This window comes from Rhizobium sp. KDH_Rht_773_N (assembly GCF_052946295.1).
On sequence record NZ_CM129525.1, the window covers coordinates 1,276,914 to 1,332,091 of the forward strand.

The 55,178-nt window shown below is 63.5% G+C and carries 56 protein-coding genes, 2 tRNA genes and 1 riboswitch (2 of these 59 cut by a window edge); of the genes, 30 read left to right on the top strand and 28 right to left on the bottom strand.

Annotated features, from left to right (window positions below):
• Positions 1–1,461, bottom strand: partial view of a ligase-associated DNA damage response DEXH box helicase gene (locus ACU8HS_RS06520; protein ID WP_113413052.1) — the 5' portion only. It extends 1,050 nt beyond the left edge of the window; only the first 1,461 of its 2,511 coding nucleotides appear in the window; its start codon is at positions 1,459–1,461; its stop codon lies beyond the left edge, outside the window.
• 96 nt (positions 1,462–1,557) lie between these two features.
• Here ACU8HS_RS06520 and ACU8HS_RS06525 point away from each other — a divergent pair, with 96 nt between their 5' ends.
• Together ACU8HS_RS06525 and ACU8HS_RS06530 are read left to right on the top strand one after the other, a co-directional pair.
• A complete protein-coding gene (locus ACU8HS_RS06525; RefSeq protein WP_112753820.1) occupies positions 1,558–2,058 on the top strand; it encodes an RrF2 family transcriptional regulator in 501 nt (166 codons plus the stop codon).
• Between the two features lie 42 nt (positions 2,059–2,100).
• The gene (locus ACU8HS_RS06530) at positions 2,101–2,562 is read left to right on the top strand and encodes a carboxymuconolactone decarboxylase family protein (RefSeq protein ID WP_112704536.1); all 462 of its coding nucleotides are present in this window, start codon (positions 2,101–2,103) and stop codon (positions 2,560–2,562) included.
• A gap of 72 nt (positions 2,563–2,634) precedes the next feature.
• Here the strand turns inward: ACU8HS_RS06530 and ACU8HS_RS06535 are convergent, their stop codons facing one another.
• The 3 genes from ACU8HS_RS06535 to ACU8HS_RS06545 all read right to left on the bottom strand — a co-directional run bounded on the left by ACU8HS_RS06535 (position 2,635) and on the right by ACU8HS_RS06545 (position 4,664).
• Positions 2,635–2,802 (bottom strand): hypothetical protein, encoded by a 168-nt coding sequence (locus tag ACU8HS_RS06535; protein WP_162702871.1) that lies wholly within the window; start codon positions 2,800–2,802, stop codon positions 2,635–2,637.
• Positions 2,803–2,900: 98 nt separating this feature from the next.
• Positions 2,901–3,536 (bottom strand): YitT family protein, encoded by a 636-nt coding sequence (locus tag ACU8HS_RS06540; protein WP_113499277.1) that lies wholly within the window; start codon positions 3,534–3,536, stop codon positions 2,901–2,903.
• A 195-nt stretch (positions 3,537–3,731) separates the two neighbouring features.
• Positions 3,732–4,664: a methyltransferase gene (locus ACU8HS_RS06545; protein WP_447015632.1), complete on the bottom strand. Its 933-nt coding sequence runs from the start codon at positions 4,662–4,664 to the stop codon at positions 3,732–3,734.
• 141 nt (positions 4,665–4,805) lie between these two features.
• Here ACU8HS_RS06545 and ACU8HS_RS06550 point away from each other — a divergent pair, with 141 nt between their 5' ends.
• Genes ACU8HS_RS06550 through ACU8HS_RS06560 form a run of 3 tightly spaced genes read left to right on the top strand, consistent with a single transcriptional unit; the run spans position 4,806 to position 6,950 of the window.
• The gene (locus tag ACU8HS_RS06550; RefSeq protein WP_112567073.1) at positions 4,806–5,072 is read left to right on the top strand and encodes a DUF6460 domain-containing protein; all 267 of its coding nucleotides are present in this window, start codon (positions 4,806–4,808) and stop codon (positions 5,070–5,072) included.
• Position 5,073: 1 nt separating this feature from the next.
• A complete protein-coding gene (locus tag ACU8HS_RS06555; protein ID WP_113413049.1) occupies positions 5,074–5,571 on the top strand; it encodes a CAP domain-containing protein in 498 nt (165 codons plus the stop codon).
• A 32-nt stretch (positions 5,572–5,603) separates the two neighbouring features.
• Positions 5,604–6,950: an MATE family efflux transporter gene (locus ACU8HS_RS06560; protein ID WP_447015633.1), complete on the top strand. Its 1,347-nt coding sequence runs from the start codon at positions 5,604–5,606 to the stop codon at positions 6,948–6,950.
• On the opposite strand, the gene ACU8HS_RS06565 is transcribed toward ACU8HS_RS06560, so the two are convergent.
• Positions 6,926–8,014: a quinone-dependent dihydroorotate dehydrogenase gene (locus ACU8HS_RS06565; protein ID WP_112753830.1), complete on the bottom strand. Its 1,089-nt coding sequence runs from the start codon at positions 8,012–8,014 to the stop codon at positions 6,926–6,928. The genes ACU8HS_RS06560 and ACU8HS_RS06565 overlap by 25 nt on opposite strands.
• Positions 8,011–8,364, bottom strand: coding sequence for a DUF952 domain-containing protein (locus ACU8HS_RS06570; protein ID WP_447015634.1), 354 nt, complete (start codon positions 8,362–8,364; stop codon positions 8,011–8,013). Before ACU8HS_RS06570 ends, ACU8HS_RS06565 begins: the two co-directional genes overlap by 4 nt.
• A 113-nt stretch (positions 8,365–8,477) precedes the next feature.
• On the opposite strand from ACU8HS_RS06570, the gene ACU8HS_RS06575 reads away from it, so the two are divergent.
• The 5 genes from ACU8HS_RS06575 to ACU8HS_RS06595 all read left to right on the top strand — a co-directional run bounded on the left by ACU8HS_RS06575 (position 8,478) and on the right by ACU8HS_RS06595 (position 11,749).
• Positions 8,478–8,876, top strand: coding sequence for a hypothetical protein (locus ACU8HS_RS06575; RefSeq protein ID WP_447015635.1), 399 nt, complete (start codon positions 8,478–8,480; stop codon positions 8,874–8,876).
• Between the two features lie 90 nt (positions 8,877–8,966).
• The gene (locus ACU8HS_RS06580) at positions 8,967–9,611 is read left to right on the top strand and encodes a response regulator (protein WP_112567091.1); all 645 of its coding nucleotides are present in this window, start codon (positions 8,967–8,969) and stop codon (positions 9,609–9,611) included.
• A 113-nt stretch (positions 9,612–9,724) separates the two neighbouring features.
• Positions 9,725–10,381 (top strand): S24 family peptidase, encoded by a 657-nt coding sequence (locus tag ACU8HS_RS06585; RefSeq protein ID WP_112704527.1) that lies wholly within the window; start codon positions 9,725–9,727, stop codon positions 10,379–10,381.
• A 10-nt stretch (positions 10,382–10,391) separates the two neighbouring features.
• On the top strand, positions 10,392–11,183 hold the full coding sequence (locus ACU8HS_RS06590; protein WP_113413045.1) for a thermonuclease family protein: 792 nt from the start codon (positions 10,392–10,394) through the stop codon (positions 11,181–11,183).
• 152 nt (positions 11,184–11,335) lie between these two features.
• On the top strand, positions 11,336–11,749 hold the full coding sequence (locus ACU8HS_RS06595) for a tellurite resistance TerB family protein (protein WP_112567100.1): 414 nt from the start codon (positions 11,336–11,338) through the stop codon (positions 11,747–11,749).
• Positions 11,750–11,762: 13 nt separating this feature from the next.
• Here ACU8HS_RS06595 and ACU8HS_RS06600 read toward each other — a convergent pair whose 3' ends face one another.
• Positions 11,763–12,575 (bottom strand): transporter substrate-binding domain-containing protein, encoded by an 813-nt coding sequence (locus ACU8HS_RS06600; RefSeq protein WP_447015886.1) that lies wholly within the window; start codon positions 12,573–12,575, stop codon positions 11,763–11,765.
• A gap of 442 nt (positions 12,576–13,017) precedes the next feature.
• On the opposite strand from ACU8HS_RS06600, the gene ACU8HS_RS06605 reads away from it, so the two are divergent.
• Positions 13,018–15,024 carry a methyl-accepting chemotaxis protein gene (locus ACU8HS_RS06605; RefSeq protein WP_447015636.1) on the top strand — a complete coding sequence of 669 codons (2,007 nt, stop codon included), beginning with the start codon at positions 13,018–13,020 and terminating at the stop codon, positions 15,022–15,024.
• A 60-nt stretch (positions 15,025–15,084) separates the two neighbouring features.
• On the opposite strand, the gene ACU8HS_RS06610 is transcribed toward ACU8HS_RS06605, so the two are convergent.
• Positions 15,085–15,468 carry a VOC family protein gene (locus ACU8HS_RS06610; RefSeq protein WP_112704523.1) on the bottom strand — a complete coding sequence of 128 codons (384 nt, stop codon included), beginning with the start codon at positions 15,466–15,468 and terminating at the stop codon, positions 15,085–15,087.
• Positions 15,469–15,683: 215 nt separating this feature from the next.
• Positions 15,684–16,928 carry an MFS transporter gene (locus ACU8HS_RS06615; RefSeq protein WP_447015637.1) on the bottom strand — a complete coding sequence of 415 codons (1,245 nt, stop codon included), beginning with the start codon at positions 16,926–16,928 and terminating at the stop codon, positions 15,684–15,686.
• A 100-nt stretch (positions 16,929–17,028) separates the two neighbouring features.
• Here ACU8HS_RS06615 and ACU8HS_RS06620 point away from each other — a divergent pair, with 100 nt between their 5' ends.
• Positions 17,029–17,937, top strand: a complete 909-nt coding sequence (locus tag ACU8HS_RS06620) for a LysR family transcriptional regulator (RefSeq protein WP_112754667.1) — start codon at positions 17,029–17,031, stop codon at positions 17,935–17,937.
• Between the two features lie 56 nt (positions 17,938–17,993).
• The gene (locus ACU8HS_RS06625) at positions 17,994–18,275 is read left to right on the top strand and encodes a hypothetical protein (protein ID WP_112567118.1); all 282 of its coding nucleotides are present in this window, start codon (positions 17,994–17,996) and stop codon (positions 18,273–18,275) included.
• A 393-nt stretch (positions 18,276–18,668) separates the two neighbouring features.
• Here ACU8HS_RS06625 and ACU8HS_RS06630 read toward each other — a convergent pair whose 3' ends face one another.
• The 3 genes from ACU8HS_RS06630 to ACU8HS_RS06640 all read right to left on the bottom strand — a co-directional run bounded on the left by ACU8HS_RS06630 (position 18,669) and on the right by ACU8HS_RS06640 (position 20,643).
• Entirely contained in the window at positions 18,669–18,917 is a 249-nt protein-coding gene (locus tag ACU8HS_RS06630) for a hypothetical protein (protein ID WP_377313487.1), read from the bottom strand.
• A gap of 498 nt (positions 18,918–19,415) precedes the next feature.
• Positions 19,416–19,489: transfer RNA gene (locus ACU8HS_RS06635), tRNA-Gly, on the bottom strand.
• A 59-nt stretch (positions 19,490–19,548) separates the two neighbouring features.
• Positions 19,549–20,643, bottom strand: coding sequence for a 2'-deoxycytidine 5'-triphosphate deaminase (locus ACU8HS_RS06640; protein WP_162702873.1), 1,095 nt, complete (start codon positions 20,641–20,643; stop codon positions 19,549–19,551).
• A 73-nt stretch (positions 20,644–20,716) separates the two neighbouring features.
• A riboswitch (SAM riboswitch) is annotated at positions 20,717–20,795 on the top strand.
• Positions 20,796–20,841: 46 nt separating this feature from the next.
• On the opposite strand from ACU8HS_RS06640, the gene ACU8HS_RS06645 reads away from it, so the two are divergent.
• Together ACU8HS_RS06645 and apaG are read left to right on the top strand one after the other, a co-directional pair.
• Entirely contained in the window at positions 20,842–22,026 is a 1,185-nt protein-coding gene (locus ACU8HS_RS06645) for an O-succinylhomoserine sulfhydrylase (RefSeq protein WP_447015638.1), read from the top strand.
• 188 nt (positions 22,027–22,214) lie between these two features.
• On the top strand, positions 22,215–22,607 hold the full coding sequence (gene apaG, locus ACU8HS_RS06650; RefSeq protein ID WP_112705890.1) for a Co2+/Mg2+ efflux protein ApaG: 393 nt from the start codon (positions 22,215–22,217) through the stop codon (positions 22,605–22,607).
• Between the two features lie 111 nt (positions 22,608–22,718).
• On the opposite strand, the gene ACU8HS_RS06655 is transcribed toward apaG, so the two are convergent.
• From ACU8HS_RS06655 to ACU8HS_RS06670, 4 genes are all read right to left on the bottom strand, one after another.
• Positions 22,719–23,309 carry a hypothetical protein gene (locus tag ACU8HS_RS06655; protein ID WP_112573657.1) on the bottom strand — a complete coding sequence of 197 codons (591 nt, stop codon included), beginning with the start codon at positions 23,307–23,309 and terminating at the stop codon, positions 22,719–22,721.
• 226 nt (positions 23,310–23,535) lie between these two features.
• Positions 23,536–24,531, bottom strand: a complete 996-nt coding sequence (locus tag ACU8HS_RS06660) for an Hsp33 family molecular chaperone (RefSeq protein ID WP_112705888.1) — start codon at positions 24,529–24,531, stop codon at positions 23,536–23,538.
• A gap of 91 nt (positions 24,532–24,622) precedes the next feature.
• On the bottom strand, positions 24,623–25,540 hold the full coding sequence (argF, locus tag ACU8HS_RS06665; protein ID WP_112753845.1) for an ornithine carbamoyltransferase: 918 nt from the start codon (positions 25,538–25,540) through the stop codon (positions 24,623–24,625).
• 45 nt (positions 25,541–25,585) lie between these two features.
• Complete coding sequence (locus ACU8HS_RS06670) at positions 25,586–26,785, bottom strand: acetylornithine transaminase (RefSeq protein ID WP_447015639.1); 1,200 nt, start codon at positions 26,783–26,785, stop codon at positions 25,586–25,588.
• A gap of 424 nt (positions 26,786–27,209) precedes the next feature.
• Between ACU8HS_RS06670 and ACU8HS_RS06675 the strand changes: the two genes are divergently transcribed.
• From ACU8HS_RS06675 to ACU8HS_RS06690, 4 genes are all read left to right on the top strand, one after another.
• Positions 27,210–27,740 (top strand): GcrA family cell cycle regulator, encoded by a 531-nt coding sequence (locus ACU8HS_RS06675; protein ID WP_112573313.1) that lies wholly within the window; start codon positions 27,210–27,212, stop codon positions 27,738–27,740.
• A 195-nt stretch (positions 27,741–27,935) separates the two neighbouring features.
• Complete coding sequence (gene vapB / locus ACU8HS_RS06680) at positions 27,936–28,166, top strand: antitoxin (RefSeq protein ID WP_112705885.1); 231 nt, start codon at positions 27,936–27,938, stop codon at positions 28,164–28,166.
• Complete coding sequence (gene vapC, locus ACU8HS_RS06685; RefSeq protein ID WP_112705884.1) at positions 28,166–28,567, top strand: type II toxin-antitoxin system tRNA(fMet)-specific endonuclease VapC; 402 nt, start codon at positions 28,166–28,168, stop codon at positions 28,565–28,567. The genes vapB and vapC overlap by 1 nt, the downstream gene beginning before the upstream one ends.
• 248 nt (positions 28,568–28,815) lie before the next feature.
• Positions 28,816–29,604, top strand: a complete 789-nt coding sequence (locus ACU8HS_RS06690; RefSeq protein WP_113413016.1) for a pyrroline-5-carboxylate reductase — start codon at positions 28,816–28,818, stop codon at positions 29,602–29,604.
• 129 nt (positions 29,605–29,733) lie between these two features.
• Here the strand turns inward: ACU8HS_RS06690 and phoB are convergent, their stop codons facing one another.
• The 7 genes from phoB to phoR all read right to left on the bottom strand — a co-directional run bounded on the left by phoB (position 29,734) and on the right by phoR (position 37,557).
• Entirely contained in the window at positions 29,734–30,417 is a 684-nt protein-coding gene (gene phoB / locus ACU8HS_RS06695) for a phosphate regulon transcriptional regulator PhoB (protein WP_003570612.1), read from the bottom strand.
• Between the two features lie 129 nt (positions 30,418–30,546).
• Positions 30,547–31,260, bottom strand: a complete 714-nt coding sequence (phoU, locus tag ACU8HS_RS06700) for a phosphate signaling complex protein PhoU (RefSeq protein ID WP_112705882.1) — start codon at positions 31,258–31,260, stop codon at positions 30,547–30,549.
• 44 nt (positions 31,261–31,304) lie between these two features.
• Positions 31,305–32,120 (bottom strand): phosphate ABC transporter ATP-binding protein PstB, encoded by an 816-nt coding sequence (gene pstB, locus ACU8HS_RS06705; protein WP_447015640.1) that lies wholly within the window; start codon positions 32,118–32,120, stop codon positions 31,305–31,307.
• A 14-nt stretch (positions 32,121–32,134) separates the two neighbouring features.
• A complete protein-coding gene (pstA, locus tag ACU8HS_RS06710; RefSeq protein WP_112573665.1) occupies positions 32,135–33,457 on the bottom strand; it encodes a phosphate ABC transporter permease PstA in 1,323 nt (440 codons plus the stop codon).
• A complete protein-coding gene (gene pstC, locus ACU8HS_RS06715) occupies positions 33,454–34,935 on the bottom strand; it encodes a phosphate ABC transporter permease subunit PstC (protein WP_112705880.1) in 1,482 nt (493 codons plus the stop codon). The genes pstA and pstC overlap by 4 nt, the downstream gene beginning before the upstream one ends.
• Positions 34,936–35,100: 165 nt before the next feature.
• Positions 35,101–36,135, bottom strand: a complete 1,035-nt coding sequence (locus ACU8HS_RS06720; protein ID WP_112705879.1) for a substrate-binding domain-containing protein — start codon at positions 36,133–36,135, stop codon at positions 35,101–35,103.
• A 198-nt stretch (positions 36,136–36,333) separates the two neighbouring features.
• A complete protein-coding gene (gene phoR, locus ACU8HS_RS06725; protein WP_112754898.1) occupies positions 36,334–37,557 on the bottom strand; it encodes a phosphate regulon sensor histidine kinase PhoR in 1,224 nt (407 codons plus the stop codon).
• A gap of 244 nt (positions 37,558–37,801) precedes the next feature.
• Between phoR and ppk2 the strand changes: the two genes are divergently transcribed.
• Complete coding sequence (gene ppk2 / locus ACU8HS_RS06730) at positions 37,802–38,683, top strand: polyphosphate kinase 2 (protein ID WP_112705878.1); 882 nt, start codon at positions 37,802–37,804, stop codon at positions 38,681–38,683.
• Positions 38,684–38,707: 24 nt separating this feature from the next.
• On the opposite strand, the gene ACU8HS_RS06735 is transcribed toward ppk2, so the two are convergent.
• A complete protein-coding gene (locus tag ACU8HS_RS06735) occupies positions 38,708–39,961 on the bottom strand; it encodes a regulator (RefSeq protein WP_447015641.1) in 1,254 nt (417 codons plus the stop codon).
• A gap of 381 nt (positions 39,962–40,342) precedes the next feature.
• Here ACU8HS_RS06735 and ACU8HS_RS06740 point away from each other — a divergent pair, with 381 nt between their 5' ends.
• Positions 40,343–41,302 (top strand): NAD(P)H-dependent flavin oxidoreductase, encoded by a 960-nt coding sequence (locus tag ACU8HS_RS06740; protein WP_113413013.1) that lies wholly within the window; start codon positions 40,343–40,345, stop codon positions 41,300–41,302.
• Positions 41,303–41,493: 191 nt separating this feature from the next.
• A tRNA-Thr gene (locus tag ACU8HS_RS06745) sits at positions 41,494–41,569 on the top strand.
• Positions 41,570–41,976: 407 nt separating this feature from the next.
• Here the strand turns inward: ACU8HS_RS06745 and ACU8HS_RS06750 are convergent.
• Positions 41,977–42,480, bottom strand: coding sequence for a hypothetical protein (locus ACU8HS_RS06750; RefSeq protein ID WP_447015642.1), 504 nt, complete (start codon positions 42,478–42,480; stop codon positions 41,977–41,979).
• A 74-nt stretch (positions 42,481–42,554) separates the two neighbouring features.
• A complete protein-coding gene (locus ACU8HS_RS06755) occupies positions 42,555–43,397 on the bottom strand; it encodes a glycosyl transferase (protein ID WP_112705875.1) in 843 nt (280 codons plus the stop codon).
• A 340-nt stretch (positions 43,398–43,737) separates the two neighbouring features.
• On the opposite strand from ACU8HS_RS06755, the gene ACU8HS_RS06760 reads away from it, so the two are divergent.
• Positions 43,738–45,231 carry an MDR family MFS transporter gene (locus tag ACU8HS_RS06760; RefSeq protein ID WP_112565568.1) on the top strand — a complete coding sequence of 498 codons (1,494 nt, stop codon included), beginning with the start codon at positions 43,738–43,740 and terminating at the stop codon, positions 45,229–45,231.
• A 182-nt stretch (positions 45,232–45,413) separates the two neighbouring features.
• Here ACU8HS_RS06760 and ACU8HS_RS06765 read toward each other — a convergent pair whose 3' ends face one another.
• Positions 45,414–46,313, bottom strand: coding sequence for a GntR family transcriptional regulator (locus ACU8HS_RS06765; protein ID WP_112565565.1), 900 nt, complete (start codon positions 46,311–46,313; stop codon positions 45,414–45,416).
• 250 nt (positions 46,314–46,563) lie between these two features.
• On the opposite strand from ACU8HS_RS06765, the gene ACU8HS_RS06770 reads away from it, so the two are divergent.
• The 7 genes from ACU8HS_RS06770 (at position 46,564) to ACU8HS_RS06800 (ending at position 54,530) form a co-directional block, all read left to right on the top strand.
• Positions 46,564–48,066 (top strand): UxaA family hydrolase, encoded by a 1,503-nt coding sequence (locus ACU8HS_RS06770; RefSeq protein ID WP_112565562.1) that lies wholly within the window; start codon positions 46,564–46,566, stop codon positions 48,064–48,066.
• Positions 48,067–48,106: 40 nt separating this feature from the next.
• Positions 48,107–49,126, top strand: a complete 1,020-nt coding sequence (locus tag ACU8HS_RS06775) for an aldo/keto reductase (protein ID WP_112565559.1) — start codon at positions 48,107–48,109, stop codon at positions 49,124–49,126.
• A gap of 9 nt (positions 49,127–49,135) precedes the next feature.
• Positions 49,136–49,582, top strand: a complete 447-nt coding sequence (locus ACU8HS_RS06780) for an RbsD/FucU family protein (protein ID WP_447015643.1) — start codon at positions 49,136–49,138, stop codon at positions 49,580–49,582.
• A gap of 212 nt (positions 49,583–49,794) precedes the next feature.
• Complete coding sequence (locus ACU8HS_RS06785) at positions 49,795–50,784, top strand: ABC transporter substrate-binding protein (protein ID WP_112565554.1); 990 nt, start codon at positions 49,795–49,797, stop codon at positions 50,782–50,784.
• A 105-nt stretch (positions 50,785–50,889) separates the two neighbouring features.
• Positions 50,890–52,443: a sugar ABC transporter ATP-binding protein gene (locus tag ACU8HS_RS06790; RefSeq protein ID WP_447015644.1), complete on the top strand. Its 1,554-nt coding sequence runs from the start codon at positions 50,890–50,892 to the stop codon at positions 52,441–52,443.
• A gap of 27 nt (positions 52,444–52,470) precedes the next feature.
• Positions 52,471–53,445: an ABC transporter permease gene (locus ACU8HS_RS06795; protein ID WP_112565549.1), complete on the top strand. Its 975-nt coding sequence runs from the start codon at positions 52,471–52,473 to the stop codon at positions 53,443–53,445.
• A 65-nt stretch (positions 53,446–53,510) separates the two neighbouring features.
• Positions 53,511–54,530 (top strand): zinc-binding alcohol dehydrogenase family protein, encoded by a 1,020-nt coding sequence (locus tag ACU8HS_RS06800; RefSeq protein WP_447015645.1) that lies wholly within the window; start codon positions 53,511–53,513, stop codon positions 54,528–54,530.
• Here ACU8HS_RS06800 and ACU8HS_RS06805 read toward each other — a convergent pair.
• Positions 54,527–55,178 carry the 3' portion of a copper homeostasis protein CutC gene (locus tag ACU8HS_RS06805; protein WP_447015646.1) on the bottom strand. 71 nt of this gene lie beyond the right edge of the window, so 652 of the gene's 723 nt are visible here — the last part of the coding sequence; its start codon lies off the right edge, out of view; the stop codon is at positions 54,527–54,529. The two genes, ACU8HS_RS06800 and ACU8HS_RS06805, sit on opposite strands and share 4 nt — an antisense overlap.

The following is a 55,178-nucleotide window of genomic DNA, read 5'->3' on the forward strand; positions in this document are numbered from 1 at the left end:
GCGATATTGCTGGGCGACCTGCGGATTGGAGACGCGCCAGCGACCCTCCCTGGTCTTGCGGATGCGGGCGTAGCGTTCGTAGGTGCGCAGCGCATAACCGCCGGTCGCGACGAAATCGACGACGCGCTCGAAGGTCTCCCAGGAAAGATCGGCATAGGGCAAGGCGCTGGTGATCTCGTCATGCAGCTCCAGCATGTCGAAAGGTTCGGCGCAGGCCATGCCGAGAATGTGCTGGGCGAGAACATCGAGCCCGCCGCGCCCGACGGGCGGCGTGTCCTGCGCGCCGATATAATTCGCGTCGAGCGCTGCCTGGCACTCCATGACCTCGAAACGGTTGGCGGGAACGAGGATCGCCTTCGAGGGCTCGTCCATGCGGTGGTTGGCGCGGCCGATGCGCTGGGCCAGACGCGAGGCGCCCTTGGGTGCGCCGACATGGATGACGAGATCGACGTCGCCCCAGTCGATGCCGAGATCGAGGGTGGAGGTGGCGACGACGGCGCGCAGACGGTTCGCGGCCATGGCGGCTTCCACCTTGCGGCGCTGGGCGACATCGAGGGAGCCGTGATGGAGTGCGATCGGCAGGTTCTCCTCGTTGACCGTCCACAGTTCCTGAAACAGCATCTCGGCCTGCGAGCGGGTGTTGACGAAGAGCAGCGTCGTCTTGTGGTCGATGAGCTTTCGGTAGACGTCCGGGATCGCATATCTGGCGGCATGGCCGGACCAGGGGATGCGTTCTTCCGTATCGAGAATGGAAATATCGGGCTTGGCGCCGCCTTCGACGAGCACGAGGCCGGCATGGTTGTCCCTGCCCTCCTGCTGCGCCACCAGCCATTTCTGCAGGTCCATCGGCTCGGCAACGGTGGCTGAGAGGCCGATGGTCTTGAGATCGGGCGCCAGACGGCGCAGCCGGGCAAGGCCGAGCGAGAGCATATGGCCGCGCTTGGAGGTGACGAGCGAATGCAGCTCGTCGAAGATGACGTATTTCAGATCCTTGAAGAAGCGCTCGGCTTCCCGGTTTGCCAGCAGAAGGGCGACCTGTTCGGGCGTCGTCAGCAAAATATCCGGCGGGTTCAGCTTCTGGCGCTGGCGCTTGGCGTTCGGCGTGTCGCCGGTGCGGTTTTCGATCGAGATCGGCAGGCCCATTTCGGCGACGGGTTTCGTCAGGTTGCGCTCGATATCGACGGCCAGCGCCTTCAGCGGCGAGATGTAGAGCGTATGGATGCCGGTGAAGGCCGAACCCGGCGGGATCTTGCCGCGGCGGGTGAGGTCGGTCAGCGAGGGCAGGAAACCGGCAAGCGTCTTGCCCGCACCCGTCGGCGCGATCAGCAGCGTGCTCTCGCCGGCCTCGGCGCGGGCCAGCAGTTCGAGCTGATGGGCGCGCGGGCGCCAGCCCTTTTCCGCAAACCAGCGGAGGAAGGGGGCGGGCAAGGCAAGGCTGAGGTCGGCTTCGATCTGATCCACGCGGCAAATGTAGTTCAAACGACGACGAAGAGAAGCGCTATTGACTCGCGGCAATAATCGTGGATAAATAATATCCATGATTAGAGGAGGCGAGATGTGAAGCTTGGTGACGGTGTCGAACAGGGCATTCATTGCGTGGCGGTCCTCTCGGGCCTTTCCGAGGGCGGCGTGCTCTCGGCGGCAGCGCTTGCCGAGTTCCACGGCGTGTCGACGAGCTACCTGCTGAAACACCTTCAGGCGCTCTCCGGCGCCGGGATTCTGGAGACGGTGCCGGGGCCGAGGGGCGGCTACCGGCTGGCGAAGAAGCCGGAGGATATCTCGCTGCTCGATATCGTGCTGGCTATCGAGGGACCGGCGCCAGCGTTCCGCTGTTCGGAGATCCGCCAGCGCGGGCCGAACCCGCTGCCGCAGCGCTACTTCACCAAACCATGCCAGGTCAGTGCCGCGATGATGCGGGCCGAGCGCGCCTACCGTGCCGAACTCGCCGCTACCAGCATCGCCGATATCCTGGCCGAACTTTCCGCGGATGACGACGGCGGCATCGCCGCCAGAGGCTGCGCTTTCATGGACATGCACGAGAGAAGGGCGGCTCGCTGAGCCGCGCCACAACCCAACCCAACCCAACCCAAGGAGACTACGATGCAAGCACGTTTCAACTTCGGCAAAGCCGCCCCGGATGCCTACAAGGCCGTCGCCGCACTGGAGCAATATGTCCAGGAAAGCGGACTGGACAAGCGCTTCATTCACCTGATCAAGCTTCGCGCCTCGCAGATCAACGGCTGCGCCTATTGCGTCGACATGCACTCGAAGGAAGCCCGCCATCACGGACTTTCCGAACAGTGGATCAACCTGATGTGCGTATGGCGGGAATCGCCCGTTTACGACGCCCGCGAACGTGCCCTGCTCGGCTGGGTCGATGCGGTGACGAAGATCGCCGAAACCGGTGCGCCGGATGCCGATTACGAAGCGCTCAAGGCGCATTTTTCCGAAGAGGAAATGACCAAGATCACCGTTGCGATCGGCACGATCAATATCTGGAACCGGCTGGCCGTCGGCTTCCGCAGCCAGCATCCGGTCGATGCGCCGCAGAAGGCGGCCTGACGGCGACCTGCTGACGGAGGGATCTGATCCCGGCGACCGACCCGAAACCGATCGGGTCGGTTGAATATATGGTCACTCGCGCTCTGCGGTGGCCCTGACGGCAGCGGCTTCAGGCCATTTGCCCGAGAGGTCGATGCTGTTGAATATGCCGCGCACGACTTTGGCGATTTCCTCTGCGGAAGCGCCTCTGGCGTATTCTTCCTGCATGCGGCGTCTGACAAGCTTTTCCAAATCCGACATAGCTTACCTCATCATATCCGGCGCGGGAAAAAGTCTCGCGCCAGGACCGATCACAGGCAAGTTACGTTTTGTTCAGAAGGGCTTACGGTTTTGTAAGGTTAGAGGGCGATGTAACGATCGGCACGGTGGTTGATCGCCACGAACAGGTTGAGGACGACCGCGCCGAGCACCGAATAGAAGACGACCGGCGGCGTGGTGACGAAGAAGGCGGCGGCCAGCACGCACATGTCGATGGCAAGCTGCACGAGGCCGGCGCGGATGCCGAAACGCTGCTGCATGTAGATGCCGAGAATGCCGACGCCGCCGAGGCTGGCGCGGTGGCGATAAAGCGCCAGAAGGCCGAAGCCGAGCAGCAGACCGCCGAGAAGGGCCGCCCAGGCCGGATGGATCGCGGCAATCTCCATGACCTTCGGCTGCAGGCTGGTCAGCGCCGAGGTCAGGCCGATGGCGACGAAGGTCTTGGTCGTGAAGGCCAGGCCGAGCCGCTTCCACGAAAGATAGAAGAAGGGCAGGTTGAGCAGGAAGAAGCCAAGGCCGAAATTCACGCCGAAGGCGTAATGCAGCAGGAAGGCGATACCGGCGGTGCTGCCTGTCAGAAGGCCGGCGCTGGCAAGGACGTAAAGGCCGAGCGCGGAAACGAGGCTGCCGGAGAATATGCCCTGCACATCCTCGACCGGCGTGTGGCGCGTGGCGGTGGTGTTCCAGAAACCGAGGGCACTGATGAGCTGGCTCATGTCGCGATCTCCGATAGCGGCTGTTCCGGGCAGGCCGGAGGGAGAGGAAATAGACGGGTGGATGCGGCGCGTACGGCACCTGGAAGGTGCGTCGCCTGCTCGCGGAATGGCCGGATTATCAGGGCTTTTCCGGTTACGCGCAAGCGAAATACGTAAGCAATGCTGACCTATTTCAAAATCGCAAGAAACATGCGCTCAGAGGGTTTTGCGCGTAAGGAACAGAATGCCGGAAACCGGTTTGCCGCCATCTTTGCGAATGGTGGTTTTGACGAGATCGAGGATTTCGAGCCCGTGGGCCGCCGCCAGCCCTTCGACATAGGTCTGCGTGTGGGCATAGCGCAGCGACGGCGCCAGGAAGAAGCCGTTTCCTTCGCCGCCATCCTCGACCGAAAAGGCGAAATCGGCGCCCGGCGCGGCGAGGTCATCGACGATCGCAAGGACGCTTTCGAGATTGCCGAGATACATCAGCACGTCGGCGGCGGTCACGAGATCGGCGCGCTGCCGGCCGCCGCCGGAAAAGATGCCGGAGGCCTGCGATGCCAGCGACAGGTCCGCCTGGGCGAGATGGTCGTAGACATGCTTTTCGGCCGCCTTTGCCAGCATGTTCTGCGACAGGTCGAAACCTTCGAGCTGTGCGACCCGGGAGCGGATTTCCGGGCCGAGCAGGCCGGTGCCGCAGCCGAGATCGACGGCGCGCCGGTAGTGCCGGCCGGTGGAGGCGACAAGGGCGGCAAGCTTCTCGGGGACGGAATAGTCGAGCTTTTCCACCAGCGAGGTCTCGAAGCGATCGGCATAATCGTCGAACAGGCGCTCGACATAGCGGCTCGACGGCCGGGCCGGCGTTTGCGCATCGCCGAGCAGGGCAAGTTTGAGGCCGGCGCCGAATATATCCTCGGGGTCGAGGTCCAGCGTGCGGCGATAGGCCTGGACGGCGGCATCCGCCTTGCCGGCCTTTTCCCGATAGGTGGCGAGCCGATACCAGCCAGCCGCCCAGCCGGGCGCGAGATCCAGCGCCTGCTCCATCAGCTCGGCCGCCGCTTCAGCATCGCCACCCTCGGCAAGCATCCTGGCGTAATCGGCGCGGCGGTCGGCGATGACGTCGCCGGAGGAAAGCTGGCTTGGCTGCATGATCTGACCCTGTGATCTCTCGGCATTTGGCGGCGGCCACAAAAAAACTCAAGTCCTATTTGAGAGGCGGTGCTGTCCTGCCGGAAAAGGCTTGCGGGCGAATCGCCGCGACCGTATCTCAAGGCAAACAGGAGATGGCGCATGTCCGATCAGGTGAACAGGTTCCTCGGCGATTCAATCGGCCGCACGATCATCAAGCTCTTGGTGGTGTCGCTGATCGTCGGTTTCGTCATGGCCATTTTCGGGCTCACCCCCTGGGAGCTTATCTACAATTTCCGGGATTTCGTGCTGCACCTGTGGCGGCAGGGCTTTGCGGCGCTCGGGCGCGTCGGCGACTACCTGCTTCTCGGCGCCACCATCGTCGTCCCGATCTTCATCATCATCCGTCTCTTCAGCTATCGAAAATAACATGAGCTCGATCATCCTTTCGCGCCGCGGCTTGCTGCAGCTTTCCGGCCTTGCCGTCGTGGCCGGCATTGCCGGCTGCACGACGACCCCGAAACTTGCCGGCACGCCCTCCAACGCCACGGACGAGACCGCTTCGGCGCTGCCGCTCGTCAACCAGCTTCGCGCCAAGAACGGCCTGCCGCCGCTCAGCATCGATCCGCATGCCAGCGCGGCGGCCATCTTCCAGGCCAAGCGCATGGCAAGTGCCGGCAAGATGGCGCATCTGATGGGCATGACCGACAGTTTCGGCGCGCGCGTGAAGGCGAGCGGCGTGGCCCTGCCGGCGGCCGAAAACATCGCGTCGGGCCAGCAAAGCGTCGATGCGGCCGTCACCGCCTGGATCAATTCCCCCCACCATCTGGAAAATATGCTCGGACGCTATAGCGGTCTCGGCGTTGCCGTTGCACATAATACGTCTTCGAAGAATCTGCCCTATTGGGCAATGGTGCTTTCCAACTGAGGCGGTCCCGCCTCGATCCTCACGAGGCGGATATGGATACCGGCGGCAGCAGAAACACATTGGCCTTCGACGTGACGCACCGGCTGGTGCTGTCGATCGCCATTCCGATGACGCTCGGCTTCATGACGACGCCGCTGCTCGGCATCACCAATACGGCCGTCGTCGGCCATATGGGCGATCCGGAAGCGCTGGCGGGGCTTGCGATCGGCGCCATGCTGTTCGACCTCATCATGGGCAGTTTCAACTTCCTGCGGGCGTCCACGACCGGATTGACGGCACAGGCGCTCGGGCGGCACGACCAGCATGAGCAGCAGGCGGTGTTCTGGCGGGCGATCGTCTCGGCGCTCGGCTCCGGTCTGGCGCTGCTCATCCTCTCGCCGCTGCTGATCCTCGTCGGGCTGAAACTGATGGGGGCGGAGGGGCGGATTGCCGAGGCGACCGGCACCTATTTCTCGATCCGCATTCTTGCCGCACCGGCAGCGCTCGCCAATTACGCGCTGCTCGGCTTCGTGCTCGGCCGCGGCCAGGGCCGCACGGGGCTCATGCTGCAGGCGCTGATCAACGGCATCAACATCCTGCTCTCCATCTATCTCGGCCTGCGGCTCGACTGGGGTGTGTCGGGTGTCGCCTGGGGCACGATGGCGGGCGAGACGGCCGGTGCGCTTGCCGGTCTCTTCGTCGTGCTGCGCAGCTTCGATGCGGCACACCGGCCAAGCCGGACCGAAATCTTCTCGCGCGCGAAACTCGCCGAACTCTTCGCGCTCAACCGCGACATCCTGATCCGCACCTTCGTGCTGATCGGCTCGTTTGCGATCATGACCCGCATCGGCACCAGCTTCGGCGCCATCACGCTTGCGGCCAACGCGGTGCTGATGAACTTCTTCCTGCTGTCGGGCTATTATCTCGACGGGCTTGCCAATGCCGCCGAGCAGATCACCGGCCGGGCGATCGGCGCGCAATACCGGCCGGCCTTCGACCGTGGGCTGAAGCTCACGACGCTGTGGTCCTTCGGGCTGGCGGCGATCATCTCCGCCTTCTTCTATTTCGCCGGCCCAGCCCTCATTGCCGGACTGACCAGCTCTCCGGAGGTGCAGGCGGCGGCCGAGACCTATCTGCCCTGGGCGGCGGTGACGGGGCTGACCGGCGCGCTCGCCTTCCTGATGGACGGCGTCTTCATCGGCGCGACATGGTCGGCCGACATGCGCAACCGCATGCTGATGTCCTTTGCCGGCTATCTGGCGATGCTCGCCGTCTTCGTGCCGCTCTTCGGCAATCACGGCCTGTGGCTGGCGATGAACGCCTTCCTCCTGTTTCGCGGCTTCTTCCTGGCGGTACTCATCAGGCCGCGGGCGGCTCAGACCTTCCGCGCCGCCCAGTAATCGACCCTGCTATCCCTGAGATCGCGGATCGAGGCGGCCTTCTCGCGGTCGAGCAGTTTCGACAGGCCACGCACGATCGCGCCGGGCAGGCCCGGGCCTTCATAGATCATGCAGGAATAGAGCTGCACGAGATCGGCCCCTGCCCTCACCTTTTCCAGCGCCGTTTCGGCCGAGGAAACGCCGCCGACGCCGATGATCGGCAGGCTCGGGCCGACGCGCTTGCGCATCTTGGCAAGCACGACCGTCGATTTCTCGAAGAGCGGCGCGCCGGAAAGGCCGCCGGCCTCCTTCGCCTGGACCTGATCCTTGAGGCCGTCGCGCGACAGCGTGGTGTTGGAGACGATCAGGCCGTCCAGCGCATGGGAGAGCGCCTCGGCGGCAATATCGTCCATGCCCTCTTCGGTAAGGTCGGGGGCGATCTTCAGGAAGACCGGGATCTTTCTGCCGGCCCTTTCCGCTTCCTCGTCGCGCGCCGTCAATACGGCCGACAGAAGGGCGGCGAGGCTTTCGCGCGCCTGCAGGTCGCGCAGGCCGGGCGTGTTGGGCGAGGAAATATTGGCGGTGAAGTAACGGGCGACGGAATAGAAGCGGCGGATGCCGGTAACGTAATCGGCGATCCGGTCCTCGCTGTCCTTGTTGGCGCCGATATTGACGCCGACGATGCCGGCGCGGCCGATCCGCGAGAGGCGGCGGAAGGCCGCTTCATGGCCCTCGTTGTTGAAACCGAGCCGGTTGATGACCGCATCATCCTCCACGAGGCGGAAGATGCGCGGGCGCGGATTGCCGGGCTGCGGCTTCGGCGTGACGGTGCCGATCTCGGTGAAGCCGAAACCGAGCTTCAACAGCGCTTCCGGCACCTCGGCATTCTTGTCGTAACCGGCCGCCATGCCGAGCGGATTGGCAAAATCGAGGCCGGCAACGGTCTGGCGCAGGCGCGGGTCCGGCGCAATGCGGCAGGCGGGCACGACGCCCGATTTCAGCGCGGCGATCGACATGCCGTGCGCGGTTTCGGGATCGAAGAGAAAGAGGCCGCGGCGGGCGATGCGCTTGAAAGGGTCGATCACGGGGCAAGCTCCGGGAAGATGTGATGGCCGGCTTCGTCGAGCGGCAGGGCCGCCTCCCAGAGCACGGCCGAAAGCGGCAGGTCGGCATAAAGATGCGGGAAGAGCGCGCCGCCGCGCGAGGGTTCGAAGAGCAGCCTGTCGCCGAAACTCCTGCCGTCCACGGCGACGAGGATAAGGCCCGTCTGGCCGGCGAAATGCAGGGCTGCGGTCTGTTTCACCTGATCGGCCGTCGAGAAATGGATGAAGCCGTCCTTGATATCGATGCCGGCGCCATGAAAAACGCCGGTTTGTCTGGCTTGCTGCCAGAGCGCCTCCGGCACGATCTTGTAAAGGGTCGGTGTCGCGGTCATGATGATCCCGTTTGCTGGCCTTGCTTGAGGAGGGCTTTGCCCCAAAGAGACGGCGATGTCCACGCCCGAGGGCGCAAAAACGGACAGGCCAGCGCTTTGCGGAGGATGAGACGATGAAGGCATTTGCAATCCTGCTTGCCGCCGGCCTTCTGCCGCTTGCGGCATTGGCGGCGGAGCCCGACGCGGCGCGCTTCCAGATCGAACGCAGCGGCGACCATTTCGTGCGCCTCGACCGGCAGACCGGCGCCATGTCGCTCTGCTCCGAAAAGGACGGCGCCCTGGTCTGCCGCATGGGCGCCGACGAACGCGCCGCTTACGAGGACGAACTCGACCGGCTGGCCGACCGGGTCAGCGCGCTGGAGAAGAGCATGGCGGCCCGCCCCGCCTTGCCGACGGAGGCGGAAGTCGACCGCTCGATCGGCATCATGGAGCGGATGATGCGCAGTTTCATGGGTATAGTGCGGGAATTCCGGGCAGAGGACGAGGCCAATCCTCTTCCGCAGCGCAGTTGATCTGGTTATATTCATATAAGGGGAGGGTCATGTTCGTGCGGGGGAGCCGGACAGGGCCGATCGGGTCGAGCTCTTGGGAGGGAGTTTTCGATGCAACAAACCATTATCATTGCTGACGACCACCCGCTTTTCCGCGACGCGCTGCGGCAGGCGGTGCTTGGCATGGAAGGCCGGCAGGCCATCGTCGAGGCGGGGGATTTTGCCGCGGCACGGACGGCGGCATCGCAACATCCGGACGCGGACCTGATGCTGCTCGACCTCGCCATGCCGGGCGTCAGCGGCTTTTCCGGCCTGATGGCGTTGCGCTCGGAATTCGCCAGCCTGCCGATCGTCATCATCTCGGCGAGCGACGACGCGGCAACGATCCGCCGGGCGCTGGAACTCGGCGCCTCGGGCTTCATCTCGAAATCGTCCGATATCGACGATATTCGCCGCGGCATCCAGACGGTGCTGGCAGGCGACATCGCCACGCCGGAGAGCTATCGCCACGGGCAGGAACAGGATCCCGACGTCGCCGACCTCATCCACCGGCTGCACACGCTGACGCCGCAGCAGAGCCGGGTGCTGACCATGCTTGGCGAAGGGCTGCTCAACAAGCAGATCGCCTACGAACTCGGCGTTTCCGAAGCGACGATCAAGGCGCATGTCTCGGCGATCCTCCTCAAGCTCAATGTCGACAGCCGCACGCAGGCGGTGATCCAGCTCGGCAAGATCAATATGGCGATGGTCGCCTGAACCCGCGCGGCGAGACAGGATTTTATTCCTCATTGCCGCTTTACTCGGGCACGGGCCTCGGTTAATCTGCCGGCGATAAAAAGCGGCCGGATGGACCGCGGGACCGGACGCATATGCTGTCACACGACCAGATCTGGGGAGCGATCGACAGGCTTGCCGAGCGGCATGACCTGACGCCGTCGGGTCTTGCGCGGCGGGCCGGGCTCGATCCGACCTCCTTCAACAAATCCAAGCGGCTCTCGGCGGACGGGCGCCTGCGCTGGCCCTCGACGGAATCCATCGCCAAGGTGCTGGAGGCAACGGGGGCGAGCATGGAGCAGTTCCTCGGCTTCATGCGGCCGGCGACCAGCCTGCCGGACAGTTTTTTTTCCGCGCCGGGCAGTTCCATCCCGCTTCTCGGCTTCGCACAGGCAGGTGCCGGCGGCTTTTTCGACGACGGCGGTTTTCCGGCCGGCCAGGGCTGGGACGTGGTGGAATTTCCGGCCGCCCCCTCGCGCAAGGCCGGCGTCTACGCGCTCGAGGTACAGGGCGAGAGCATGATGCCGCTCTATCGCGACGGCGACGTGCTGATCGTCGAGCCCGGCGCACAGGTGCGCCGCAACGACCGCGTCGTCGTCAAGACGCGCGAGGGCGAAGTCATGGCCAAGGTGCTCTTGCGCCAGAGCCCGCGTTCCATCGAACTGTTGTCGCTCAATCCCGAACATCCCAACCGCACGATCGAGCTTTCCGACGTCGAATGGATAGCCCGCATCATCTGGGCCAGCCAATAGGAAAATAATCATGCGCCCTGCAGCCTTGATCACAGGTATCGCGGGGATGGCGGTGGTGGTCGGCCTGCTTCTGGCGGGACGGGCGCAGCTCGAAGGCGGCGAAGGCCCGCCATCCGGCGCCGATACCGGCGGCATGACCGCAACACGGCCCGATACGGATGCCGATACGGCCAAACCGCCGGTATCGCTGACGGACGAGGAGGCGGCGCTGATTGCCCGGGCAACGGAAGCGGCGCCGGCCGAGCCGGCCGCAGCCCAGGCCGGAGACGGCGCGACGCCTGCCGGCGGCAATGCGCCGGCGGAGGAGACGGCGCAAGATGCTGCCGCGCCGGGCGGGACGCCGCCTGCCGCATCCGAGGGAAAGGACAGCGTGGAACTCTTGCGGCCGACGGTGGAAAGCGCCGGCATTCTCTCCTTCGGCAAAAGACGGCTGCAGATTGCCGATGTCGTCGAGACGCCGGTGGACAGGAGCTGCGGCTCCGAAGGCCGGCGATGGCCCTGCGGCATGATGGCGAAGACGGCGCTGCGGCTCTACCTGCGCAACCGCACGATCGATTGCGACCTGCCTTCCGACGCATGGGAGGATATGGCGGTAGCCGCCTGCCGGCTGGGGCAGCAGGATATCGGCGCCTGGCTGGTGGAGAACGGCTGGGCGGAGGCGCAGCCGGGTTCGCCGCTTGCTGGCGCCGGCGAGAAGGCAAGAGAGGCGAAAGCGGGCATTCACGGCGAGGACCCGCGCCGCAGGCCGGCGGCAGCGCCCCGGCCGCAGCCGGACGATCCCCCTCAGGACGGTCCCTTGTAATGAACCTCGCCAGTTCCCCAAGCGTGCCGCGATCTCTGAGATTCGCTCGTCCACGCTTCAGGATTTTGTCCGACGCATGTCGTTATCGCAAAACCGCTGCACACTTTTGCGCGACATGCTTTAATCTCCGCCCATCGAAGAAGGAATCAAACATGAACAAGCCGCTTTCTGCCCATGACGCGCTGATCTATGTGATGGTGATGGCTTCCGCCGTCGACAGCACCATGAACGATCGGGAGATGGAAAGGATGGGCCAGTTGATCGGCTTCCTGCCGGTGTTCCGCGATTTCGACGACGACAACCTGATTTCCATCGCCCGTGACTGCGCCTCGCTGCTGGCCGGCCCGGAAGGGCTGGATGTGGTGCTGGAAACCGTTCGCGACACGCTGCCTGCCCGTCTCTACGACACGGCCTATGCGCTGGCGGTCGAAGTCGCCTCGGCCGACCTTTCCGTCAAGGCCGAAGAACTGCGGCTGCTCAGCCTGCTGCGCGACCGTCTCGGCCTCGACAAGCTGACCTGCGCCGCCATCGAGCGCAGCGCGATCGCCCGCTTCCGCAAGGGCTGAGATCCAATCGGGTTCAATAAAGCCCGTACGGGAAATAACGCAGGTAGATTTCCTGCAGGCGGCCGTTGCGCGAGAGCGTTGCGAGCGCATGGTCGATGGCGGCCGTCAGCACGCTGTCGTTCTGGCGCAGCATGATCGTCATGCCCTCGCCCAAAAAATGCTCGGACATATAGGGACCGTCGAACAGGGCACAGCATTTGTCGGATGCCGGCGAGGCGACCCAGAAGGAAAGCTGCAGCGCATCGGCGAAGGCGGCATCGACCTTGCGTTCCTTCAGCGCCGTCAGCAGCGCTTGCTTGTTGTCGAAGGGCTCGGCCTTGAGGGCGGGGAAGAAGGCGGCCAGCATCGCCTCATGCACCGTGCCCTTGACGACGCCGACGGAATGGCCGGCAAGGCCGGCGGCCGTCGTCCCGGTGATGGCGGCAGCCGTGTTGCGGACGAAGCGGGCCGGCAGCATCAGATAGGGGCGGGAGAACAGGAACTCGCGGCGCAGCTCGGGCGTGACGGCAAGGCCGGCAATGACGGCATCGCCCTGCGAGCCGGCGAGCGCCTTCTGCAGGTCGGCAAAGGGCAGCGCCTGGATCTCGCACTTGTCGGCGATCTCCAGCTCGGAGCAGATTTCGCGAGCGAGATCGACGTTGAAGCCGGAGAGCTTGCCGTTCTGGTCGGTGAAATTGAAGGGCGGAAAATCCACCGAGGTCAGGAAGCGCAGGCGCACGAGCGAGGAGAGATCGGGCTTTGCCAGGCGCTCGCGGGAATCGAAGAGCAGCGGCACGGAGGGGCCCGCCTGCTGGGCGCAAACGGACAGGGCCGACAGCAGGATCATCGACAGCAGGCAGAGGATGAGAATCCCTCCGGAAGCCGGAAACGCCGGTTTAGATCGCACCATAATGACCTGCCTAGAGATTGCACGCGGGCTTGCCGCCCGGCCGAGATGTAACAGAATCGTCTTCGGCGGGGAATATGGCCGGTGCGTCCTCCAGGCCGCAAGAGCGCCGGAGAGGCCGTCGCGCTTTCGCAGCCTGCGCGGGACACGGGGGGCGGTCCGCCCCCTGAAACTAACAGGAATCGCACGCCCCGTTAGCGCGGAATTAAGCAATATCCCATCTTATCTGTGGCGACGACATCGACCCTCCGGCCGACCGCATGACGCGCATGTCGAACCTCTTAGGGTATCCCACCAGCGCAATACCGAAGAATCTTTCTGCCACAAATGATTTCCAAAGCACCGGGTACGCAACACGCCCGGCCAATCGGGTGACTTTTCCATGCTGAAACATCTGAAGATCCGTACAAAGATCATCTCTGTCGTCGCCCTTCTCGGGGTGATCGCGATGGGCGGGCTGGTCTATATCATCTCCGAATTCCGCGGTGCGGACGCCGCCTACAGCGCCTTCATCGACCATGAGGCCGTCGCCGCCATGCAGGGTTCGCGCGCCAGCGCCTCGGTCGTCTCCTCGGTGCTGCAGGCAAGCATGCTCGCCAATATCAAGCCGGATACGCCGGCCTTCGCAACGGCGGTTTCCACGCCGAGCAAACTGCCGCAGGCCCGCGACCGGCTGAAACAGGCGCTTGACCTGGTGCCGAGCCGCAAGGCCGCGATCGACGAAATCCTGGCAGGTATCGACGAACTCGAAAGCCTTGCCGCCAAGGCGGTCGAACAGGCAAAGGCCAAGGACAGCGCCGGCCTGCAGCAGACGATCACGCAGATGAATGCCAAGCTGAACGTGCTGACGCCGAAGATGACGGCCAATAACGACGCGATGATGAGCATGCTGAACGATGGCGGCGACGCGCTCTCGGCCACCGTCAACGGTCGTATCGACCTCTGCTTCGCCCTGATCGGCCTTGCCGTCGTCGGCGCCATCGGGCTCAGCGTCGTCATCTCGCAGATCGGCATCACCACGCCGATGGCAAAATTGCGCGACCGCATGACCGCACTCGCCGAAGGCGATACGGACGGCGAAATCGCCGGGCTCGACCGCCGCGACGAAGTGGGCAAGATGGCGGAAGCCGTCGCGGTCTTCCGCGACAACGCGATCGAGCGCATCCAGCTCGAGGCCCGCGCCGAAGCCGACCGCAGCCTCAGCGACAGCGAGCGCCGCGAACGCGAGGCCCAGAAGGCTGAGGAAGCCGCCGAGCTGGAACGCGCCGTCAGCGCGCTCGGCGACGGCCTGCGCCGGCTTGCCGCCGGCGACCTCGTCTCGCATATCGACACACCTTTCGTCGCCCATCTCGATGCGCTGCGCCAGGACTTCAACAACTCGGTCGAGAAGCTCAACGAGACCATGAACACGGTCGGCGCCAATGCGCGGGCCATCAGCGCCGGCGCCAACGAGATCCGCTCGTCCGCCGACGAGCTTTCCAAGCGCACCGAGCAGCAGGCGGCCTCCGTCGAAGAAACGGCAGCCGCCCTCGAAGAGATCACCACGACGGTGAAGGACGCGGCAAAACGCGCCGAAGAGGCAAGCCATCTCGTCGCCCGCACCCGTCTTGGCGCGGAGCGGTCCGGCGAGATCGTCCGCAAGGCGGTTTCGGCCATGCAGCAGATCGAGCAGTCCTCGGTCGAGATCGGCAACATTATCGGCGTCATCGACGATATCGCCTTCCAGACCAACCTTCTGGCACTCAATGCCGGCGTGGAGGCCGCACGTGCCGGTGAGGCCGGCAAGGGCTTTGCCGTCGTCGCCCAGGAAGTGCGCGAACTGGCCCAGCGCTCGGCCAACGCCGCCAAGGAGATCAAGGCGCTGATCACCACGTCGGGCACGCATGTGCAGACCGGCGTCTCGCTGGTCGACGAGACCGGAAAGGCGCTCGACGCGATCGTCCACGAGGTGCAGGAAATCAACCAGCACGTCCACGCGATCGCCGAAGCCGCGCGCGAACAGTCGACCGGCCTGCAGGAGATCAATACCGCCGTCAACACGATGGACCAGGGCACGCAGCAGAACGCGGCCATGGTCGAGGAATCGACCGCCGCAAGCCACAGCCTTGCCACGGAAGCCTCGGCGCTCAACAACCTGCTCGGCCAGTTCCGCCTGACGGGCACCGGCGGTTTCGTGGCGGCCGCGCCTGTCACGACGGCACCGGCACCGGCAGCGCCCCGCGCCGCCGTACGGCCAGCCGCGAGAGCCCCGGTCCGCATTGCCGAAAGCACGGCCCGCCCGAAGGCTTCGCCGGCCCGCGCGCTCGGCCAGAAGCTCGCCAGCGCCTTCGGGGTGAGCAACAACGCCGCCCCGTCCGCCCCGCAGGAGGCGGACTGGACGGAATTCTGAGCGAAAGACATGTTTGCGTGAAAATGGGCGGCTTCGCAGCCCATTTTCGTTCCGGGCCTTTCAGGCCGGTGGCCGCCAGCCGATCTCGACAAGAACATTGCCGGGCGCGGTGCAATAGAACAGCCAGCCGCCGCGGATGGCGGCCGGCGGTCCCGAGACGTCGGCGCCATCTGCCGCCAGACGGCCGTGAAGCCGGTCGACCTGCGCCCTTTCGGCGAGAATGAAGCCGATATGATAAGTCTGCCGCTGCAGCTCGACCTGATCGGCACCGCCGAATTTCGGCAAGGGGCGGCTCAGCACGATCTCCGTTCCCTGCTCGTCCCGGAGGATCGCCCGGCCGATCCTTTCGTTCATCTCCTGCAATTCCAGAGCGAAGTAACGCAGGAAAAAATCGGCCGTCGCGGCGATATCGGGCACGTGGAAATCAAGATGGTTCAAACGCATTGATCTCTCCTTTGAGAATAAAATCCCGGAGGAGTGCGTCTTCTAACGCTCCGCATGCCGCCGGGACCCCGCATTCGCATGCGGGCCACGTCGCGGGTTCTCGTGTGAAACACGGAGCAGAGCTTCCATGGCGGAAGGGACCGGGCTTACCTCATCCGGTCCTGCCTTTTTCGACAGCTCCGCTGTAGCAGATTGCGCAACGAGCGGCAATCGGCTCAATCGAGCGGCTTCACAACAGCGGCGACAAGGGCGAGCAGGGCAAAGGCGCCGCCACAGCCGCAGACGGCAAGCCAGCCGCCATAGCTCCAGGCCGGGCCGGCAATGGCGGAGCCGAGCGCTCCGCCCAGGAAGAAGACGCCGACGAAGAGGCCGTTCAGCCGGCCGCGCGCTTCCGGTCGCAGCAGGTTGATCGCCCGGCGGCCGAGCGTCTGATCGCCGGTCACGCCGACATCGAGCATGACGGCGGCGACACCGAGAAGAACGAGCGACGGCCAGAAACCGTCCGACATTGCCGTGCCGGCATAGGCGGCCAGCGCCATGGCGGCGATCATGACCAGATCGGCGATGACGGTCGCGCGGCGGCTGAGACCGCGATCGCCGAGCCGGCCGAAATAGGAGGTGGAGACCGCGCCGCCGGCGCCGACAAGGGCAAAGAGGCCGATCTGCGCCTGGTCGAGGCCGAAGGGCGGCAGCGTGAGGCGCAGCGCCACCACCGTCCAGAACAGGCTGAAGCAGCCCATGGCCATGGCGGCGCTGAAGGCGCGGCTGCACAGGACCGGTTCGTCGCGAAGCAGATGCCAGAGCGAGGCGATGAGGGCGCCGTAACCCGCGGCGGCTTCAGGCCGGCGCTCGGGAAGGCGCACGGCCAGCACGGCCGCCAGCGCCGCCATGGCAACGCCGCTTGCGACATAGAAGCTCCGCCAGCCCCAGCCGTCGGCGATCATGCTGGCAACCGGCCGCGACAGGAGAATGCCGACCATCAGGCCGCTCATGACATTGCCGATGACCCTACCGCGATGTTCGGGCGCCGACATGGATGCGGCGACCGGCACGAGGATCTGGATGGCCGAACAGGCCGCCCCCAGCAGGAACAGGAAAACCAGAAGCAGCCAGCCGCTGGGTGCGGCTGCCGCGGCAAAGGCCGCCGCCACCGCCGCGCCGAGCAGACGCAGCACGAGGCGCCGGTTTTCGACGAGGTCGCCGAGCGGCACGAGGAAAAAGAGACCGGCCGCATAACCGAGCAGCGTCACCATGGCGACGAGGCTGGCGCCGGCATCCGAAAAGCCGAGAGAGGGACCGATGACGCCGATCAGCGTCTGCGGTGCAAAGAGATTGACGATGATGACGCCCGTGGACAGGGCAAAAAGCAGGATCAGCGACGGGCTGATGCCGGCAGCGGGCGCGGCCCGCTCCAGCTCGGCAAGGTCCGCTTCCTCTGCAAGGTTCGATTCCAAAGACATGGGTTCTCCAATAAATTATGGCATATCGAGGAGCCCATTTATATTTTCATCGCATAATGCTACAATTGAATTGAACTGATATTCTTTATGCGGATTTTGCATGAACATTCATGACCTCGAAGCCTTCGTCGCCGTCGTCGAAACGGGATCGATCGTGGCGGCATCGGCGCAGATCAACCTGACGCAGCCCGGCATCACCCGCCGCATCCAGAACCTGGAGGACAGCCTCGGCACGATCCTGCTCGACCGGCAGTCGAAGCCGCTGAAACCCACGGCCGCAGGCCGCGAGGCCTATGAGCACGGGCGCCGGGTGCTGCGCTCGCTCGACGATCTCAAGGCCGGCGTTTCGCCCGGCGGCGCGGTCCGCGGCGAGTTTCGCCTCGGCATCATGCCCTATCTTTCCGAAGCGGCGCTGGCCGTACCTCTCGACCGGCTGCGCAGCCGGTTTCCGGAACTGACGCTGCGCATCGTTTCGGGATGGTCGCTGCATCTGATGGAACAGGTGGCGCGCAGCGGGCTCGATGCCGTCGCCGTCTGCCTTGCTGACGGCGTCAACCCGCCGGATGACCTGGTTGCGGAAAATATCGGCTCGCATTCCGTCCTGCTCGTCGCCTCCCCTTCGCTCGGCGTTCCGAAGGCGGCGAAGCTGGAGGAACTTTCCCGCTTTGCCTTCGTGATGAACGAAACCGGCTGCGGCTTCCGCGCCTATATCCGCCACCGTTTCGAGAGTGCCCGCCTGCCCTTCCAGGTCGCGGTGGAGGCTCTCAGCGCCGATCTCAGGCTCTCGCTCGTGGCGCGCGGGCTCGGCATCGGCATCGTCACGCCGGCAGCGCTCGCCGGCAGCCCGTGGCGGCATCAGGTGGACGTGATCGACTCGGTCGATTTCCAGCCGAAGGTGAACGCCTGGGTTCTCCACCGCCCGCCGGCCGGGCGTCTGGCGCAACCGATCGCAACCTTTACCGAGGCGCTTCTCGAAGGGTTGAACGGACCGGCGCCGTTTCTGTCGTGAGCTTTCGGCGATTTGCGGTACAATGACACCGTGCTGCGGAAGGAAAGGCTCCCGACATGAAACTGATCGCACTTGGCCTCATCGGCGCGCTGGCGCTTGCCGGCTGCACGACTGTCGACTACACCGGCCCCGGCCTCGAACCCATTCCCGGCAGCATCACCTATAACGGCCAGCCGCGCACCAAACTGACGAAATCACCCGTCGGCTCCACCTTCCCGCATGATTTCATCGATCAGTACGGGCGGCAGGTGGAGGAGACCTACATCATCCGCCCGGACCGAAGCCTCGCGATCGCCCACCGGCAATACCGGCCGATCAATATTTTCGGGGATGATTGAGAGACACCGGGCATCGCCAGTTCAGCCAAAGCGAGAAACATATCGCGCGTCCCGTTTGAAAATACCGAGTGCTATTTCTTCGACGATATATTGGCCCTCGCGTATTGACCTCGCTGTGGCTCACGAACGGCTGATATGTTGAGATCCTTTCTTAGGATCGCGCATAGTTCGATGGCGGCAACGTTTTCTGGATTCAGCAACGTATGCAGCTCGGCTCTGCTTATCTTCCCGACAGGCCACGCTCACGCGTGGAATGGATAGCGCTTCGGAAGGGGTATCATTATGAGCGAACTCGATGCATCCTCGCGGATAATGATCGGCCGTATCGATGGCGGAGACGAACGGGACACTTCCCCACGCCGATTTTAAACTATCGTATACTTATAATATAGCCTATATTCCGTTTGGAAACCAAATTCCTCTGGAGGCATAATTTCCAGAGTTTGGCAAAACATGGTTTTTCTCTATCTCCGACGCTTTTATCTCCTTTATAGATGAAACATTTTCCATCATTGTTGATAATGTTTTGCTTTCTCTGACCACCTTCCAAGCATCCTCTTTGTCAACTGCACTTATCCCGCAGCCCAATCGAAATAACATTCCTGTCGATCCTTTTTTAAATTCTATCCAAAATAGTTTCATTATTATCCTATTGCCCTGGTACAAAACGAGGCGGAGAACCGGGCTCAAAGCGGAGAGAGGGTCCGATATAAGGGTTACGGGTGCCTGGAACTATCCCAGTTTTGGGATCAAGACCTGGCAGCCTTCCATCCATACCCTTGTAATACTCTAAACTGCTGGGCGTCGTGACATAGTCTATGTCGCTTTTTGTTCTTGGACCTTTACCGTAAGGCAAATTTTCCGCAGGTGATCGTCCCGCTCCTTTTGCCGCCGAACCTACAACGTCTATAGGCCTTCCGGATTCATCAACAACCTTCTGAATGTCTTTCACTTCTTGTGCCGCCAGGTCACCAATCCGGTATTTCCGAGGATGAGGTGCGAGGGATCATTCGCAGGTAAGTTGACAGGTCCGCAGCAACGCGGGCGATCATCAGTCAAATCAATGCCAGTGTAAAACTGCCTGTAAAACCGGCCGAAAATCCGCCGACAAATCTTCCTCCAACCCCTTGAAAAGGTGAATGGAGCGGGTGAAGGGAATCGAACCCTCGTATTCAGCTTGGGAAGCTGCTGCTCTACCATTGAGCTACACCCGCCTGATGCGCGAGATTTCCAACAGATGGCCGCCGCTGTCAAGCCGCGGCATTGACGCATTTCAGATGCGGAAATGTTTCGACAGCTTCAGGCCCTGGGCCTGATAGTTGGAGCCGAGGCCGGAGCCGTAGAGGCTTTCGGGCTGTTCCTGCATGTGCTCGTAGATCAGGCGGCCGACGATCTGGCCGTCTTCGAGGATGAAGGGGACTTCGTGGCTGCGCACTTCGAGCACCGCGCGACTGCCGCGCCCGCCGGCCGGCGCGTGGCCGAAGCCGGGGTCGAAGAAGCCGGCATAGTGGACGCGGAATTCGCCGACGAGCGGGTCGAAGGGGGTCATTTCCGCCGCGTAATGCGGGGGGACGTGCACGGCCTCGCGCGAGACGAGGATGTAGAACTCGTCCGGGTCGAGGATCAGTTCGTTGCGGCCGCGGCTGTAGAGCGGTTCCCAGAAATCGTAGATATCGTGCTGGGCCTTCTTGTCGACGTCGACGACGGCGGTGTGGTGCTTGCCGCGATAGCCGATCAGGCCGTCCTTGTCGCCCGTCAGGTCGATGGACAGCGCAATGCCGCCGCCGGAAATATTGGGTTGCTTTGAGGCGACCAGCGTTTCCGTTTCGTGCAGCTTCAAAAGCTCCGGCTCGCCGAGCACCGACTGGCCGACGCGGAAACGGATCTGCGACAGGCGCGAGCCGCGGCGCACGACGATCGGGAAGGTGCGCGGGCTGATTTCGAGATAGAGCGGGCCGCAATAACCGGCCGGGATCTTGTCGAATTCCTGCGCGTAATCGGTGATGACGCGGGTGAAGATATCGAGGCGGCCGGTCGAGCTTTTCGGATTGGCCGAGGCCGACATGTCGGCCGGCAGGTCGAGATGTTCCATCAGCGGCACGATATAGACGCAGCCGGTTTCCAGCACCGCGCCTTCGCTCAAGTCGATGACGTGCAGGCTCAGCCGGTCGAGCTTGTCGGAGACGAGATGGGAGGGACCGGGCATGAAGCTCGCGCGCACGCGGAAAGCCTTGGCGCCCAGCCGCAGGTCCAGGCTTGCGGGCTGGATCTGGTCGCGGTCGAGCTCGCGCTCGCTTTTCAGACGCCCCGTTTCAAACAGCGCCGCAATCGCGCGGTCGGCCAGAATTCCAGTTTCGCGAGCCATCATGCTCCATCCATAATCTGGTGCCGACAAAACCAAAGTCGGGGAATTGACGCAAGCACAGAACGGCAGTATTGCAAATTTATCCCGTGGTGATTTGGCCGGTCGGCTTGCAGCCACGTTAAACAAGTGGCTAAAAGGACCGGGTATGAAACCGGTCTGCTTTTGCGGCCGGTTTTTTTGTTGTTTGAAAGTGGTGATGGCATGAGCAAGACCTGGCGCCCGGCAACCCAACTCGTCCATGGCGGTACGCTGCGCTCGCAGTATGGCGAGACGTCCGAGGCAATCTATCTCACGCAGGGCTTCGTCTACGATACGTCGGAAGCCGCCGAAGCGCGCTTCAAGGGCGAGACGGACGGTTTCATCTACGCCCGCTACGGCAGCCCCACCAACGACATGTTCGAAAAGCGCATGTGCGCGCTGGAAGGCGCCGAAGACGCCCGCGCCACCGCTTCCGGCATGGCCGCCGTCACCGCCGCCATCCTCTGCCAGCTGAAGGCCGGCGACCATATCGTTGCGGCGCGCGCCCTCTTCGGCTCCTGCCGCTGGGTGGTCGAGACGCTGGCGCCGAAATACGGCATCGACTGCACGCTGGTGGACGGCCGCTATCTCGAAAACTGGGAAAAGGCGATTACGCCGAAGACCAAGGTGTTCTTCCTGGAAAGCCCGACCAACCCGACGCTGGAAGTGGTCGATATTGCCGGCGTCGCCTGGCTTGCCAACCAGATCGGCGCCAAGGTCGTCGTCGACAACGTGTTTGCCACCCCCCTCTTCCAGAAGCCGCTGGAACTCGGCGCCCATATCGTCGTCTATTCCGCCACCAAGCATATTGACGGCCAGGGCCGCTGCCTCGGCGGCGTCGTGCTTTCCGACAAGGAATGGATCGACGAGAACCTGCACGACTATTTCCGCCATACCGGCCCGGCCATGTCGCCCTTCAACGCCTGGACGCTCCTGAAGGGCATCGAGACGCTGCCGCTGCGCGTCGCCCAGCAGACGCGCAACGCCGCCAAGATCGCCGATTTCCTGGCCGACCAGGGCAAGGTCGCCAGGGTCATCTATCCCGGCCGCAAGGACCATCCGCAGGCCGACATCATCGCCAAGCAGATGTCGGGCGGCTCCACGCTCGTCTGTTTCGAGCTGAAGGGCGGCAAGGAAGCGGCATTTGCGCTGCAGAACGCGCTGGAGATCGTCAAGATTTCCAACAATCTCGGCGATTCCAAGAGCCTGATCACGCATCCGGCGACGACCACGCACAAGAACCTGACGGACGAGGCCCGCGCCGAACTCGGCATCTCGCCGGGCACCGTGCGCCTGTCGGCCGGCATCGAAGACACGGACGACCTGATCGAGGATTTCGCCCGCGCGCTGTCGAAGGTTTCGGCCTGATCTGCAGGCTACGGCCGCGGAAGTCGCCGCGGCCGTAGCATTTGCCTTGAAATTAACACTGAGAGTTAGGCTTAATGAACGAAAGGCGGTCCAACCGGGGGTGGAGGGGCTGCGATCACTGTACCGTTTCTTGACGGGGCAAGCCTCTTATAAGATACGGGTAACATATACTGACTAAGGTGTAAGGCATGTATCGCGCCCTCACACGAGACATAGAAGTCGTTGTCGAGCCGTTTTATCTGGAGGAGCAATCCGATCCGGACGACGATCGTTATGTCTGGGGCTATCGCGTCGTCATCAGCAACAATTCCGGCATCGCCGTGCGCCTCGTCAACCGTTACTGGAACATTACCGACCAGAACGGGCAGATCGACGAGGTCAGCGGCCCCGGCGTCGTGGGCGAGCAGCCGCGGCTGCAGCCGGGCGATACTTACGAATATTCCTCCGGCTGCCCGCTCGATACGCCGTCCGGCCTGATGTTCGGCCACTACCAGATGGAGACGGACGAAGGCGAGCTGTTCGACGTGGACATTCCCGCCTTCTCGCTGGACTCGCCCGGCCTGCTGCGCGTGCTCAACTGAGGCGCGACGCCGTTTTCGCAAACGGCGTCGATCCAGCCGACAGCGGCTCCATCTCGTTGTTTCCAAGCAATTCCGGACGCAAGACCGTTTCACGCTTTTGCTGGAATTGCTCTACAGCTCAAAGGGATCGGAAGCGGTCTGCGTATCCGGCTTTGCCGCGAACGGGTCTTTCGATTGCGGCGGCGCCGGCTGTTGGGCGAGGGCGGAGTTGACGGCCTGCTGACAGGCGAGCATCTCATCGGTCGCCTTGACGGAATTCTTCAGGCTGAGGGAGACGATCTGCTTGCCGTTGAAATTGGCGCGAAAACTCAGCCTGAGTGCGAAATCGGCAACCAGGTTCGTATCCTTGAAGTTGATCCAGAGCGCCTTGATACCGTTGAAATCCAGGGCCGTCGCGTCGGCGTTCCACTTGGACCGATCCAGATAGAATTCGATCGGATACTGCTTGCCCTCTTCCAGCGACTTCCAGTTCGCATTGGCGATCAGCATATAAAAAGGATTGTCCTTGTCGGCGAAATTGAAGCCGAGACGGAAAACCGTGCCGTCTTCGAAGGCCGTCATGACGAAACAGGCACCGCCCAAAGTCCTGTCGACAGCAACAGTCCAGCCGCCGACTTCTTTCCACACCATCGTGTCGTCATCGGCAACGGCAATTTGCGGCACCGCAGCCAGGAGCGCGAACACCAGACACAAGACCTTCATCGGCACCCCCACCCCGCTTTCACAGCCCGAACCAATGAATGGCAATAGGCGCACAGCGACTACCAAAAGTCGAGTCGCCGTGTTGCATCATCGCCTGTTTTTGTTGCCTGTTTTCGCCTCCATCCGGGAGCGCTACGGCATCGGCCCGAAAACCGGAACGATCTTCGGGCCGATGCACAGAAGGAGCCGGGGCGTCCCTTGCGCGTGCGCAGGGACGCACGGCACTTCAGGTAAGCTGGGAGGCAACCTCATCCACGGGGAAGCGGTAGGTGGTCGAGCAGAATTCGCAGGTCACGGAGATCTCGCCGTTTTCCTGGCTCGCCTCGATTTCCTCGGCGCTAAAACCCTTCAGCACGCCGCCGATCTTTTCGCGCGAACAGCTGCAGCGGTCGAAGACGGCGCGCGGATCGTAGACGCGCACGCCGCGCTCGTGGAAAAGACGAAACAGAAGCCGCTCGGTGCCGACCTGCGGGTCGGTGAGTTCGTCGGCATCCACCGTTTCGACCAGCGAGCGGGCTTCCGTCCAGGCATCGTCCTCGACATGGGCGCGCGCGCCGGTATCGCCGTCGCCGCCGTGAAGGTCGGGCTGGCGCATCCGTTCGGGCGCTTCCGGCAGGAACTGGGCGACGAGGCCGCCGGCCCGCCAGCGGTGACGCGGCTTGCCGTTCTCGTCGCGGTCGAAAAGTTCGGCGGCGGCCAGGCGCACGCGCGTCGGGATCTGTTCCGACTGGCGGAAATAGACGCCGGCAATGTCTTCGAGCGAGGTGCCGTCCAGCGCCACGATGCCCTGATAGGGCTGGCTGAACTTGCCCTGGTCGATGGTGAAGGCGAGGATGCCCTTGCCGAGCAGCTGTTCCGGCTCCGTTTCGCCCGCCGCAACCGCCTTGTCGAGCAGGGCCTGATCGAAACGCGCATAGGCGCGGACGTTTTCCGGCGTCGAGAAATCGCAGACGAGAAGATCGACAGGGCCGTCGCTCTTGGTTTGCACGGTGAACTTGCCCTCGAATTTCAGCGAGGTGCCGAGCAGCACGGTCAGCACCACCACTTCCGCCAGAAGGCGGGCGACGGGGGCGGGATAACGGTGGCGTTCGAGGATGGCATCCAGCATCGGGCCGAGCTGGACGGCGCGACCGCGCACATCAAGCCCTTCCACCTGGAAGGGGACGACATGGTCATCGCCGGCGAAATCGAACTCGCCGAGGGCGGCGGCAGCTTCTGCCATGGCTTTCACTCCTGTTCTGTCAGAGCAGCCGGCCAGCGCACCGGCCGCTCGCGCAGCCGCGAGTGTTCAACTCGCGACATCCGATTATGGTTCAGATCGCGCCCAGGCACCAAGCAAGAATCGACTTCTGCGCATGAAGGCGGTTTTCCGCCTCATCGAAGACCACGGATTGCGGGCCGTCGATCACCTCGTCCGTCACCTCCTCACCGCGATGCGCGGGAAGGCAGTGCATGAACAATGCGTCTTTGCCGGCCTGCGCCATCAAATGCGCGTTGACCTGATAAGGCTGGAAGACATTGTGACCTCTGGCCCGATGTTCCTGATTCATGGAGACCCAGGTATCGGTCACTACGCAATCGACGCCGGCAACCGCACGGTCTGCATCATGGCAGAGCATGATTTCGGCGCCCTCATTGCGAGCCCAGTTCAGATAGTGATCCTTCGGCTCGGAACCAAGGGGTACGGCCATGTTCATGCGGTAGCCGAAGCGGGCGGCCCCTTCCACCAGCGAATGCAGCACGTTGTTGCCGTCGCCGGTCCAGGCAATCGTCTTGCCCTTGATGGGGCCGCGATGCTCTTCGAAGGTCATGATGTCGGCCATGATCTGGCAGGGGTGGGTATCGTCCGTCAGCGCGTTGATGACGGGAACGGTCGCGTGTTCGGCAAGCTCCAGCATCCGGCTGTGCTCGGTCGTGCGGATCATGATCGCATCGACATAGCGCGAGAGAACCTTGGCGGTGTCGCCGATCGTCTCGGCGCGGCCGAGCTGCATTTCGGTGCCCGACAGGAACAGCGTCTCGCCGCCGAGCTGGCGCATGCCGACATCGAAGGAGACGCGGGTTCGGGTGGAGGGCTTCTCGAAGATCATGGCGAGCATCTTGCCGGCAAGCGGCTTGTCGGCGGTGCCGGCCTTGAAGGCCTGCTTTCGCAGCTTGGCATCGTCCATGATGGTTCTGAGGTCGGATGCGGTGACTGCGGAGAGATCGAGGAAATGTTTGGGGGAAGCCATCGTTCGTTACCTGCTACGCCCGCCGGCGGGCGGGGCGATGTCCTTTCAAGCGGTCTTCTTGACCTTGGCGGCGCGGATGCTTTCGGCGGCACGTTCGAGACGGGACAGACCCTCGCGCGCCTCCTCTGCCGTGACGACCAGCGGCGGCAGCAGGCGGATGACGTTGTCGCCGGCCGGGATCGCCAGAAGGTGTGCGGCGCGGATTTCCCGAAGCAGCTCGGCCGAGGGCACGGCGGCCTTGACGCCGAGCAGCAGGCCTTCGCCCCGGATGTCCTCGATCACGTCGGGATAACGGTCCTTGAGCGAGGCAAGGCCCTGGCGGAAGACGAGGGCGACGTCGCGCACGTGCTCAAGGAACCCATCGGCGAGGATCAGATCGAGGACCGCGTTGCCGACGGCCATGGCGAGCGGGTTGCCGCCATAGGTGGAACCGTGTGTGCCGGCCTTCATGCCGGAGGCGGCTTCCGCCGTCGCAAGGCAGGCGCCGAGCGGGAAACCGCCGCCGATGCCCTTGGCGACCGCCATGATATCGGGCGTCACGCCCGACCATTCGTAGGCGAAGAGCTTGCCGGTGCGGCCGACACCGGTCTGGACCTCGTCGAGGATGAGAAGCAGGCCGTGCTCGTCGCAGAGCTGGCGCAGCGCCTTCATGAATTCCGGTGTAACCGGCCGCACGCCGCCCTCGCCCTGCACGGGCTCGATGAGGATGCCGGCCGTCTTGTCGGAGATCGCGGCGCGCACGGCCTCGATATCGCCGAAGGGAACCTGATCGAAACCGGGGGTCTTGGGGCCGAAACCTTCCAGATATTTCTCCTGGCCGCCGGCGGCGATGGTCGCCAGCGTGCGGCCGTGGAAGGCGCCTTCGAAGGTGATGATATGGAAGCGCTCGGGATGGCCCTTGGCGAACTGGTAGCGGCGCGCCGTCTTGATGGCGCATTCGAGCGCCTCGGCGCCGGAATTGGTGAAGAACACCTTGTCGGCGAAGGTGGCTTCCGTCAGGCGATTGGCCAGCTTTTCCTGGCCGGGGATCTCGTAGACGTTCGACAGGTGCCAGACCTTGTCGGCCTGATCCTTGAGCGCTGCCACGACATGCGGATTGCCGTGGCCGACGGAGGTGACGGCCACGCCTGCGCCGAAATCCAGATATCGCTCGCCGGTTTCGGTAATCAGCCACACGCCTTCACCTCGCTCGAACCGCAGCGGGGCACGAGAATAGGTATCATATAGCGGCGAGGCTTCAGCCATGGCGCGAACTCCTGCAACAGGTTATGAGGCACCGGACTCCGGCTAAGAAAACCAGGCCCGAAAAATCAAAAATGCCGCCTTTCGGCGGCATGGATCACTATTTACTTTTCGCACTGCAATGTCAACAAAACTGCGGATTTAGCGCATGCGTCAAGCTGGCAACCGGCTTTACAGGTCTATCAACAGCTAATGTTGCAGAAATGACTCTCCGGGGAAGCAAGTTGGGGAAAACTACGAATTCGGATTCATCGGATTCCTGCGACTCTTGTCACAGAGTCAGGCTCACACTAGGTTAAAGTTCAATTACTAGACTGCATGCGGCGGAACTAGTCACCAAAATTGATCTGGCGTTTCTTGCCTCGGAGTCTTCCGAGGCAGCGGTGAGGGATTCTGCCATCACCAACGCAAAAGGCGGAGACAGGGCATGAACTGGACAGACGAGCGTGTCGAGAAGCTCAAGAAGCTTTGGTCGGAGGGGCTGAGTGCCAGCCAGATCGCTGCGCAGCTTGGCGGGGTGAGTAGAAACGCCGTTATCGGCAAGGTTCACCGGCTCAGTCTTCCCGGCCGCGCCAAGGCCGGCGGCACGGCAACCGCGGCGCGTGCGCCCAAGCGCAACACCTCGGCCCCGCGCGCCCCGAACTATGCCTCCCGCATCGCCACCCGCACCGTGACCCGCCAGCAGGGCGCCACGATGCTGAAGGAAGAGATCGAGATCGAAACGGTGGAGGAAATGGACTATGTGCCGGCCGCCAACGTGGTCGTGCCGATCTCGCGCCGCCTCGGCCTGACGGAACTGACCGAGCGCACCTGCAAGTGGCCGGTCGGCGACCCGCTGAAGGACGATTTCTACTTCTGCGGCTGCGACTCCCCGGATTCGTCGCCCTATTGCAACTACCACCAGCGCCTCGCCTACCAGCCGGTGAGCGAGCGCCGCAAGGCTGTGCGGGTCGGCTGATCCACGCCTTTCAAATGACGCAGCATCGGTCGCCCCTCTTCGCTGACGCGCAGGGGGGCGAATTTTTTGCGTCGGTGAATTGCTGCCCGCAGCACATTTTTGCGCAGCTCCAACAGCAGCAATGTATATCCCTTTGACATATCCCAATCGTCGTTCTACATGGATATGGCATTCGTACATGGCCGGAGATCGAGGATGGAGCAGGGTTCAGTGTTTCAGAGCAATCGCAGCCAGGCCGTGAGGCTGCCCAAGGCTGTGGCTTTGCCAGATGACGTAAAGCGGGTGGATATCGTTGCTGTCGGACGCACGCGGATCATTTCGCCCGCCGGTGAAGTCTGGGATAGCTGGTTTGAGGGCGAGGCAGCGTCACCGGATTTCATGAACGAACGCGATCAGCCGGCCGCGCAGGAGCGCGAAGCATTTTAATGCTGAAATATATGCTGGATACGAACATCTGCATCTTCACGATAAAAAATCGGCCGCAGCACGTTCGAGACGCATTCAATCGTCATCATGGCCAACTCTGCATGAGTTCCATCAGCTTGATGGAGCTGATCTATGGTGCGGAAAAATCGGCTGCTCCGGAAAAGAATTTGTCTGTCGTCGAAGGCTTTGCTGCTCGGCTTGAGGTACTCGCGTATGACGAAATAGCAGCTGCCCATACAGGTCAGTTGCGCGCCGAACTTGCGCGCGGCGGGACTCCCATCGGGCCTTACGACCAATTGATTGCCGGTCACGCGCGCTCGCGAGGGCTGATCCTGGTCACGAATAACAGGCGCGAATTTGATCGCGTGCCTGGCTTACGTGTTGAGGATTGGGCGACTTAGGCATGTCAAGCCGACCACGCTGACCAACGACAATGCTGTCCGCGATGTGATGGCCAGACAATCGTCGCGCATTCAACCGCTCATGTGGATTCCTTCCTCCCTGGCAGTCCGGGAGCGGGTGCCGCAAGGCTGTGTTTCAGCCCCAGGCCGGCATGGAACGGTGGCCGCGGCGCTGTAGCGCGATTTTCTGATACAGATGCGGTATTCTCGTCGAGCAGCGCGACGCACACAGTCGCTCAGGGGTGCCAATGGAGATCGATCCAAAGCGCATGACAATCGGGTTCGTCGGGACGGGCACGATTACCGAGGCCGTCGTCACCGGTCTGGGGAAGACAGCGTTTTGCGACACACCGGTCATGCTGTCACCCCGTAACGCAGGCGTCGCCGCCCGCCTCGCGGCGGCAAACCGGAATGTGTCGATCGCTTTGGGCAACCAGGATGTTCTTGACCGATCCGATCTCGTATTCGTGGCGGTGAGGCCACAAATTGTCGAGGAGGTCGTCCGCTCGCTGCGATTTCGGCCGGGCCACCATGTCATCAGCTTTGTCGCGGTCACACCAATGGATCAGCTGCTGGCATGGATCGACCAGCCGGTTCGCCTAAGCCTGGCAATTCCCCTTCCGTTCGTCGCAGATCTTCAGGGCGCGACTGCAATCTACCCGCCCGACGAGGTTTCCCACGCCCTCTTTTCGGCGCTCGGAACAGCGATCCAGGTCGAAAACAAGGCGGAGTTCGAACTTCTCGCGGTGGCGAGCTGCCTGATGGCCACCTATTTCGGCATCCTGGACGCGACCTCGACCTGGCTGCAGAGCCAGGGGCTTTCGGGAACGGCTGGCGACGCCTACCTCCGCCAGTTGTTTTCCGGTCTCGCCCATACTGCCAGCGCAAAACCTGTCGCGCGTTTTGACGAACTCATCGGCGAGCATTCGACCAGGGGCGGATTGAATGAACAGGTGCTCGAAGACTTTCGCGCGTTTGGCGGCACTGCGGCCCTGCAAAGGGCGCTTGATCGAATTCTTGCGCGTGTCCGCCTGTAAGGCGCCGGGTCTCTCGACGTTTGCTTTCGGCGCCTGGTGTCGGCTTTCATAAGGAGTTCGGGGGGCCAGAACAAACAAACGGGCCGCCCGGCAAGCGAGCGACCCGTTCGTGACCTCCGATTGCTCGGATCAGGCTTCCATCGAATATCCCGCGCCGCGCACGGTGCGGATGACATCCTGCATGTTGGAGAAGTTCAGCGCCTTGCGCAGGCGGCCGACATGGACGTCGACGGTGCGTTCGTCCACGTAGATATCGTGGCCCCAGACGCCGTCGAGCAGCTGCGAGCGGGAGAAGACGCGGCCCGGCGACGACATCAAAAATTCCAGCAGGCGGAATTCGGTCGGTCCGAGGCGGACTTCGCGGCTCTTGCGGTGGACGCGGTGGGTTTCGCGATCGAGCTCGATATCGCCGCATTTCAGAACGGTGGAGAGAACCTCCGGGCGGGCGCGGCGCAGCATGGCCTTGACGCGGGCAACCAGTTCCGGCGTGGAGAAGGGCTTGACGACATAATCGTCCGCGCCGGTCGAAAGGCCGCGCACACGCTCGCTCTCTTCGCCGCGCGCCGTCAGCATGATGATCGGCAGGCGCTCGGTTTCCGGCCGCATGCGCAGCCGCCGGCAGAGCTCGATGCCGGAAACGCCCGGCAGCATCCAGTCCAGGATGAGCAGGTCGGGCGTGCGCTCCTGAAGCCGGATCTCGGCCTCGTCGCCACGGAGGATCGTATCCACCTCGAAACCTTCGGCCTCGAGGTTGTAGCGCAGCAGCACGCTCAGCGCTTCTTCATCTTCAACAACTGCAACTCTTGGGATCATGCGTGTCAGTCTCCTAATGCACGATCCTTAAACCGGGGGTGATTTAAGCAAGGGATCATGCAGAAAGTCGGAATTGGCTGCACCCTCGGGCGCCCCCGGGCGGGGGGCGCGTGCAATCGGCGGCCGGGATTACTCCGTGACGGCGCCGACGGTGTTGGAGCTGTCGTCCTTCGGACGCTCGCCCTCCGGCTGGGCACCGGTTGCCATATAGTAGATCGTCTCGGCGATGTTGGTCGCGTGGTCGCCGATGCGCTCGATGTTCTTGGCGCAGAAAAGAAGATGCGTGCAACTCGTGATGTTGCGCGGATCTTCCATCATGTAGGTCAGCAGTTCGCGGAACAGCGAGGTGTACATCGCGTCGATCTCGTCATCGCGCTCGCGGATGGACTTGGCCTTGTCGGCCGAACGCGTCGTGTAGACGTCGAGCACTTCCTTGAGCTGGACGAGCGCCAGTTCGGAGAGGTGTTCGAGGCCGCGGGCGAGCTTGCGCGGGACGCCGGTGCTCTGCACGGCGATGACGCGCTTGGCGGTGTTCTTGCCGAGATCGCCGACGCGCTCGAGATCGGCGGCGATCCGGATCGAACCGATGATCTCGCGCAGGTCGGAGGCCATCGGCTGGCGGCGGGCGATGGTGACGATCGCCTTGTCGTTGATTTCGCGCTCGGCGTGATCGAGGATCACGTCGTCGGAAATGACCTTCTGGGCGAGCGCCGTGTCACCGTTGACGAGCGCGCGGACGGCTTCGGCGCCCATCTGTTCGGCAAGGCCGCCCATCTCGGAAATGCGCCGGGACAGGAACTTCAGATCGTCGTCGTAGGCGGAAAAAATATGTGTCGATGCCATTGGGCTTTGTCCTCGAAAATCGGGAAGGCTTCACATCGCCAAAATCAGCCGAACCGGCCCATGATATAGTCCTGGGTGCGCGGGTCGTCCGGGTTGGTGAACATCTTGTCGGTATCGTTCTCCTCGACCAGGTTGCCGAGGTGGAACATGGCCGTGCGCTGTGATACGCGAGCGGCCTGCTGCATGGAATGCGTCACGATGACGATCGTGTAGTTTTCGCGCAGCTCGTGGATCAGCTCTTCAACCTTGGCTGTCGCGATCGGGTCGAGCGCCGAGCAGGGCTCGTCCATCAGGATGACTTCCGGGCTGACGGCGACGGCGCGCGCGATGCACAGGCGCTGCTGCTGGCCGCCGGACAGGCCGGTGCCGGATTCATGCACGCGGTCCTTGACCTCGTTCCAGAGGCCGGCGCGCTGCAGGCTCGATTCGACGATCTGGTCGAGATCGGCCTTGGACTTGGCAAGGCCGTGGATGCGCGGGCCGTAGGAGATGTTTTCGTAGATCGACTTCGGGAACGGGTTCGGCTTCTGGAACACCATGCCGACGCGGGCGCGCAGTTCGACGACATCGATATCCGGATCGTAGATATCGTCGCCGTCGAGCGAAATCTTGCCGGTGACGCGGCAACCGTCGATCGTGTCGTTCATGCGGTTCAGCGAACGCAGGAAGGTGGACTTGCCGCAGCCCGACGGGCCGATCAGCGCGGTCACGGTGTTTTCGCGGATGTTCAGATTGACGTCGAAAAGCGCGCGCTTCTCGCCGTAATAAACGGAGACATCCTGACCGATCATCTTATACGGGACGTTGCTCATTTTCTGGTCCAGCGCCTTCTCAACTGCGGCTTCCGTCAACATGTTCATGATCTCTACTCCGTTTACCAGCGGCGCTCAAAGCGACGACGCAAGAGGATAGCTCCGATGTTCATGACGATGAGGAACAGGAGCAGGACGATGATGGCACCCGAGGTTCTTTCCACGAAGGCGCGCTCGGCTTCGTTGGCCCACATGTAGACCTGAACCGGAAGTGCGGTGGAGGGATCGAGCGGCGTGGTCGGCGCCTGGGCGACGAAGGCGACCATGCCGATGAGCAAGAGCGGCGCGGTTTCGCCGAGTGCGTGGGCAAGGCCGATGATCGTGCCGGTCAGGATGCCGGGCATGGCAAGCGGCAGCACATGGTGGAACACCATCTGCATCTTCGAGGCGCCAAGGCCAAGGGCGGCGGAGCGGATCGAGGGCGGCACGGCGCGCAGTGCGGCACGCGTGGCGATGATGATCGTCGGCAGGGTCATCAACGTCAGCACCAGACCGCCGACCAGCGAGGCCGAACGCGGCAGGCCGGCGAAGTTGATGAAGACCGACAGGCCGAGCAGGCCGTAGACGATGGAGGGGACTGCGGCGAGGTTGTTGATATTGACCTCGATCAGGTCCGTCAGCCTGTTCTTCGGCGCGAATTCCTCGAGATAGATCGAGGCGGCCACACCGATCGGCAGCGCAAGGACGAGAACGATCAGCATCAGGTAGAGCGAGCCGATGAGGGCGACGCCGAGGCCTGCGGCTTCCGGGCGGCTGGAATTGCCGTTGACGAAGAGGCCGGTGTTGAACTCCTTCTGGAGCGCACCGCTCGCCTTCAGCTGGTTCATCCAGCCGACCTGCTTGTCGTTGACCTTGCGGTTCTTCTCCTCGACCGAAAGATCGATCTGGCCCTTGTTGGCGCTGTCGATATTGGCTTCGGCGAGAACCGTGACGTTGACGGTCTTGCCGATGATCGACGGGTCGGCGACCACCATGTCACGCAGCTGGATCGGCGCGCCCTTCGAGATCATGTTGGCCGCGTCGCGCACGTCGGGGCGGCTCGAAGGGTTGATGCCGAGCTGCTTGACGATCGCGTCGCGCAGCAGGACCGGATAGTTGGCGGCAATCAGCACCGAAGGGTCGCTCGCGCGCTTGTTGTCCGGGTCGATGGTCTTCTCGGCAAACTCGATCGGCAGGGTGATGGCCGTCTGCTGGAAGGCGGTATAGCCGTTGCTGATGACCGTCCACAGCAGGATGAAGAGAAAGACGAGGCCGAAGGCGATGGCGGCGATGCCATAGGCCTGGAAGCGGCGTTCTGCGGCATAGCGGCGCTTGATGCCGATGTCGCGGCGCGCGGGGGCCTTGGAAACGGTGACGCCGGCGACGGGAGAAACAATATTCGTCATTCGTACTGCTCCCGGTATTTGCGCACGATATAGAGTGCGTAGATGTTGAGGCAAAGCGTGATGCAGAACAGCGTGATGCCGAGCGCGAAGGCAACCAGCGTCTGCGGCGAGGTGAACTCAAGGTCGCCGGTCAGCTGGTTGACGATCTTGACGGTCACGGTCGTCATCGGCTCGAAGGGGTTGATCTGGATGCGGGCGGCGACACCGGCGGCCAGAACGACGATCATGGTTTCGCCGATGGCGCGCGAGGCGGTCATCAGCAGCGCGCCGACGATGCCCGGCAGGGCGGCCGGCAGCACCACCTTCTTGATGGTTTCCGAACGCGTGGCGCCGAGGCCGAGCGAGCCGTCGCGCAGGGCGCGCGGCACGGCGGTGATGATATCGTCCGACAGCGAGGACACGTAGGGGATCAGCATGATGCCCATGACGATGCCGGCCGTCAGAACGCTCTGCGCCTGGATGAAGTTGGTATAGCTGCCGGAGAGAAGGCCGCTGATCTGAGCCGAGAAATCGCGCAGGAAGGGTCCGACGGTGACAAGCGCGAAGAAGCCGTAGACGATCGTCGGGATGCCGGCCAGCACTTCCAGCAGCGGCTTGGCGAGCGAGCGCACTTTGGGAGAGGCGTATTCGGCCATGTAGATGGCGGCGAAAAGCCCGACCGGCACGGCGACCAGCATGGCGACGAGGCCGATATAGAGCGTGCCGAGCAGCAGCGGGATGAGGCCGAACTGGCCGAAGGAGGAACCGCCGGCGCCGGCAAAACGCGGATCCCAGACGGTGCCGAAGAAGAAGTCGGCGAAGGGAACGACCGCAAAGAAGCGGCCGGCTTCCGTCAGCATCGACAGCACGATGCCGATCGTCGTCAGGATGGCGATGGAGGAGGCGAGGAGCAGCGCCCACAGCATGACGCGCTCGACCCGGTTGCGGGCGCGGAAGCGCGGGGCGATGGAGCGCAGCGCGTAGAAGGCGCCGGCAACCGAAAGCAGCAGCACGATCGCCGTCATGAACAGGCGGCTCGTGGCGCTCTCGGCGTTCAGCGCCTTGGCGGCGTCGATCATGTAGGGCTGCGGCTCGCCGGCGAGCGGCACGCCCTTTTCGCTGAGCTTTGCCTGCAGGCCGGCCGGATCGGCCGAGAGGGCGGAAGCCTCGTCAGAAGTCAGCATGTTGAGGCCGCGGGCGACGGTGACGACCATGCTGTAGGCCAGGTCCTGCTGGACGGCCGGCTGGGCCTTCACGTCGGCCGGAAAGCTGCCGCGGACGGAAGAGGAGATGATGCCCGGGCTGGCGGCCAGCCAGACGCACAGGACGATCAGGGAAGGCAGCATGGCCCAGATCGCGGCATAGGAGCCGTAATAGGCCGGCCGCGAATGCAGGGCGGAAGACCTGCCGCCGGAAAGCGCGGTCGCGCGGCTGCGCGCAGCCACATAGGCAACGGCGCCGATCACCACCAGGCACAAGAGTAGGATGGATGTGCTCATTCTTTACGTCCCCAGGCCCACAGCCCCCAAAGAGCCCGGCAGCTCCAGGAGCATGCCATCGGCTTCAATATCATGGAGAAGAAGTTCGCCCGCCCGCCGCCTCATGCGCCGGACGGAAAAGCAATGCCGGCGCGACACCCCCAAGCGTCGCGCCGGCAAAGTTCATTACATGGTCTTGCCGGCTTCCACGTCCTTGCGGATCGCGTCGCGCTCTGCGTCCGGAGCGGCAACGAGGCCGTATTCGACGAGCGGGCCGTCAGGGCCGATCATCTGGTCGGATACGAAGAAGTTGACATATTCCTTCAGGCCGGGAACGGCGCCCAGATGTGCCTTCTTGACGTAGAAGAACAGCGGGCGGGAAACCGGGTAGGTGCCGTTGGCGATCGTTTCCGTGGAGGGAACGATGCCGCTCATGGAAGCGACCTTGAGCTTGTCGGCGTTGTTTTCGTAGAAGGAGAGGCCGAAGACGCCGACGCCGGTCTTGTTGGCGGCGATGCGTGCCAGCGTTTCCGGATAGTCGCCGTCGATGTCGACAGCAGCGCCGTCCTTGCGGACTGCGACGCAAGCCTTGGCCTGGGCGGCCTTGTCGGCGATTTCCTTGGCGATGACGTCCTGGGCGCCGGAAGCCTTGCAGCCAGCAGCGAGAACGTTCAGTTCGAAGACTTCGCGGGTGCCGTGCTTTTCGCCGGGGATATAGGCAGCGATATCAACAGCCGGAAGCTTCGGGTTGACTTCGGACCACTTCTTGTAGGGGTTGGCGACGAGCTTGCCGTCAACGACGACCTGGGCGGCGAGGGCCTTGTAGATGTCCTGGGGAACGTAGGCGACGTCCGGGTTGGAAGCATCGGTTGCGAAGACGATGCCGTCATAACCGATCTTGACTTCCTGGATGTCCGTTACGCCGGCAGCCTTGCAGGCTTCCATTTCGTTCTTGTTGATCGGGCGCGAAGCGTTGGCAACGTCGATCGTGTCTTCACCGACGCCCTTGCAGAATTCCTTCAGGCCAGCGCCCGTGCCGCCGGATTCGACGACCGGCGTCTTGAAGTTGGTGAAGGTCTCGCCGAAGGACTCGGCAACGATCTTTGCGTAAGGCAGGACGGTGGACGAACCGGCAACCTGGATCTGGTCGCGGGCGACGGCAACGCCAGCGAAAGCGGCGGTTGCAGCGAGCGCGGCAACAGTAAGTTTAAAGGTGTTCATTTGAATCTCCCGGCATTTGGGCTTGTGTGAGTGCGGCCTCGAAGAGGCCCTCGCATTGCCTTTTTTCATCGGCAGGACTCTCTTAGCGCCTTAAGCCCCGCCCTTTTATGTCAAATCGGTGAAACATTTATGACAGATTAAATTATTGATATTTAATGTAAAAACATGATGCCGCCAATTTGTGTGCGACATATTGCGTCAGAAACGCACGGTAAAGTCCGTGCCCTTGCCGACCTCGGATTTGACGACCAGCCGTGCACGGTGGCGCGTCAGGATATGCTTGACGATGGCAAGCCCCAGGCCCGTGCCCTTCTTGGAGCGGCTGTCCTCGATGGAGACGCGGTAGAAACGCTCCGTCAGGCGCGGCACGTGTTCGGCCGGGATGCCCGGCCCCTTGTCGACGACGCTGACCTCCACCGGCTGGCCCGGCCCGTTTTTCAGCCAGACATCGACGACCTCGCCTTCCTGGCCGTATTTGCAGGCGTTCTCCATCAGGTTCTCAAAGACCTGCACGAGCTCGTCGCGATCGCCCAGCACTTCGACCTTGCCTTCCGGCAGATGCAGGTTGATCGAGACGCCGACATCCCTGGCGAGCGGCAGCAGCGAATCCCGCACATGGCCGAGAAGCGGCACGAGATCCACCTTCTCGTCCGGCGCCAGATGGGATTTCAGCTCCAGCCTCGATAGCGACAGGAGATCGTCGACCAGCCGGCTCATGCGCGTCGTCTGGTCGAGCATGATGCCGAGGAAACGGGCCTGCGCCTTCTGGTCGTTCTTGGCCGGCCCCTGGATGGTTTCGATGAAGCCGCGCAGCGAGGCGAGCGGCGTGCGCAGCTCGTGGCTGGCATTGGCGACGAAATCCGAGCGCATGCGGTCGATGCGGCGCACCTCGGAAATGTCGCGGAAGGAGAGGATGTAATAGCGCTCGTTGCGGCCGTCGTCGTCCTTGAACTCGACGGGGGCGCTGCGCACGATATAGACGCGCTCGGACGGAAGCCGCTCGGAATGCTCGATCTGGTTCGGGGCGTTGGTGGCGATCGTCTCGCGCACCATGTCCAGCACGCCGGGCGAGCGCAGCCGCGCCGAGATGTGGGAGCCGGGCGTCACCTCGCCGAAGGCTTTTTCGGCCGCCCGGTTCTGGAAGAGCACGGAGGCATCCTGCGAGAGCACCATGACGGGAATGTCGAGGCCGGCAAGCGTGGCGGAGACTTCCGGCAGGCGGCTCGGCGGCAGTTCGGGCTCGGGCTCGGCCGGCTCGGCGACATCGGGCTTGATGACCGGCGCCTCGTTGAAAAGCGCGGTCAGGACCATGACGAGCAGCAGGGCGAGCACGATCCACTTGTTCATGCCCGCGGCCAGCGCCACCAGCGCGCTCAGCAGCGTCGCCAGCAAAACCGGGCGTTCGCGCCGGATGCGCGCCAACAGGTTTTTCGTCCACGACCTCTCGTCTTCCAAAGCGCCCCTCGCGGCATCGATTCGTTTTTCTTTACATTCAAACTCTGCCTGATAGCCGCCTTTCATGACAGAAGTTTTCCGTTTGGAAAACTTGTTCGAAAAGCCGCAGCGCGCCAGGGCCGATTGCGCCCTGCCGCCGCAACGGATTTGATTTTCAACGGTAAATATGTTCGCCTGACAAAAGCCAATTCATCAGGCGCAGGAGGAGACGATGGCCGAGGACGTCGAAAGCAGAGCCGTGGAGCTGGAGATCAGGGGCAAGAGGCGCGTCTTCGACATAGACGATCCCGCCCTGCCCGACTGGGTGGACGAACATGCGCTGGAATCGGGCGACTACCCCTACAAGAAAAAGCTCGAGGAAGACGAATATAACGAGGAGCTGCAGAAGCTGCAGGTCGAGCTCGTCAAGGTGCAGTTCTGGCTGCAGGCGACGGGCAGACGGGTGATGGCGCTGTTCGAGGGGCGCGACGCGGCCGGCAAGGGCGGCGCGATCCAGGCCTCCTCGGCGCATATGAACCCGCGCCTTGCCCGCGTGGTGGCGCTTGCCAAGCCGACCGAGCGCGAACAGGGCCAATGGTATTTCCAGCGCTATGTCGCCCAGTTTCCGACCTCGGGCGAATTCGTGCTGTTCGACCGCTCCTGGTACAACCGGGCGGGCGTGGAGCCGGTCATGGGCTTCTGCACGCCGAAACAATACGAGGATTTCCTCAACCAGGCGCCGTACGTGGAGAAGGTGATCGCCCACGAGGGCATCTATTTCTTCAAATTCTATCTCGATATCGGCCGGGAAATGCAGATCAAGCGTTTCCACGACCGGCGCCACGACCCGCTCGCCGTGTGGAAGCTCTCCTCGATGGATATCGCGGCGCTGAGCAAATGGGACGACTATAGCCAGAAGCGCGACCGGATGCTGAAGGAGACGCATACGGAATTTGCGCCCTGGACCGTGATCCACGCCAACGACAAGCGCCGGGCGCGGCTGAACCTCATCCGCCACATGCTGAAGACGATGGATTACGACGGCAAGGACAAGCAAGCGATCGGCGCGCTGGACGACAAGATCATCGGCTCCGGCCCCGGCTTTCTGAAATAGGCCCGCCGGGGCGACGGCGCGCCCTTACTGGCCCGGCAGGATGCGCACGGCAAAGAGATTGATGCCGCGCGCCTTGCCGTCGACATCGCTGTTGATCATCAGCCGGCCGGGCGAACTGGGCGCCAGCGAGCGGTCGAAACGCACCTGCAGCAGCGCGTCGGACTTTTCGCGCGTGACGCTGAAACGGTGACGGGCGCAACTGCCGAGCGACTGGAAATCGCATTCGACGGTGATCTGCGTCGGCTCGTCGGTGGTCGATTGCAGGGTCAGCGCGATGGTGGAGGACTTGCCGGCAAGCTGCTGCAGCACGCTGGCGGGAACGCTGATGGCAATGTTGCCGTCCGTATTGCCGCTCTGCGACGTCAGGCGCACGGCCGGGCCTTCGGTTTCGGTGACGTTTTCGGTGCGCGCGCGCGGGCCGTTCTCGATCTTGCCGGCATCGGCCGGCTTGAAGACCTCGATCCAGTCCGCCGAAAAGCCGTTCTGCGGGTCGATCGTCACGGGTTCGTCGACATGGGCGGGCGTGCCGCCGGCAGCAGCCTCCCCGCCGTCGAAATCTTCCGGCTGCGTGCTGGCGGGCGGATTGGCGACGCTGGTGTCGCGCTCGGCGGCGGTCTTCAGCAGGCCCGACGTATAGGCCCACCAGCCGCCCGTGCCGATGAAGGCGAGAACCACGCACCAGACGAGCAGGCGCGAGAAGAACTTGCGCGGCTTGCGGCGCACGGCGGCCCGTTCGGGGCGGAAATCCATGCCGGCGCGCCTGTCTTCCGCCGCGCGCCTCTCGCCGCGCATCTCGCCCAGCATCTCACTCTCGGGGGCGGCGCCGAGCTGACCGGCGCGGCCGGCGTGAACGTCGTCCAGGCTGGCATCGTCGAGGCCCGGATCGTCCCGGCGCCCAGCGGCACTGTGGCCGCGCGTTTCGCCGACGACGGCAAGGTGGTCGTCCTCGCCGTCGCGATAGGCGGGTTCGGCCGCAGGATAGGCAGGCTCCGGCGCGTGCGGGGCGGGCTCGGGCATTTCCACGACCGGCGGGACCGGCACTTCCGGCGGCCTCTGGCGCGGGTGGAGGCGGGCGCGCTCCTCGCTCTCGATCGTGTGGATCGTGGTTTCCAGACGATGGCGATGATGGGCCACCACGTCGGCATCGGTAATATCCTGCTTGCGCAGGCCGGCTTCCAGCGCCTGGCGGGCGGACTGGTAGATGCGCGCGCGAACCTCCGCATTGTCGCGGTCGGAATTGTCGAGCGCAGTTCTGATAGCCGTTTCTAATCCGCTCACGTCAGGCCCTTCACATTTGGTGCCGGCATCGATCCCTAAAACGTGTCGCGACCTTTCGGATCGCTTGCCACGCTCCAGGCTCCTGTATTCGCATGTCGTTACCGCAAAACCGCCGCACGCTTTTGCGCGACATGCTTTAAGGATTGAATGCCCGTCAAAATTCGGTAGCGGCAAGTGCGGCAAACCGCAAGCCTTGCAGCTCTTGCGCAACCGCATCGGCCGGGGAAAAGCCGCACCGCGCAAGGCTGCGAAGCTCCATTAGATATTCCGAAAGTGGACAGGATTACGGAAAAGCGCGGGCACTTTGCCTTCCAGCCCTTTTCGCTGGGCGCCGGCTCTGCTAATCAATTGACGTTTTCGTAAACGTCAAAGCGGTGAGACATGGCCCTGCCCGCAATCCTCAAGGACAATCTCCGGCTGCCGGTCGTCGGCTCGCCGCTGTTCATCGTCTCGCATCCGGCGCTGACGCTGGCGCAATGCAAGGCCGGCGTGATCGGCGCCTTCCCGGCATTGAACGCGCGGCCGGAAAGCCAGCTCGACGAGTGGCTGGCGATGATTACCGAGGAGCTTGCCCATTATAATGCGGCGCATCCGGATCGGCCGGCCGCCCCCTTCGCCGTCAACCAGATCGTCCACATGTCGAACCGGCGGCTGGAGCACGACCTCATGCTCTGCGTCAAATACAAGGTGCCCGTGGTCATTTCCTCGCTTGGCGCGGTGCCGGAGGTGAACGCGGCGGTGCATTCCTATGGCGGCATCGTGCTGCACGACGTCATCAACAACCGCCACGCCCATTCGGCGATCCGCAAGGGTGCCGATGGGCTGATCGCGGTGGCCGCCGGTGCCGGCGGCCATGCCGGCACGCTCTCGCCCTTCGCGCTGGTGCAGGAGATCCGCGCATGGTTCGACGGCCCGCTGCTGCTCGCCGGCGCGATCGCCACCGGCGGCGCGATCCTGGCGGCAGAGGCCATGGGCGCCGACATGGCCTATATCGGCACGCCCTTCATCGCGACCGAGGAGGCGCGCGCCACTGACGCCTACAAGCAGGCGATCGTCGAGGGTGCGGCCGCCGACATCGTCTATTCCAACTATTTCACCGGCGTTCACGGCAACTACCTCAAAGCCTCCATCCGCGCCGCCGGCCTCGACCCGGACCACCTGCCCGAAGCCGACCCCTCGAAGATGGATTTCGAACAGGCAACCGGCGGCGCCAAGGCCTGGAAGGATATCTGGGGCAGCGGCCAGGGCATCGGCGCCATCAAGGCCGTGGAGCCGGTGGCAAGGCTGGTCGACCGGCTGGAAGCCGAATACCGGGCGGCGCGCGCGCGGCTGGCGCTTTGAAGCGGGCGGCGCTTCGGGTTTTTGTCTGACGCATGTCGTTACCGCAATACCGCTGCACACTTTTGCGCGACATGCTCTTTCCACAGGCTTCAGCTTTTTTGCCAAAGCCATAAGAGGGCGCTTGAAATCTTCCGGCAATGCCTGTATCAGCCCCATGCAAATCGCGGGCGACAAGCTTCTCCCGCCGGATTGCCGCTTTAGCTCAGTCGGTAGAGCACATCATTCGTAATGATGGGGTCACGTGTTCGAGTCACGTAAGCGGCACCATTTCCCCTTCTCCTTGATTTGTTTTCAGGCGCAGTTCATCACCAAGCCGGCCTTTGCAAAGTCGCTCTGCCGAGCATTACCCGGCATTGATGGAGAGCGCGGCGTCCGGCCAGATCCATCCGGGCCGGGGTGCGCCTGGCAAAGTTTGTAAGCGGAGTGCGTTTTTCTCAAACTTCGTAAGCGACTTATCTCAATGAATTCAGCATCTTGGCATTTGCGCTTACGAACTTACGAAATTGGAGCTATTCCCGACTCTTATTATGGGGGGCGTTCATCCAGCCAAGTTTTGCAATATTCTTCGTAAGTCCGTAAGCGCTCCGACAAGATATTGAAATTGTTTGCCGATCCCGCTTACGAAATTTGCGTAAGCAAACGTAAGCAAACGTAAGCGCCTTCGCCGCCCGCCCTCACTGCCGCTGCAGGTCGATGCGGCTTGTGACCACCGCGCGGCCGGATGCGGGGTCGCGGTCGACCGTCTGCAGGCGCAGGCCGTTCTGGCCGACCTTTTCGATCATCATGCTGGCGCTGCGGTCGCCATTGGTGACGTGCGCCCAGGTGACGGCGAAGTTGAGGGCGTCGCCCTTGCGGCTGCCGACGAGTTTGGAGGGGCGGCCGGAGGGGCCGGTATAGTTGCCGGTATAGCCCTGGCCGGCGGCCTTCACCTTTGCCGAAAAGCGTCTGGTGATGGCGGCAAGCGCGCGGCAATTGCCGTTCATGGCGACCGTCGTCGGGCTCGTGTCGGATTTCAGGCTGCAGGAGACGTTGACCTTCATGCCGCCGATCCTGGTCAGGATCATGCCGCTGCCGCTCCAGTCGCCCGCCAGCGAATTGAGGAACTCGGCGTCGGACGCATTGGCGCCGGCGGCAAGGCCCGTGAAGGAGAGCAATGCTGCAAACAAAGGAAGACGCATGGGAGCACCCTGGGGTTTTCCTGAAGCGGAAAACTTGCGAGGCGGGAAATTGTTCCGCCGCGCCTGCCGCTTTCCTACTCGCGCCAGTGATCGGCCACCCAGGGGGTGGGCAATATATAGTGGCGCAGGTAGCGGAAGGGCTGCTTGCCGTCGCGTCGGGTAGCGTCGAAGACGCCGCTGATATGTTTGAGCCGCGTTTCGCCACGGCCGCGCGGGCCGAACTTGCCGTCGATGGCGTTCTGCGGGTGGAAGCCGCGCGGGAAGAGCACGACGCGGGCGCCGGCCGGCAGGCGCGGCGCCAGGAAATAGTTCAGCGGAAAGGGCCAGTGACAGTCCTGGCGGAAATGCAGGACCCAGTTTCGCGGGAAGAACTTTACCCCGCCCGGCGCGTTGCGGGTGACGAAACGCTGCTCGTATTCGTATTCGTCGGCCACTTTCTGCGGATCGGCCCGGAACGTTTCCTGCAGCGGCAGGAGCTTGCCGACCGGGAAACGGAAGAGCGAGCTCTGGCCGAGCCTTTCGAAGGGTGTCGTCTGGTTGCGGGCCATGACGACATCGTCAGGCCCGCCGATCCGGAAGAAACCGTCGAGGGAGGCGACGATGACGAGATCGAGGTCGAGATAGAGGACAGGGCCGGCGAGGCTGCCGAGCTTTTCCCCCCAGAGCCTGGCCTTCGGCCAGATGCCGCGCGAATTAACCGGCATTTCCACATCCAGCGGCGGCAGGTCCTCGCACAGGATGGCGGGGTGCAGATTGTCCCGGCAATCGGTGAAACAGGTGAAGGTGAAGGGCGGCGTGATGTTGCGCGCCACCATCGCATAGAGCCGATTGATGAAGATCGGCCCGTATCGCGTGCCCCAGTTGATGCAAATTACCTGTTTGACGCCGCCGCTCGCAGCCAGAACATCCGTCATCATATCCTGTCGTTTCCGTGCCCGGAGCCGAAGGCTTCGCGGGCATGTATCGGACCCTGACTGGGGCAACCGGCGCAAACGCCATCCAGATAGCGGAGCGGCCCAGCCTGCCGGGTCTCCTCGCTGCGGCTGAGCCCGCCGCAACGTCCTTTGCAGACTGCTTTGTATTGGAAATTTGCCGGGGCCGGAAGCAGTATAAACCGCTGCGGCCGAAGAAAAGCGCATCACTTGCGCTTTACCTGCTACCGGCAGGAGCATAAAAGACTGCCGGTATCACACGTTGCACCTGCCCCGCCACCGAGAGCAGTTTTCCCGTCACGGAGAAAGCTCCGAAAGGTCCGCCATGTCCGCCACCGCCCAGCACTCCAACCGCACGCTCGTCGTCGCCACGATCATGCTCGCGACCTTCATGGTGGCGATCGAGGCGACCATCGTGGCGACCGCCATGCCGCGCATCGTCGGCCAGCTCGGCGGATTCACCTATTACAGCTGGGTGTTTTCCGCCTTCCTGCTGGCGCAGTCGACGACGACCGTCATCTACGGCAAGCTTTCGGATATTTTCGGCCGCAAGCCGGTGCTGATCGGCGGCATCCTCGTCTTCCTTGCCGGCTCGCTCTTCTGCGGGCTTGCCTGGTCGATGGCCGCGCTCATCGTCTTCCGGCTCATACAGGGGCTCGGCGCCGGCGCGATCCAGCCGGTGACGATGACGATCATCGGCGACCTCTTCAAGCTGGAGGAGCGCGGCAAGGTGCAGGGCGTGATGGCGACCGTCTGGGCGACGTCGGCCGTCGTCGGGCCGCTTGCCGGCGGCATCATCGTCGATACGATCTCCTGGGCCTGGATCTTCTGGATCAACCTGCCGATCGGCATCTTCTCGATCATCGCCTTCCTGATCTTCCTCAAGGAGGACGTGGCGCACAGGCAAGCGAAGATCGACTATCTCGGCGCCATCCTGTTTTCGGTTTCCATCGTGGCGCTCCTGACGATCCTGACGGAGACGGACGCGCCGGCCTGGGTTCTCCTCTCGCTGGCAGCCGTCTTCGTCGTCACCGGCATCCTCTTCGTGCTGCAGGAAAGGCGCACGCCGGAGCCGATCATTTCCATCGCGCTGTGGAGCCGGCGGCTTGTCGCCACCAGCAATGCCTGCATGCTGCTGGCCGGCATGGCGCTGATCGGCCTTTCGACCATCCTGCCGATCTATGTGCAGGGCGTGCTCGGCCGCTCGCCTGTCGTTGCCGGTTTCACGCTTACCATGCTGGTGGTCGGCTGGCCGCTGTCGGTGATGCTGTCGAGCCGGTTCTTCAAGGCCTTCGGCATCCGGAACACGCTGCGGGTCGGCAGTTTCCTGTTTCCCTTCGGCGCCTTTTTCCTGCTGTTCCTGACGCCGGAGAGCCACCCGGCCGTTGCCGGCGCCGGCTCCTTCTTCATGGGCTTCGGCATGGGGCTCATCAACCTCACCAGCATCGCGCTGGTGCAGGACAGCGTGGAATGGTCGATGCGCGGCAGTGCCACGGCCTCGATCATCTTTGCCCGCAGCCTCGGCAACACACTGGGCGCCACCGTGCTCGGCGCCGTCCTCAATGCCGGGATCGACCATTACGCGACGGGTGAGGCGGCCGACGGGCTGCACAGGGTGCTGAACGAGCCGACCGGGCTTTCGGAGCTTGCCGGCGATCCGGCGGTGCGCGGTATTTTCGACGCGGCGCTGCACTGGAGCTTCTGGGGTGTCGTGGTGGTGGCGGTGCTGACCTTTGCAACGACCTGGCTCATTCCGGTCGGGCGCGGCGTGAAGGCGGGCGGTACGGGGGGCGCGGCGAGCGAGGCGGCCTCGCATTAGAGACAGGCTGATCGGCTGGCGTGGTGCCGTGTGGCCCCCGCATCCGCCCTTCGGGCACCTTCTCCCCGATGGGGCGAAGGGGGGTGCGGCAACGTCCCGCCCCATCGAAGCGTCTCATCCCGTTGCAAACGGTGCAGCGGCACACCCTTCGCGATCATCTTTTTTGAAGCCGACGTCTGCGCTCAGGCGCTTTCGGCGGCACTCTGCGGGATCGACTGCAGCAGGGTCTGGCGGGCCGAGCGGAGGTGGATGCGGCAGGCGGCCTCGATCCTTGCCTGGTCGCGGGCTTCGAGGGCGGCGATATAATCGAGATGTTCGTGGATGGCGCGCTCATTGCGTTCGCGGGCGGCGGCCTTGTTCCACTGGTAGTGATAGTGGAAGATGATGGCGATGGCGTCGTAGAAATCGGCGATGAAGCGGTTCTTCGAGGCGCGGTGGATCAGAAGGTGGAAGCGCTCGTCGAGGGCGGAGAATTCCTTGAAGCGGTTGTTGATGTCCGAGAGCACCGAGACATGCTCCTCCCTGATGGCCGCCAGATCGGCCCAGGCCTGATGGTCGGCCGGCAGCTTGCCGAATTCGGCGGCCGAGTGCAGCTCGAACATTTCGCGCACGTCGGCCAGTTCCAGCGCGAATTCGCGGGTAAAACCCTTCAGCGTCCAATGGCTGTTCGGGCGTTTTTCGATCAGGCCGAAGCGGGAGAAGCGGATGAGGAATTCGCGCACGCTGGTCGTGCCGGTGCCGATCTCGCGGGCGAGCTCCAGCTCGTTGATCTGCATGCCGGGGGCGGCTTCGTCGGAGAGGATGCGCTGCATGAAGCTGCGCTCGATGATGTCGTGCAGGCTGTCGGTCTCTTCGGAGGGGAAGAGATCGCGGTCGGTCGGCTGGCGGAGGACGATCTTCTGGCGCTTGTTCCAGCGGATGATGCCCTCGTCGCTGAGGCGGGTGAGGATGGCGCGCGCCGTGCTGCGGCTGACGCCGAGCTGGGCGGCGATCTCCGGCTCGGAGGGCAGCGCGGTATCCATGCGCAATGCCGCCGCATACCGGTTATAGGCTTCCTTGAAGACCGTATTCTGCCTTGCCATCAGACCCCCGCTTTCCGCCCGAGCGACACGGCGATGATACCCGCCACAGGAACGGGCATAGCCGGACCAGAAGCCTCTTCAAGCGAGTTTTATCTTATTTTCGCTCGCCTGCGGCTGTTTGCCTCCCTCGTCCACAGGATCAATATTCCCGTTGACTTGAAAATGTTTATTGTAGATAAAAAACAAAATCAATGCGCATTTGTCGAGGCAACGGGCAGCGATGCGGCCGGCGTTGCCATGGGAGAAGAGATTGGACAGACAGAACTGGATCATCCTGTCGGCCGGAGACAATGTCGCGGTCGCGACGGCCCCGATCGCCGAGGGATCGCCCGTTGCCGGCGTGACGGTGCGGCAGAAGATCGACGCCGGCCACAAGGTCGCCATTACCGATATCCCGCTCGGCACGCCGGTCGTCAAATACGGCCAGGCGATCGGCCGCACGACGGCCGACGTGAAGGCCGGCGACCATGTTCACAGCCACAACTTGCATTTCGAAAACGACCGTCTGGCGGCATCGGCCAATTCCGCCCCGGAAGAGGCGAGCGCGGCAGACAAGGCGCGCACCTTCATGGGTTATCGCCGCGCCGACGGGCGGGCGGCCACGCGCAACTATATCGGCATCATCGCCAGCGTGAACTGTTCCACCACGGTCTGCCGGGCGATTGCCGACGAGGCCAACCGCACCATCCTGCCGCATTATGACGGGATCGACGGTTTCGTGCCGATCGTGCACGACCAGGGCTGCGGCATGAGCTCGACCGGCGACGGCATGAACGTGCTGCACCGGACCCTTGCCGGTTATACGCGGCATGTGAATTTCGGCGGCGTGCTGATGATCGGGCTTGGCTGCGAGGTCAACCAGCTGACGCTGTACGGCCAGAGCGGGGCCGGCGCCTCCAAGCGGCATTTCAACATCCAGGACGCCGGCGGTTCGCGCCGGGCGGTCGAGCGCGCCATGGGCGTGCTGCGCGAGATCGCCGCCGATGTCGGCCGGGAAAAGCGCGTGCCGATGTCGATCAGCGAGATCATCATCGGGTTGCAATGCGGCGGCTCGGACGGTTTTTCGGGCATTACCGCCAATCCGGCGCTGGGTGTCGCGGCCGACCTGCTGGCCGCTGCCGGCGGCACGGCGATCCTTTCGGAAACTTCCGAGATCTACGGCGCCGAACACCTGCTGCGCAGCCGCGCCGTCAGCGAAGAGGTCGCCAGGAAGCTCGACGAGAAGATCGCCTGGTGGGAGGATTACGTCGCCCTGCACGGCGCCTCGCTCGACAACAACCCGTCGCCGGGCAACAAGCGCGGGGGGCTGACGACCATTCTCGAAAAGTCGCTCGGCGCCGTTGCCAAGGGCGGCCGCTCGCCGCTGACGGCGGTCTACGGTTATGCCGAGCGCGTGACCGCCCCCGGCCTCGTCTTCATGGATACGCCCGGCTACGACCCGGTCTCGGCCACCGGCCAGGTTGCCGGCGGGGCGAACATGATCGCCTTCACCACCGGCCGCGGCTCCTGCTTCGGCTGTCGCCCGGCGCCGTCGCTGAAGCTCGCCAGCAATTCGGCCCTCTATGCCTCGATGGAAGAGGACATGGATATCGATTGCGGCACGATCGTCACCGGCGACGCGACGATCAGCGCCAAGGGCCGCGAGATCTTCGACCTGATCGTCGACACCGCCTCCGGCAAGAAAACGAAAAGTGAAATTTTCGGCTACGGCGATAACGAATTTGTGCCGTGGCATCTCGGCGCCACGCTCTAGATAATATTGAACGGATTTCAGGTCTTCACGAGGAGGAATGATGAAGACGAGGAGGATCGGCAGGACGGCGCTCGAAGTGACCGAAATCAGCTTCGGCGCCGCAGCGCTTGGCGGCCTTTACCGCGCCTGCCCGCGCGAGCAGGCGATGGAAACGCTGGAGGCGGCCTGGAACCACGGCATCCGCTATTTCGACGTGGCGCCCTGGTACGGGCTCGGGCTCGGCGAACGGCGGGTCGGCGATTTCCTGCGCGACAAGCCGGAGAACGACTATGTGCTCTCCACCAAGGTCGGCCGCCTGCTGCGCCCGGTGCCGACGGGCACGGTTCCCGATTACAGCTATGTCGAGCCGCTCTCCTTCGATGCCGATTACGACTATTCCTATGACGGCATCATGCGCTCGGTCGATTTTTCCTATGCGCGTCTCGGGCTGAACCGCATCGATATCCTGTTCGTGCACGATATCGGCGCCTATACGCATGGCGCGGCCCAAAACGCCGTGCATCTGAAGAACTTCCTCGACAGCGGCGTCAAGGCGCTGGAACAGCTGAAATCCTCGGGCGCGATCAAGGCTTTCGGCCTCGGCGTCAACGAGGTTCCGGTCTGCCTGGACGTGATGCGCAACGCCGATATCGACACGATCCTGCTTGCCGGCCGCTATACGCTGCTCGACCGCTCGGCCGTTGCCGAACTCATTCCGCTCTGCCGGCAAAAGGGCACCTCGCTCGTCGTCGGCGGCGTGTTCAATTCCGGCATCCTGGCAACCGGGCCGGTGCCGGGCTCGCATTTCGACTATATGCCGGCGAGCGAGGACGTGCTTGCCAAGGTGGGCGCGATGGAAGAGGTGGCCAGGCGCCACGGCCTGCCGCTTGCCGCCCCTGCCCTGCAGTTTCCGCTGCGCGACCCGGTCGTCTCCTCGGTGCTGATCGGCACGGCGAAGCCCGCCAGCCTTGCGCGCAACATGGAGAATTTCGAGCCGCAGCTGCCGGCCGGCCTCTATCCCGAATTCGAACCCTACACGCTCACCGCCGCCCCGCTCGGCGAAGAAGCCGTCCGCGTCTGAGGAACCGCCATGCTGAAAGGTATTCACCCGCTTCTCGGCCCCGACCTGCTCCATGCGCTCAAAAGCATGGGGCACGGCGACGATATCGTCATTGCCGACGCCAATTTCCCGGCAAGCAGCATGGGGCCTGACGTCATCCGCGCCGATGGCGTGAGCGCCACCGCCATGGCCGAGGCGATCCTCACCCACATGCCGCTCGATACGTTCGTGCCGCAATCGGCATGGCGCATGGAAGTGGTGGGCGACCCGAAGGCGGTGCCGGAGGTCTGCGCCGAATTCCAGGCGGTCGTCACCCGCCGCGCCGGCGATTTTTCCATCGCCTCCGTCGAACGGTTCGCCTTTTACGAGATGGCCCGCAAGGCCGCCTATATCGTCGCGACGACGGAGTTCCGGCTGTACGGCAACCTGATTTTGAAGAAGGGCGTCGTGCATCCGCACGAGGTGCAGTTCGACTGAGGACCTTATTTCAGGTCTTTATATATTTGAAATAAAAACAATTACTTGGGAAGAAATTTAGCAGGCCGCGAAGGCGAAATCAGCGCACTTGCAATTTGTTTGCGCCTCGGCTAGCTTCTCAACGCAAATGTTTTTTATCGATAAAAATCGTCCGCCTGCGTTCAGCGGTCCGGTTTCATTGGAGGAGAACGCACCCTGAGAGGAGAACCTTTATGAGCATCGTGAAATCCCTTCTGTCGCGCCGTGCCTTTACGGCGCTTGCAGGCGCTGCCGTCATTGCGACGGCGATGCCGGCCGCGTCCTTTGCCGCCGACGTGACGATCCCGATCATCGTCAAGGACACGACGTCCTTCTACTGGCAGATCGTTCTGGCCGGCGCGCGCAAGGCCGGCAAGGATCTCGGCGTCAACGTGCCGGAACTCGGCGCACAGGCAGAATCCGACATCAACGGCCAGATCAGCATTCTCGAGAACGCCGTTGCCGGCAAGCCTGCCGCCATCGTCATCTCGCCGACCGAGTTCAAGGCGCTCGGCAAGCCGATCGACGAGGCCGCCAAGTCCGTTCCGATCATCGGCATCGACTCGGCTGCCGATTCCAAGTCGTTCAAGTCGTTCCTGACGACCGACAACGTCCAGGGCGGGCGCATCGCCGCTGACGGCCTTGCCGCCGCCATCAAGGAGATGACGGGCAAGGAAGAAGGCGACGTCGTGCTTCTCACCAACCTGCCGGGCGTCGGCTCGCTGGAGCAGCGCCGCGAAGGCTTCCTTGACCAGATCAAGACCAAGCATCCGGGCCTGAAGGTCATCGCCGACAAGTATGGCGACGGCCAGGCCACGACCGGCCTCAACATGATGACCGACCTGATCACGGCCAACCCGAACCTCGTCGGCGTCTTCGCCTCCAACCTCATCATGGCGCAGGGCGTGGGCCAGGCGATCGCCGAAAACAAGCTCGGTGACAAGATCAAGGTCATCGGCTTCGACAGCGACGACAAGACCGTCGGCTTCCTCAAGGACGGCGCCATTGCCGGCCTCGTCGTCCAGGACCCCTACCGCATGGGTTATGACGGCGTGAAGACCGCGCTTGCCGTCTCCAAGGGCGAGAAGGTGGCCGAAAACGTCGATACCGGCGCCAACCTCGTCACCAAGGCGAACATGGCCGATCCGAAGATCGACGCGCTTCTGAACCCGAAGATCAAGTAAGGCGACAGACGGGCCGCGCCGGCTGCAAAAACCGGCGCGGCCTTTTCCATCCGATGGTATGGTTTGCCGGGGATGGAACGGACGTGACAAGAGGAGGAGAGGTCCATGGTCGGACTGGAAGAGGTCAGTCATCGCCACGATGACAGCGCCACGCTGAAAGAAGCCAATCGAATTGCGGCCGGATCGCCCATCCTCGAACTGAAAGGCCTGCAGAAGAACTACGGTCACGTGCAGGCGCTGAAACCGGCGACGATGACCTTCCTTGCCGGCGAAATCCACGCCATCGTCGGCGAAAACGGCGCCGGCAAATCCACCCTCATCAAATTGCTCACCGGCGTCATCACCCGCACGGCCGGCGAGGTCCTGTGGTGCGGCCACCCGGTGGGCCTGTCGACGCCGAACGAGGCGATCGCCCGCGGCATCAACGCCGTGCACCAGGAGGTTGTGCTGTGCCGGCACCTGACGGTTGCCGCCAACCTCTTCCTCGGCGACGAGGCCAACCGCTACGGGCTGATGCGCCGCAAGCAGATGGAGAAGATGGCGCAGGCCGTGCTCGACGATCTCGGCTTCGGCCTGCCGGCCGGCGCGCTCCTGAGTTCGCTGACGATCGGCCAGCAGCAGCTTGTGGCCACCGCGCGCGCGGCCATGCGCGGCACGCAATTCCTGATCTTCGACGAGCCGACGGCCTATCTGACGCGCCAGGAATCGGCGCAGCTCTTCAAGCTGATCCGCCGCCTGCAGGGCGAAGGCGTCACCATCGTCTATATCAGCCACCGCATGGAAGAAGTGTTCGAGCTGGCCGACCGCGTCTCGGTCCTGCGCGACGGCACGCATGTCGGCACGCGGCTGATCGGCGAGACCAACGAGGCCGAGCTGATCGCGCTGATGATCAACCGCTCGATCGAGCAGATCTACCACAAGGAAGAGATTGCGCCCGGCGAGACGATCCTCGACGTGCGCGGCCTTTCCGGCCCCGGCTTCGAGGACGTGTCGCTCACCGTCAAGGCAGGGCAGATCGTCGGGCTCTATGGGCTGATCGGCGCCGGGCGCAGCGAATTCGCGCTCGGGCTCTACGGGCGCCAGCCGACAAGTGCGGGCGAAATCCACTGGATGGGCAAGCGCGTCGACATCAGGAACGAACGCACCGCGATGGAACTCGGCATTGCGCTGGCGCCCGAAAGCCGGCGCGACCAGGGGCTCTGCCTCAACCTGCCGATCGGCCTCAACATCAACCTGCCGGTGTTCGGCCGGCTGAGCCACGGCCCGGTCATCAACCACACGCGCGAATCGGGCAATGCCGACAAGCAGATCCGCGATCTCAGCATCAAGACGCCGAGCCGGCGCGTTGCCGCCTCCAGCATGTCGGGCGGCAACCAGCAGAAGATCGTCATCGGCAAGTGGCTCTCCCACGGGGCGCGGCTTTTCATCTTCGACGAGCCGACCGTCGGCGTCGACGTCGGCACCAAGGCGGAAATCTACCGGCTGTTCGCCAAGCTTCTGAAGGAGGGGGCAGGCATCATCCTCATCTCCTCCTACCTGCCGGAGGTCTACGAACTGGCCGACCGGCTGCATGTCTTCCGTGGCGGCAGGCTGGTCGCAAGCCACGATTTCCACGCGGCGACGCATGAAGAAGTGCTCAGCGAAGCGATCGGCGTCTGAGCCAGAAGAATAAGAGGGAGAAAACTCATGACTGTCACCCCCACCGAAATCGTCGCGCCGCCGCCGCGCCGGAAAATGAACATCCTGTTCGGCCTGACGCTGATCGGCCTGCTGGTCTTCCTCTGGGTCCTGCTCGGCCTGTCGACGGCCAGCTTCTGGACGCCGCTCAACATTTCCAACCTGCTGCGCCAGGGGGCGATGACGGCGATCCTGGCGCTCGGCCAGACCTTCGTGATCATCACCGCCGGCATCGACCTTTCTGTCGGCGCCATCGTCGGCTTCTGCACCGTCATCATCGCCTGGCTGTTGCAGGCGGGCGTGCCGCTCTGGGCGGCGATCGCGCTGACGCTTGCCATCGGCGTCGCGATCGGCGCCTTCCACGGCTTCGGCATCGTGCATATGGGCCTGCCGCCCTTCATCATCACGCTGGCGACGCTGACCTCGCTGCGCGGCATCGGCCTCCTGATTACCAACGGCTCGACGATCAGCATCACCGACGAGAGCTTCAGCAATTTCGCCCGCGCCGATTTTCTCGGCATTCCCAGCCTGTTCTGGATGGTCATCCTGGTGGCGATCCCCTCCTTCGTCTTCCTGCATCTGAGCCGCTGGGGCCGCTACCTCTTCGCGGTCGGCTCGAACGCGGAGGCGGCGCGCCTTTCCGGCGTCAACGTCAAGGGCATGATCTATCTCGCCTATATCCTGTCGGCCTCGTTTGCGGCCTTCGTCGGCGTGCTGCTTGCCTCGCGTATCGCCATCGGCAACGCCACGCAGGCCGACGGCTGGGAACTGCAGGCGATCGCCTCTTCGGTCATCGGCGGCACCTCGCTCTTCGGCGCGGTCGGCTCCGTGCACGGGCCGCTGATCGGCGCCTTCATCCTGGCGACCATCAACAACGGCGCCAACCTGATGAACGTCAATTCCTTCTGGCAGCGCATCATCACCGGCCTGCTGATCATCGTGATCGTCTATTTCGACCAGCTGCGCCGGCGCCGGACGGGCTGAGGCAGACGCGACAACGAAGCCGGCCCGAGGCCGGCTTTCTTCATTTCAGCCATGCGAGACCCATCATGAAAGCAGTGCTTTGCCGCCAACCCGGCGTCCTCGATCTCGTCGAGCGCCCCTCCCCCGAAAAACCGGCGCCCGGCTGGGTGCGGCTTGCCGTCAGCCATGTCGGCATCTGCGGCACGGACTACCATATCTTCGAGGGCAAGCATCCTTTCCTCGAATATCCGCGCGTCATGGGCCACGAGATCTCGGCGACCGTGCTGGAGGCCGGCGAGGGCGTGGCGCTGGCTGCCGGCACGCCCGTCATCGTCAATCCCTACCTTTCCTGCGGCACCTGTGTCGCCTGCCGGCAGGGCAAGGCCAATTGCTGCACCAATATCAAGGTTCTCGGCGTGCATACGGACGGCGCCTTCTGCGAGGAAATCGCGGTGCCGGCCGGCAATCTGTACGCCGCCAGGGGCCTCAGCCTCGAAGCCGCAGCGACCGTGGAGTTCCTGGCGATCGGGGCGCATGCCGTGCGCCGCTCGATGGCGCCTGCCGGGTCACGCTCGCTCGTGATCGGCGCAGGGCCGATCGGGCTCGGTGCTGCGATCTTCTCGCGCATTGCCGGCCATGAGGTGACGCTGCTCGACACCAGTGCGGAGCGGCTGGAAATGGCCTCGGCGCGCTTCGGCTTCACCTCCGGCATCATCGCCAACGAGGGCACTCCAGAGGCGGTGAAGGCGAAGACGGACGGCGACGGTTTCGATGCCGTCTTCGACGCGACCGGCTACGGCCCCTCGATGGAAAAGGCCTTCCTCTATGTCGCCCATGGCGGCGCGCTGGTGCTGGTCAGCGTCGTGAAGGACGATATCCGCTTTTCCGATCCGGAATTCCACAAGCGCGAAATGATGGTGATCGGCAGCCGCAACGCGACGCGGGCCGATTTCGAGCATGTGGCGGATTCGATCGCCAGGGGCCTCGTGCCGGTCGATCAGCTGATTACCCATCGCACCACGCTTGCCGACGCGCCGCGCGATCTCGCCCGCTGGGCGCATGAGAAGAGCGGCCTCATCAAGGCCGTAATCAGGGTTGCCGGCTAAAGCTTGTCGATTGCCGCCCGCATCTGCCTGACGACTGCGACATCGGTGCGGTTCGCAGTCGGCACGTCGAAGCCGAAGGCGACGGCGCGCGGGTCGGCGCTGGCGACGGGCGAACTGCAGGAGCCGTGGATCTCGCGCGCGCCTGTTGCGCGCAGGATTTCGGCGGCATTGGCGGGGCGCACGCCGCTGCCGGGCATGATGGAGATGCGGCCGGCGGCCTTGGCGGAGATGCGCTTCAGCGTTTCCAGCCCGCCGATCGCCTTCGGCACGCAGCCGGAGGTCAGGATGCGCTCGCAGCCGAGTTCGACCGCCTGTTCCAGCGCGGCATCCGGGTCCGGCACCAGATCGAAGGCGCGGTGCAGGGTCGAGCCGAGGCCGGCGGCATGGGCCTTGAGACGGCGCATCAGCGGCATGTCGAGCGCACCATCCGGCCGGTTGGCGCCGATGACGACGCCGGCGAGACCGGCCGCGCGCACCGCATCGATATCGGCCAGCATCGCCTTCTCGTCCGTCGCGTCGAAGATGAAGGGGCCGGCATGGGGGCGGATCATCGCATAGACGGGGATCGGCGCTGCAGCCGCGATCCGCATCAGGCCGGGCAGCGGGGTCAGCCCGCCAAGCTCCAGCGCCGAGCAAAGCTCGATACGG

Coding starts and splice junctions, on each gene's coding strand:
- ACU8HS_RS06655 (WP_112573657.1), bottom strand. CDS start 23,309: ATGAAGGTCTTGTGTCTGGTGTTCGCGCTCCTGGCTGCGGTGCCGCAA.
- ACU8HS_RS06620 (WP_112754667.1), top strand. CDS start 17,029: ATGAACATTCATGACCTCGAAGCCTTCGTCGCCGTCGTCGAAACGGGA.
- phoU (WP_112705882.1), bottom strand. CDS start 31,260: ATGGCATCGACACATATTTTTTCCGCCTACGACGACGATCTGAAGTTC.
- ACU8HS_RS06560 (WP_447015633.1), top strand. CDS start 5,604: ATGGATACCGGCGGCAGCAGAAACACATTGGCCTTCGACGTGACGCAC.
- ACU8HS_RS06660 (WP_112705888.1), bottom strand. CDS start 24,531: ATGGCAGAAGCTGCCGCCGCCCTCGGCGAGTTCGATTTCGCCGGCGAT.
- ACU8HS_RS06535 (WP_162702871.1), bottom strand. CDS start 2,802: ATGTCGGATTTGGAAAAGCTTGTCAGACGCCGCATGCAGGAAGAATAC.
- ACU8HS_RS06580 (WP_112567091.1), top strand. CDS start 8,967: ATGCAACAAACCATTATCATTGCTGACGACCACCCGCTTTTCCGCGAC.
- ACU8HS_RS06750 (WP_447015642.1), bottom strand. CDS start 42,480: ATGCGTCTTCCTTTGTTTGCAGCATTGCTCTCCTTCACGGGCCTTGCC.
- apaG (WP_112705890.1), top strand. CDS start 22,215: ATGTATCGCGCCCTCACACGAGACATAGAAGTCGTTGTCGAGCCGTTT.
- ACU8HS_RS06765 (WP_112565565.1), bottom strand. CDS start 46,313: ATGGCAAGGCAGAATACGGTCTTCAAGGAAGCCTATAACCGGTATGCG.
- pstA (WP_112573665.1), bottom strand. CDS start 33,457: ATGACGAATATTGTTTCTCCCGTCGCCGGCGTCACCGTTTCCAAGGCC.
- ACU8HS_RS06600 (WP_447015886.1), bottom strand. CDS start 12,575: ATGATCCTGCTGTCGGCCCTGTCCGTTTGCGCCCAGCAGGCGGGCCCC.
- ppk2 (WP_112705878.1), top strand. CDS start 37,802: ATGGCCGAGGACGTCGAAAGCAGAGCCGTGGAGCTGGAGATCAGGGGC.
- ACU8HS_RS06755 (WP_112705875.1), bottom strand. CDS start 43,397: ATGATGACGGATGTTCTGGCTGCGAGCGGCGGCGTCAAACAGGTAATT.
- ACU8HS_RS06675 (WP_112573313.1), top strand. CDS start 27,210: ATGAACTGGACAGACGAGCGTGTCGAGAAGCTCAAGAAGCTTTGGTCG.
- ACU8HS_RS06785 (WP_112565554.1), top strand. CDS start 49,795: ATGAGCATCGTGAAATCCCTTCTGTCGCGCCGTGCCTTTACGGCGCTT.
- pstC (WP_112705880.1), bottom strand. CDS start 34,935: ATGAGCACATCCATCCTACTCTTGTGCCTGGTGGTGATCGGCGCCGTT.
- ACU8HS_RS06800 (WP_447015645.1), top strand. CDS start 53,511: ATGAAAGCAGTGCTTTGCCGCCAACCCGGCGTCCTCGATCTCGTCGAG.
- argF (WP_112753845.1), bottom strand. CDS start 25,540: ATGGCTTCCCCCAAACATTTCCTCGATCTCTCCGCAGTCACCGCATCC.
- ACU8HS_RS06720 (WP_112705879.1), bottom strand. CDS start 36,135: ATGAACACCTTTAAACTTACTGTTGCCGCGCTCGCTGCAACCGCCGCT.
- pstB (WP_447015640.1), bottom strand. CDS start 32,120: ATGAACATGTTGACGGAAGCCGCAGTTGAGAAGGCGCTGGACCAGAAA.
- ACU8HS_RS06590 (WP_113413045.1), top strand. CDS start 10,392: ATGCGCCCTGCAGCCTTGATCACAGGTATCGCGGGGATGGCGGTGGTG.
- ACU8HS_RS06545 (WP_447015632.1), bottom strand. CDS start 4,664: ATGCAGCCAAGCCAGCTTTCCTCCGGCGACGTCATCGCCGACCGCCGC.
- ACU8HS_RS06585 (WP_112704527.1), top strand. CDS start 9,725: ATGCTGTCACACGACCAGATCTGGGGAGCGATCGACAGGCTTGCCGAG.
- ACU8HS_RS06670 (WP_447015639.1), bottom strand. CDS start 26,785: ATGGCTGAAGCCTCGCCGCTATATGATACCTATTCTCGTGCCCCGCTG.
- ACU8HS_RS06630 (WP_377313487.1), bottom strand. CDS start 18,917: ATGAAACTATTTTGGATAGAATTTAAAAAAGGATCGACAGGAATGTTA.
- ACU8HS_RS06530 (WP_112704536.1), top strand. CDS start 2,101: ATGCAAGCACGTTTCAACTTCGGCAAAGCCGCCCCGGATGCCTACAAG.
- ACU8HS_RS06615 (WP_447015637.1), bottom strand. CDS start 16,928: ATGTCTTTGGAATCGAACCTTGCAGAGGAAGCGGACCTTGCCGAGCTG.
- ACU8HS_RS06640 (WP_162702873.1), bottom strand. CDS start 20,643: ATGATGGCTCGCGAAACTGGAATTCTGGCCGACCGCGCGATTGCGGCG.
- ACU8HS_RS06555 (WP_113413049.1), top strand. CDS start 5,074: ATGAGCTCGATCATCCTTTCGCGCCGCGGCTTGCTGCAGCTTTCCGGC.
- ACU8HS_RS06760 (WP_112565568.1), top strand. CDS start 43,738: ATGTCCGCCACCGCCCAGCACTCCAACCGCACGCTCGTCGTCGCCACG.
- ACU8HS_RS06540 (WP_113499277.1), bottom strand. CDS start 3,536: ATGAGCCAGCTCATCAGTGCCCTCGGTTTCTGGAACACCACCGCCACG.
- ACU8HS_RS06595 (WP_112567100.1), top strand. CDS start 11,336: ATGAACAAGCCGCTTTCTGCCCATGACGCGCTGATCTATGTGATGGTG.
- ACU8HS_RS06605 (WP_447015636.1), top strand. CDS start 13,018: ATGCTGAAACATCTGAAGATCCGTACAAAGATCATCTCTGTCGTCGCC.
- ACU8HS_RS06790 (WP_447015644.1), top strand. CDS start 50,890: ATGGTCGGACTGGAAGAGGTCAGTCATCGCCACGATGACAGCGCCACG.
- ACU8HS_RS06780 (WP_447015643.1), top strand. CDS start 49,136: ATGCTGAAAGGTATTCACCCGCTTCTCGGCCCCGACCTGCTCCATGCG.
- ACU8HS_RS06625 (WP_112567118.1), top strand. CDS start 17,994: ATGAAACTGATCGCACTTGGCCTCATCGGCGCGCTGGCGCTTGCCGGC.
- ACU8HS_RS06570 (WP_447015634.1), bottom strand. CDS start 8,364: ATGACCGCGACACCGACCCTTTACAAGATCGTGCCGGAGGCGCTCTGG.
- phoB (WP_003570612.1), bottom strand. CDS start 30,417: ATGATCCCAAGAGTTGCAGTTGTTGAAGATGAAGAAGCGCTGAGCGTG.
- ACU8HS_RS06645 (WP_447015638.1), top strand. CDS start 20,842: ATGAGCAAGACCTGGCGCCCGGCAACCCAACTCGTCCATGGCGGTACG.
- vapB (WP_112705885.1), top strand. CDS start 27,936: ATGGAGCAGGGTTCAGTGTTTCAGAGCAATCGCAGCCAGGCCGTGAGG.
- ACU8HS_RS06575 (WP_447015635.1), top strand. CDS start 8,478: ATGAAGGCATTTGCAATCCTGCTTGCCGCCGGCCTTCTGCCGCTTGCG.
- vapC (WP_112705884.1), top strand. CDS start 28,166: ATGCTGAAATATATGCTGGATACGAACATCTGCATCTTCACGATAAAA.
- ACU8HS_RS06610 (WP_112704523.1), bottom strand. CDS start 15,468: ATGCGTTTGAACCATCTTGATTTCCACGTGCCCGATATCGCCGCGACG.
- ACU8HS_RS06550 (WP_112567073.1), top strand. CDS start 4,806: ATGTCCGATCAGGTGAACAGGTTCCTCGGCGATTCAATCGGCCGCACG.
- ACU8HS_RS06740 (WP_113413013.1), top strand. CDS start 40,343: ATGGCCCTGCCCGCAATCCTCAAGGACAATCTCCGGCTGCCGGTCGTC.
- ACU8HS_RS06775 (WP_112565559.1), top strand. CDS start 48,107: ATGAAGACGAGGAGGATCGGCAGGACGGCGCTCGAAGTGACCGAAATC.
- ACU8HS_RS06795 (WP_112565549.1), top strand. CDS start 52,471: ATGACTGTCACCCCCACCGAAATCGTCGCGCCGCCGCCGCGCCGGAAA.
- ACU8HS_RS06690 (WP_113413016.1), top strand. CDS start 28,816: ATGGAGATCGATCCAAAGCGCATGACAATCGGGTTCGTCGGGACGGGC.